Origin of the sequence: Labrys sp. (in: a-proteobacteria) (assembly GCF_047605565.1) — a bacterium.
Classification (GTDB): Bacteria; Pseudomonadota; Alphaproteobacteria; order Rhizobiales; family Labraceae; genus Labrys; species Labrys neptuniae.
Genome location: NZ_JASGFM010000052.1, coordinates 1 through 43,753, shown reverse-complemented (window position 1 = coordinate 43,753; position 43,753 = coordinate 1). Strand labels below are relative to the sequence as shown.

Here is a 43,753-nt window from a genome sequence, read left to right as displayed (position 1 = left end):
CGGGCGGCGGTAACACCGGCGGTGGCAACACGGGCGGCGGTAACACGGGTGGCGGTAACACCGGTGGTGGTAACACCGGCGGCGGCAACACGGGCGGCGGTAACACCGGCGGTGGCAACACGGGCGGCGGTAACACCGGCGGTGGCAACACGGGCGGCGGTAACACGGGTGGCGGCAACACGGGTGGCGGCAACACGGGTGGTGGCAACACCGGCGGCGGCAACACCGGTGGTGGTAGCACGGGTGTTGGCGACATCGGCAACGGTTCCGGTGGCGACATCGCCGACAACAACGCAGCCGGTAATGGAGCTGACTGTGACGCCTCCGCCGACGGTAGCTGCGGCGCCGCCGGATCGGCTGGCGTTCCTGCCAACCCGGCTGGCAATCCTGTCGGCGGTGCTCCCAGCGGATCGGCTGGTAGTGACGGTTCGAACGCCCAGCCTGCCGACGTTGCCGGCAGCCCGGTCGAGGGAGCTCCGAACGGCATCAACGGTAGCGGCAATGCCGGATCGGCTGGCGTTCCTGCCAACCTGGCTGGCAATCCGGTTGGCGATGCTCTCAATGGAGCGGCTGGCAATAACGGCTCTGGCTTGGGCAGCCTGCCCTCGGGCGGGGCTGGTGGTCCAGAGACCGGCAACGGGACTGGCGGCAACACCGGTCTGCCCGGCGAACTTGCTTATCTGGCCGGTAGTCCGGTTGGTGGTGCTCCCAACGGACCGGCTGGCGGCATCGGCTCGAATGGTCAGCCCATCGGCGTGGCGAGCAACCCGGTCGCTGGCGCTCCCGGCAGCAACAACGGTGGCGGTGCCGCGGGCACAGCCGGCGATGGCCTCGGAACGGCTGGCGGTAACGCCGGCCCAGGTGGCCAGCGCGCCGGTGTAGTGGGCAATCCGGCTGGCAGTGCTCCCAACGGAGTGGCTGGTGGTATCGGCTCGAATGGCCAGCCCATCGGCGTAGCCGGCAATCCAATCGGCGGCGCTCCCGGCAGCAACAACGGTGGCGGCGCCGCGGGCACTCCCGGCAATCCAGCCGGCGATGGCCTCGGCGGAACGGCTGGGGGCACCCCCAATGGAGCGGCCGGTGGCACTGGCTCGAATGGCCAGCCCATCGGCGTGGCGACCAACCCGATTGCTGGCGTTCCCGGCAGCAACAACGGTGGGGGGGCCGCGGGCACGGCCGGCAATCCAGCCGGCGATGGCCTCGGCGGAACGGCTGGCGGTAACGCCGGCCCTGGTGGCCAGCGCGCCGGCGTAGTGGGCAATCCGGCTGGCAGTGCTCCCAACGGAGTGGCTGGCGGCATCGGCTCGAATGGTCAGCCCATCGGCGTGGCGAGCAACCCGGTCGCTGGCGCTCCCGGCAGCAACAACGGTGGCGGCGCCGCGGGCACTCCCGGCAATCCAGCTGGCGATGGCCTCAGTGGAACGGCTGGCGGCAACAGCGCCGGCCCAGGGAGCCAGCGCACTGGCGTAGCCGGTAATCCGGTTGCCAGCACTCCCAATGGAGTGGCCGGTGGCGTCGGCTCGAATGGCCAGCCCATCGGCGTGGCGGGCAACCCGGCCGGCGACGCTCTCGGCAATCCGGCCGGCGATGGCCTCAGTGGAACGGCCGGTGGCAACAGTGCCGGCCCAGGGAGCCAGCGTGCGGGCGCAGCGGGCAATCCGGCTGGCGGCACCCCCGATGGAGCGGCCGGAGGTATCGGCTCGAATGGGCGGCCCTCCGGCGTGGCCGGCAACCGGGTCGCCGGCGCTCCCGGCAGTGTCAATGGTAGTGGCCCTGCCGGCACGGCGGGCAGTCCGGTTGGCGATGCTCTCGACGGAGCGGCCGGCAATAATGGTACTGGCTTGGGTAGCCTGCCCTCGGGCGCGGCTGGTAGTCCAAGTGGCGGTGCCGGCAACGGAACCGGCGGCAGCACCGTTTTGCCTGGTGAGCTTGCCTATCTGGCCAACAATCCGATGGACAATGGCCTCGACGGATCGGCTGACGGCATCGGCTCGAATGGGCGGCCCTCCGGCACGGCCGGCAACCCGATCGTCGGCACTCCTGGCGGCAACAACGATAGCGGCATCGCGGGCAATCCCGCCGGTGATGGTCGCGACGGAATGGCTGGCAGCCAGGCTGCCGGCCCAGGTCGCCAGCGTACTGGTGTCGCGGGCAACCCGGTCGGCGGCGCTCCCGGTGGCACCAATGCGAGCGGCCCTGCTGGTACCGCGGGCAATCCGGTCGGCGATGCTCTCAATGGGGCGGCCGGCAACAACGGCACTGGTTTGGGCAGCCTGCCCTCGGGCGGGGCTGGTGGTCCAGAGACCGGCAACGGGACTGGCGGCAACACCGGTCTGAGCAGTGAGCTGGCCTATCTTGCCTATCTGGCCAACAATCCGGTGGACAATGGTCTCGACGGATCGGCTGGTGGCATCGGCCCGAACGGCCAGCCCACCGGCGTGGCCGGCAACCCGGTCGCCGGTGCTCCCGATGGCATCAATGCCAGAGGCACCGCCGGCAATCCAGCCGACGCTGGCCTCAACCGATCGACCGGCGGCAACAGCACCGGTCCGGCTAGCCAGCGCGCTGGTGGAGCGGGGAATCCGGTTGACGGTACTCCCAACGGATCGGCTGGGGGGCTCGGCTCGAATGGCCGGCCCATCGGTGTGACTGGCAACCCGGTCGCCGGTGCTCCCGATGGCGTCAATGCCAGAGGCACCGCCGGCAATCCAGCCGACGCTGGCCTCAACCGATCGACCGGCGGCAACAGCACCGGTCCGGCTAGCCAGCGCGCTGGTGGAGCGGGGAATCCGGTTGACGGTACTCCCAACGGATCGGCTGGGGGGCTCGGCTCGAATGGCCGGCCCATCGGTGTGACTGGCAACCCGGTCGCCGGTGCTCCCGATGGCGTCAATGCCAGAGGCACCGCCGGCACGGCCGGCAATCCAGTTGGCGACGCTCTCAATGGCGCGGCCGACAATAGTGGCGCCGGCTTGGGCAGCCTGTCTTCTGGCGGGGTTGGTGGTCCAGGGGCCGGCAACGGGACCGGCGGCAGCACTGGTTTGCCTGGCGAGCTTGCCTATCTGGCCAACAATCCGGCGGACGATGGTCTCAACGGATCGGCTGGCGGCATCGGCTCGAATGGCCAGCCCAACGGTATCGACGGCAGTGGCAACGCTGGCTCGACCGGTACGCCCCTCGGTGCGGCTGGCAATCCAGCCGGCGCTGGCCTCAACGGCTCGGTTGGCGGCAACCGTGCCGGTTCGAACGGTCAGCCCGCCGCCGTGGCCGGCAATCCGGTCGGCGGCACACCCAACGGCATCGACGGCGGTGGCAACGCTGGCTCGACCGGTACGCCCCTTGGTGCGGCTGGCAGTCCAGCCGGTGTCGGCCTCAACGGCTCGGCTGGCGGCAACCGTGCCGGTTCGAACGGTCAGCCCGCCACCACGGCCGGCAATCCGGTCGGCGGTGCGCCCAACGGCATCGACGGCGGTGGCAACGCTGGCTCGACCGGTACGCCCGTCGGCTCGGCTGGCAATCCAGCCGGTGCTGGCTCAAACGAAGCGATCGGCGGCAACCGTCCGGATGGGCAGCCTGTCACCACGGCAGGCAACGCCGGAACGACCGACGCGCCTGCCGATACGGCTGGCAATCCAGCGGGCGAAACGGCCAACAACACTGGTGGCAGCAGCCGGTTTGGCCGCCTTCTTGCCTACCTGTCCGGCGATCGGGCTGGTGACTCTCCCGACGCAGCCGCTGATGGTAACACGCCGTCGCGTGACCTGCCCACAGACGGCGATCCGGCCGGCAAGACTCCCGTTGGCACAACCGCTGGCAACGGCACCAGTCCGAACGGCCAGCCCGCCGCCGACAAACCGGTCGATGGATCCCCCAGTGGAATCGACAGCGGCAATGCCGGATCGACTGGCGCGCCTAACACGGCCGGCAATCCGGCTGGCAATACGCTCAACGGAACGGCCGGCGGCAACCGCGCCGGTTCGAACGGCCAGCCCACCACCATGGCTGGCAACCCGGCCGACGGGACTCCCGACGGCATCGACGGTAGCGGCAACCCCGGAACGGCTGGCACGCCTGCGGGCGCGGCTGGCAACCAGGCTCGCGAAGCTGCCAACGAGACTGGCGGCAGCAGCCGGTTCAGCCGCCTCCTCGCCTATCTGACGGGTAGCCGGGCTGGTGATTCTGGTGACTCTCCCAGCACGATCGAAAGCGGTAGCGCTGGAACGGCCGGCGCGCCTGCCAACACGGCCGGCAATCCAGGCCGCAAGGCACCCATTGGCCTAACCGCTGGCAATGGTACCGGCTCGAACGGCCAGACCACCGTCATGGCCGGCAATCCGGTCGGCGATGCTCTCAACGGTGTCGACGGTCGCGGCAATGCTGGAACGGCTGGCGTGCCTGCCGACACGGCCGGCAATCCATCCGGCAAGGCACCCATTGGCCTAACCGCTGGCAATGGTACCGGCTCGAACGGCCGGGCCACCATCATGGCCGGCAATCCGGTCGGCGATGCTTTCAACGGCATCGACGGTCGCGGCAATGCCGGAAAGGCTGGTGCGCCTGCCAACGCGATCGGCAATCCAGCCCGCAAGGCACCTTCCGGCGTAACCGCTGACAACGGTACCGGTTCGAACAGCCAGGCCACCATCATGGCCGGCAATCCGGTCGGCGATGCTTTCAACGGCATCGACGGTCGCGGCAATGCCGGAATGACTGGCGCGCCTGCCAATGGGGTCGGCGATCCTGCCAACTATGGCCTCAACGCAACTGGCGCCAGCAATGGCGCCGAGCTTGGCAGCCAGCGCGTTGGTATCGCCGACAATCCGGCCGGCGGCGCTCTCAGCGGAGTGGCCGGCGGCACCGGAACCGGCTTGAACGGCCTGTCCTCCAACACGGTAGGCAATGCAATCGGCCGTGCCTTCAACGGGACCGACGGTAACGCCGGTTCAACCGGCAGGCTTGCCTATCTGACCGGCAGTTCGGTCGGCGTTGCTGCTGGCCAGGCGGCGAGCGGCGATAGCACCGGATCGAACGGTGTGGTTGCAGGCCTGGTCTGCAATGTTGCTAACACCAACAACAAGGATGTCACTGGCATGTTCGCTTCCACAGCCAATACCGCGACGGGCGGTGCCACGAACCGCAGTGCCGGCACCAATGGCGCCAATGTTCGCGGACCGAACGCCGAGGCGGTGCCCGCAATCGAAATCAAGGACCTCGCCAGTATCAAGGTAATACGGCCGGTCTATGATGTCTCGGAGTCCGATGTTGATGAACGGCTCAAGCGGGTCGCCGAAGCGGCGCGCTCCTACAAGCCGAAGAACGGCAAGGCCGCCGAGGGCGATCGCATCACCATTGATTACGCTGGCAATGTCAGCGAGGTCATTCCCAACGACACCGGCACCAACCGTCTACTGGTGCTCGGCGCCAAGAATTCCATCCCGGGCTTCGACGACCAGTTGATTGGTACGAAGGCAGGGGATGAGAAGCAGGTCAATGTGACGTTCCCGAAGAACTACCAGGTCCCGTATCTGGCAGGCAAGCAAGCGACCTTCAACGTCACGGTCAAGGAAGTGGCCAAACCCGGCGAGGCGCTGCTCAATGACGAGACTGCGAAGCGCTTCGGGGTGGATTCACTGGCGCGCTTGCGGACTGTCGTACGTGGCCAGATCGAGAACCAGTTCGGCTCGCTGACGCGACAGAAGGAGAAGCGGCAACTGGTTGAGCAACTCGAGGCTTCCTATCAATTCCAGGTGCCCTCGAAGTTGGTGGAGGCCGAGTTCAACAACAACTGGGCACAGGTCAACCGTAATCTCAAGGCCTCGGGTCGCACCTTCGCCGATTTCGGCCTAACCGAGGACAAAGCGCGTGCCGAATATATGCAACTGGCAGAGCGGCGCACGCGCCTCGGCCTGATCCTCGTCGAGATCGGAAGGAAGGCGAACATCTCCGTTTCGAACGAGGAACTGCAGCGTGGACTGCTCCTGCAGATCGGCCGGTACCCGGCCAATCAGCAACAGCATCTGCTGGCTCTCTATCGCTCCAAGCCACAGGTGTTGAATGCGTTGCGTGCGCAAATGTTCGAGGACAAAGTCGTAGACTATCTGCTCGGCCAGGTTTCTCTCACCGAGAAGAAAGTGAGCAAGAAAGAGCTGATGGCAATCGATGCGACGGCCAACGCCAACGTTGCGCCGAAGCCAGCCACAAAGGCGACCGTGAAAACGAAGGCCAGGTAATGCGGCTGTGCGACTATTGCGAAGGCCGCCCCCGGCGGCCTTCCTTGTCTGCAAGAGTGTGCCGGTCGGGCGTCGAATTCGAACGTCGAAAGGCCCCGTTGTTTGCGTGTCGGCATCGACGCTAGCGTCCATCGTGGTCAATGGCGTGGCGCCGCGCTCCTGGGTGAGATCTTCATTCTGGAATTCGCGGCGTGGCCGGACCGTTACCGAATACGAACTCTGGCCGGGGAAGGCCGCAGCTTGTCCTGCCTTAGGGCTATCGATGGACGGGAACAGGAAGATGTAAATCGACGGCCTCTCGGTCGTCGATAGTTATCCTGAATGATGCGGAGAAGGCGGTCGATCGAGGAGAAATCCAAAAAGGTTCTAAATAGTGTTGCCGAAAATCATTATTATCTTTGAATATGAGCTTTACACTAGCGTGCAATTGCCTGAAAATCTGAGACGGTGCGGCGATAGGGTCCACAATGCTGCGCAAATTAAGAAAAACGTCAATCATTTCGACATCAACACAAAAAGAAAGACTGAACATGCTCGAGGATGACACAAGTTTACTCGACCTGACCGCCGACATCGTCTCCGCTTATGTCGCCAATAACCAGGTCGCCACCGCTTCCCTGGCAGATCTGATCAGTTCGGTGCATGGAAGCCTTACCGGCTTGAACGATCCCAAGCCGGTTGAGGCGGATAAACCACCAACGCCGGCGGTTCCGATCCGGAGATCCGTCACGCCCGATTACGTGATCTGCCTGGAAGATGGCCTCAAATTCAAGTCGCTCACCCGGCATTTGCGAACGGCGTATGATATGACGCCGGACCAATATCGCGAGAAGTGGGGGCTGTCGGCAGATTACCCGATGGTTGCGCCGAACTATTCGGCCCAACGCTCTCGCCTGGCCAGGGAGTTTGGTCTCGGCCAACGGCGCCAGGAGGCAGAGGTCATATCAGTAACCCCTCGCGCTCCGAGCAAGGGCAAAAGGACAAAGGTGTCGTAGGCGAGTATCGCTCGCATTGGGTAAAATAATGCCCATCGAGATCCATAATCAAACAGCTGGAGAAAAGGGTGATTGCCCCAAACCGCACCTTTACTCCAAATTTTTGCTTCGATGCGTCTTTGCAATTCCCGATGATATCGAATCGCAAACGCTTCAGGTGGTCGCCACCAGTCGTGACCACCGCCGCACCAGGTAATTGTGCTCGTCCATCGTGGTGTTCCAGACGGCGATCGAGTTGGCGCGCTGCCGGTAGGATCCGCCATCGCGCACGGATCCGGCCTTGATGGTGATGGTGCCGTCCGGGCCGGGCAGGTCGGCCTGCGTCGGCAGGCCTTCATACCAATAGGACCATTCGTCCGGCGTCAAATGGTCCCGAACCCGGGCGGGGATCGACATGTAATAGCCCTGGCGGGCCATCATTGCGCCCGGCCAGCCCGACAGCCACCAGTTCAGATAGTCATAGGCGATGTCGAGCATGCGTCCCGACAGGTTGCTCGAAAGGCACAGGCCGCCATGCCAGGCTCGATAGCCTTCGCGGGGCACGGCCTCCATCACGGGTACGTTGCAATGGCGCAGGGCGGTGATGCCGGGCGACCACATGCTCTGGATGACGACGCCGCCATTGCGCATCAGGCTGGCCGCCTCCGCCGCGGTCTTCCAGAAGCCGGCGAAAAATCCGCTTCGGCGCCGTTCGATCAGGATGCCCAGCAGGGTGTCGATCTCCTCGGTCGACATGTTGCCGATGTCCTCGAAGCTCATCAATCCCAGCGACTGGGCGGCGAGAGCCGCGTCGAACACCCCGATCGCCGGTTCGTCGACCAGGGCCGCCTTGCCATGCCAATGCTCGTCGAGCAGGGCGCCCCAGGAGACGATCTGCTCGGCATCGCCATTGGCGAGATCGGGCCGGAAAGCGAAGGAATCGAAATTATGCGTGGTCGGCAGCATCGAGAGCCAGCGCGAGGGCGTCGGGCCCAAGGCGCGGTTGGGCTGGACGAAGAGCTTGGTCACGGGCGCATCGCCGAAGCCGATGCGAGCGCCCGGATCGAGTCGCCCCGTCTTGGTCAGGTCGGTGATTTCGTTCCAGAGCCGGATGCGCGTGAGATCGATGGGCTGGATGGCGCGCCAGTACCAGACGATATCGAGGTTGTGGAAACACTGGTCGTAGACGTCATAGCTGCCGGGTTCCGCCGCCGCCTTGTGCTGGGCGGTGATGAAGTCCTGGGTATCGAAGACGACATTGATGCCCAGATCCGCTTCGGCCCTGAGGCGCAGTCCCTCCAGATGCGAAATCTCGGTTCCCAGCACGCGCAGGGTCGGTCGTTCCGCAAGGTGCAAGGCGGGGGTCGAGGGGCGTACTTCCAACGCGTCTCCGGTCATGGAGAGCTCGAACGGCGGTGTGGAGGCAATGACATTCGAAATCGCTTGATCATGATTGCTGCGACACGGGAGCCGCCAATCTGTTGAAGGCTGCCAGGGAGCGTCGGATCAAGCTGGAATCGAGGTCATCCACGATGAAAACGATGCGCGAGCGCCGGTCGCCATCGGGCCAAGCCTGCATGTGCACGGGTGTGTGCACCAGATGCTGCACGCCATGGATTGCTACCGGGGCACTCTCGCCAGCCAGGTTGAGCATGCCCTTCACCCGCAGGATGTGATCGCCATGCCGGTTGAGCAGCATGGTCAGCCAGATGCCGAAGGCCGTCCAGTCGAGCGGTTCGTCGACCGTGACCACGAAGGAACGGATGCGCTCGCCATGGCGCGTGCGATCGCCCGGCCCGTGCTCATGCCCGGGCTGGCCGGCCGTCTGGGGGGCGAGGGGGTCGTCGCTTTGGAAGGTCTGGCGGAACCAGGCGCGGGTCGAGCGCTCCGGCCGGCCGGCGGCAGCCGAACCGTCCTGGCCGAAGAGCGAGGCGGCATCGAAATCGCCATCGGCGGCTCGCAGGATCGGTGCATCCGGATTGAAGCGCGCCAGCCGGTCGAGGAGCCGGGCGACCGTCACCTCGTCGGCGATATCGGTCTTGGTCAGCACGAGCCGATCGGCGATCGCGGTCTGGCGCGTCGACTCGACGTGGTTCTCGAGCTGGAACCGGCCGTTCACCGCATCCACCGTCGCAATCACCGTGCCCGGCCGGAAATGATGCCGCAAAACGGGGTCGGCCTTGATGGTCGAGAGGATCGGGAAAGGGTCGGCCAGGCCGGTGCTCTCGATCACCAGCCGATCGAAGGGCGGAATGTCGCCGCGCTCTCGCCTGGCATGGATGTCGCGGATCGCCTGGGCCAACTCGCCGCGGATCGTGCAGCACAGGCATCCCGAGGGCAGCAGCACCATGGTCTCGTCGATGGCTTCGAGCAGATGGTGGTCGAGCCCGATCTCGCCGAATTCGTTGATCAGCACGGCCGTGCGGGCCATGGCCGGGTCCGACAGCAGCCGCCGGAGCAAGGTCGTCTTGCCCGAACCGAGGAAGCCGGTGAGCAGGTGGACCGGGGTGAAGGCCGGGGTGTCATCGGCCATGGTGCTTCTCCATCGCCTCGATCACCGGCAGGGAGAGCGGATCGCAGGCGCGCCGGGCCAGCCTTTCGGCCGCCGGCCACAGATGGCCGAGATCGTCGATGATCTCGGTCTTGCCGGTCTTGGTCGACAAGAGGAAGGAAGCGCCCTGCCAGTCGGAGAGGGTCATGCCGAAGGGTTCCAGGACCTGGCAGGCGATGCGCACGCGGTTCGCGCGCTCGCGGCGGCGGTCGATCCTGTCGCCATTGCGCGTGAAGACGCCCGGCCGGGCCACCGCATCGGCCCAGTGCTCATTGCCACCCAGAATGCCGCAGAGCGAACACATGCAGATCTTCCCCGTTGCGGCGCCTTTTCCGGCGATGGTGATGGCCGGGCCCAGGATAGGGGGCCCGGCCTCTTCCGTCACTTCTTGCGTGGGAAGCGCTTGGCGAAATCGTCGGCCATTTCGTTCATGGTGACGAACTTCACGCCCGGGTGCTTGGCCATATGCGCATAGAGGCGCTCCAGCATCATCAGGACCTGCGGGCGGCCCGAGACGTCGGGATGGATGGTGATCGGGAAGACGGCATAATCCATCTCGCGATAGACCCAGTCGAACTGGTCGCGCCAGAGCTGCTCGATATCGTGCGGATTGACGAAGCCGTGGCTGTTGGGCGCCTTCTTGATGAACATCATCGGCGGCAGGTCGTCGAGATACCAGGAAGCGGGGATCTCGATGAGGTCGGTCTCATGCCCCCGCTTCAGCGGCACCATCCAGTCCTTCGGCTTGCCGGAATAGTCGATCTTCGTCCAGGAATCGCCGACACGCACGTAATAGGGTGTGAAGTCGTTATGCATCAGCGAATGATCGTATTTGATGCCGCGCTCGAGCAGCAACTCATTGGTGACGTTGGAGAATTCCCACCATGGTGCGACATAGCCGGTGGGGCGCTTGCCCGAGAGCTTGGTGACGAGATCGATGCATTTGTCGAGGATCTCGATCTCCTGCTCGCGCGTCATCGCAATCGGGTTTTCATGGGTATAGCCGTGGATGCCGATCTCGTGGCCGGCGTCGGCGACAGCCTGCATCTGCTCGGGGAAGGTCTCGATCGAATGGCCTGGGATGAACCAGGTCGTCTTGATGCCGAAGCGTTCGAACAGCTTGACCAGACGGGGGGAACCGACCTCGCCGGCGAACAGGCCGCGCGAGATGTCGTCCGGCGAATCCTCGCCGCCATAGGAACCGAGCCAGCCGGCGACCGCATCGACGTCGACGCCGAAGCCGCAGAGTATTTCCTTTGCCATGGGTGAGGTCTCCTCATTTCATGTTGAAATTGATGCTTTTTGAAAGAACGATCTGTCAGGCGGCTGGAATGACCGTGGCCTCGGCGGCATTCCAGGCCAGCACGACCTCACCCCCCGGGGTGAAGAGGCCCGGCGGGTATTTCTCGACATGCGCCTCCAGCGAGACCGCCCGGCCTCCCGGAAGCTCGACGGACAGGTGCGAGATATGCCCGACGACATCGAGGCGCCGGACTGTTGCCGCAACGGCATTGGCCATCTCGGTTGCGCGCCCGTCCGAGGCCGAGCGGACTTCTATGGCTTCGGCCGGGACCACGATCTTGGCGGCACTGCCATTGGCCAGGGTGCCGTTCGCCGTGCCGCGCAGGATGCCGAGCGGGGTATCGACCACCACGCGCCCGTCCTCGACACCGCCGACGGCACCGTCGAGAATGGTGTTGCGGCCGATGAACTGCGCCACGAAAGGCGTGTTCGGCCGGGTGTAGAGCTGGTGCGGCGGGCTAATCTGCTCGACGCGCCCCTGGTTCATCACCACGATACGATCGGACAGGGCGAGGGCCTCGGACTGGGCGTGCGTCACGAACACGAAGGTAACGCCGAGCCTTTTCTGCAGCAGCTTCAATTCGTTCTGGATCGCCTTGCGCAGATTGGCATCGAGCGCCCCCAGCGGTTCGTCCAGCAGGAGGATGTCAGGCTCGACGACGAGGCCGCGCGCCAAGGCGATACGCTGGCGCTGGCCGCCGGAGAGCTTGTCGGGGCGCTTGTCGGCGACATCCTCGAGGCCGAGCGTGGCCAGGATGCGATCGACCTTCGCGTCGCGCTCGGCTTTCGCCAGTCCCTTGACCTCGAGGCCGTAGCCGACATTGCGGCGCACGGTCATATGGGGGAAGAGCGCGTAGTTCTGAAAGATCATCGAGGTCGGGCGCCGTTCGGGCGGCACGTCGTTGATGCGCGTTCCCTTGATCAGCATGTCGCCGGAAGAGATGGATTCGAAGCCGGCGATCATGCGCAGGGTCGTCGTCTTGCCGCAGCCGGAAGGCCCCAGGAAGGCGATGAATTCTCCCTTGGCCACGGCGAGGTCGAAACCGGCAACGGCGGGCGTGCCGTTGTCATAGACCTTGCCGACCTTGATGAGTTCGAGATCATGGACCATCGCGTCAAACTCCGCGGTAGGGGCTAGGGACACGGGCGAAAAGCGGTGCCTTTCGCCCGGATCGTGATCAGGCGTTCAGGAACTCGTCCCATTTCTGAATGAGGTGGTCGTAGGCATCCGGCCACTGGTGCCAATAGGCGACGTTGGCGGCCCGTTCCGCCAGGCTGCCGCCATCGCGCAGGTCGCCTTCCTTGATGCCACGCTCGGCAGCGCCGACCCAGGGCTTGCCCTCGTACCAGAAGGCGTATTTCTCCGGTGCCATCTCGCTTTTGATGTTGGTCGTCGGCGAGTAATAGCCCTGTTCCGAAACGGTGATGCCGGGCTTGCCCGAAAGCCAGTAGTCGGCGTAGGCGGCCACGGCTTCCTTGTTGGCGGAGCCGGCGATGAGCGAGGGGCCGATCGCCCAGGCGCGGTAGCCTTCCTTCGGGCGGGCATATCTGCAGGCCTTGCCCTGGGCCTTGACCGCCATCACGGCCGGCTGCCAGGCGTCGCACACCACCATTTCGCCGGAAGCGAGGAGATTGACGAGCTCGCCGAAATCGCCCCAGAGCGCGCGGAACTGGCCTTCCTTCTTTTTGGAAACCAGGAATTTCGCAGCCTCGTCGATCTCGGCTTCCGAGGGATTGCCGGGGTTCTTGACCGCCGACAGGCCGAGCGAGTTCATGGCCATCACGGCCTGTCCGAAGGCGATCAGCGGATCGGTGTTGAGGCCGGACTTGCCCTTCCATTTGGGATCGAAGATGGCCGCCCAGGTGTTGGCCTCCTCATCCGACAGGACGTCCGGATTGTAGCCGATGGAGTCGTAATTATAGACGGCCGGCACCATCCACAGCTGGCTGTGGGCATCGTCCTGCCAGATCTGGCCGGTGATCTGGGCCTTGGGATCCCATTTGTCGCTCGGCTTGGTGAAGGTATCGCGGATATTGGCCCAATTCTTCAGCGAGGAGGCGGCGATCGGCGCGACATTGTTGGTCATCACCACCGACGGCAGGCGTTCGGCAATAACCTCCCAGCAATCATAGTCCTTCGAGCCCGACAGGATCTTGGTCTGGGCATCGGGGAAGGTTGCCGCCGTGCCCGAGGTCGTGCCGACGCCGGAGGCGGCCTTGAATTCGGCCAGGATGCGTTCCTGCACCGTGACGGACAGGCCGATCGTGCGCAGGCTCTCGCTCGCCAGGCCGGTCCCTTGTGCCCAGGCCGCCCGGGAGGAGAGGAACGGCGTGCCGCCGCCCAGTGCCAGGGCCATCATTCCCGCGGATCGCTTCAGTATAGAGCGGCGCGTCATCTCGCTTCGGTCAGACATCGTTCCTTCTCCGGTTCTGGTTCATTTGCTTTTGTTTCAGTAGCGGCCCACCAGCAGGCCGCCATCGACCACCAGCGTCTGGCCCGTGAGGTAGCGGGCGCTGGAAGAGGCGAGGAAAACGATCACGTCGGCGATCTCTTCGGGTTCGCCGATGCGGCCCATGGGGATGAAGGCGCCGGCTGTCTCGGCCCCTTCCGGGCCGAGGGAATGTTCCTTGGAGAGGAGCTGGGCGGTGCGGATATAGCCCGGAGCCACGCCATTGACCCGGACACCGTCGCGGGCGACTTCGACGGCGAGGCCGCGCACCAGCCCGACGACGCCGGCCTTGGCCGAGGAATAATGCACATGCTCGTCCCAGCCATAGGCCACGCCCATGATCGAGGAGAGCGCGACCACGGCGCCGGATTTGCGGGTGCGCATGCCGGGCAGCGCGGCCCGCACCACGCGGAAGATGCCCTTGAGGTCGATGTCGAAGGTGAGATCCCACTTGTCGTCGTCGAGCCTGGCGAGCGGCACCCGATGGGCGATGCCGGCATTGGCGACGACGACATCGATGCCGCCATGGCGGGCCTCGATATCGGCGACGAGCGCGTCGGCATCGGCGGTGGAGCGAACGTCGAGCGGTGCGAACTCGGCCGAGCCGCCCTCCGCCTTGATCTCGTCGACGACGGCCTTGCCTTCCGTTTCCAGGATGTCCGTGACCACGACGTGGTCGCCGAGCGTGGCGAAGGCCTTGGCGCTGGCGCGGCCGATGCCGATGCCGCCGCCGGTGATCAGGACGATGCGTGCCTTGGTCATGATGCCGTCTTCTCCCTCTGCTCGTTCACAACATCACGTCGCCGGAATTGGGCCCGAGCGTCTGGCCGACGAAGAGGCTGGCGGCCGGGGAGGCGAGGAAGGCGACGGTCGCCGCCACCTCTTCCGGCTCGCCGAAACGGCCGAGCGGCAGTTCCCCGGCCTTGCGCTCTTTCCAGTCGTCCGAAAGCGCCTTCACCAGCGGCGTGTTGATCGGCCCCGGCGCAACGGCATTCACTCGCACGCCGCGGCTCGACACCTCGCGGGCAAGCGATTTGGTCATGCCGATCACGGCGGCCTTGGCGCCGGAATAATGGGCGAGTTCGATCCCGCCGATCTGGCCGAGCTGGGATGCGACATTGACGATGACGCCCGATCCCACCTCCAGCATCGACGGCAGCACGGCCCGTATCATCAGGAAGGTGCCGCGCACATGCACGGCGAACATGCGGTCGAAATCACTGGGTTCGAGATGTTCGAACAGGCATTGATGGACATGGCCGGCATTGTTGACGAGCAGGTCCACCGGCCCGAGCTGCGTCCTGGCCGCGGCGACGATCGCCGCGACGTCCGCTTCGCTGGAGACATCGCCGGCTGCGGCGACCGCCTTGCCGCCCGCCGCCCGGATGGCGTCGGCGATGGCCTGCGCCCGCTCCGGCGCGAGGTCGTTGACGAGCACGCCATAGCCGTCGGCCGCGAGGCGTTCGGCGATGGCTTTGCCGATACCCGAGCCGGCTCCGGTGACGATGGCTGTTTTTAGGCCGGGCATCATGCCTCCTCCTGGATGGCGACGCGCCTGCCGCGACGGACCGACAGCCCCATCAGGATCGCGTAGACGGCGAGCAGGGCGAACGAAAACAAGGTGGTCAGCACGCCGAAGGCGAAGACGTTGGGATGGATCTCGACCGAGAACGTGCCGTAGATCGCCAGCGGCAGGGTGAGGTCGCGCCCCGAGGCGAAGAGCGTGCGCGAGAACTCGTCATAGGAGAGAGTGAAGGCGAACAGCATCGCCGACAGGACGCCCGGAAAGATCAGCGGGAACGTCACCTTGCGGAAGGTGCGGATCGGCGAGACGCCGAGCGACCAGGAAGCCTCCTCGACGCTCTGGTCGAAGCGGTTGAAGATCGCCAGCATGACGAGGAAGGCGAAGGGATAGGTGTAGACGACGTGGAGGACGAAGGCCGTGCCCCACCAGTGGCGGTCGATGCCGAGGACATTGGCCACCAGCGCCATGCCGAGGCCGACCAGCACGCCGGGCACCATCATGCCGAGGACGATCAGGTAGAAGGCGATGCCCGAGCCCCGGAACTTCCTGCGGAAGGCCTGAGCGGAGGTCACGCCCAGGACGGTCGAGACCACCATCGTCATGATGGCGAGGACGATCGAACGTCCCAGGCTCTCCTCGATCGGCAGCGGGGCGATGCGCGAGGGCGGCGTCAGGCCGAAGAGGTGCTGGTACCAGTAGGTCGACCATTCGATGATCGGAAATTGCGGACCGCCCTCCGGCCCGGTCTGGAAGGACAGGATCGCCAGCACGACGAAGGGGCCGTAGAGGAACAGGAGGAACAGGGCCGTATAGACGGCCAGGACCGGTTTGACGCCGCGTGCCTGCATGGCTCAGAGCTCCTTCCTGAGATCGACGACACGCAGCAGGGCAGCGACCACGGCCCCCATGACGATCGTCAGGACGACGCCGACCACGGCGGCGAAGGCCCATTTGAGCGAACCGACCTGGGTGACGATGATGTTGCCGAGGAGATTGACTTTGCGTCCGGACAGGGCTGCGGACGTGGCGAATTCGCCCAGCACCATCACCGAGACGAAGATCGAGCCGACGACCACGCCGGGCATGGACAGCGGCAGGATGATGGTGCGGAAGATGCGCCAGAAGCCGGCGCCGAGATCGCGCGCCGCCTCGATCACGTTCGGGTCGATCCGCCCGAGCATGAAAGCGATGGGGCCGACCATGAAGACGCAGTAGATCTGCGTCATGCCGATCACCACCGACAGGTCGGAGAAGAGCAGCGCCTCGATCGGCTGGGTGATGATGCCGGCCTTGAGCAGGATCAGGTTGATGGCCCCTTCCTTGCCCAGCATCGGCCGCCAGGCGAGGACGCGGATCAGGAAGGACGTCCAGAACGGGATGACGCACAGCACCAGGAGCGTGGTCTGCAGCGCCTTGTTGCGCACGAACAGGCCCACGAACAGGGCCGTGGGGTAACCGATCACCAGGGTGGCGACCAGCACCGTCAGCCAGATGCGGATCGTGGTCCAGAGGGCCTGGAGATAGGTGTCGCTCGTGAAGAAGGCAACCCAACTCTTGGTGGTGAGGATGGGCTCGATCTTGAAGGTGGTCTGCGTCCAGAACGAGACATAGACCATCATCAGGATAGGGACGAGCAGGAAGAGCACCATCCACGCGACGCCCGGGGCCAGCAGCCATAGTGTCTTGTTGCCGGACCTGCGCGGCGATGCAGCCTGCGGCGCCGCCGCTTCGCTGCCGGGAGGCGTCGTCATCCAGTCGATCTCCGTTCCGGGTCGTGGGTCAGCAAGAGCCATGGGCGTCGCTCAGGCAAAGAGGAGCGCGAGGTCGCGCTTCCAGACGAGGCCGTAGCGCTCCTGTGGCGCGTAGTCGGCGGGAGGGCGATGGCTGAGATGGGTCTCCACCTCCACCACCTGGCCGCTGTCGAGGGCAAAGAAGGAGTTCACGGCGGCGCCGCTATATTCGCTGGCGACGAAGGCGGCCTCGACGCCCGCTTCGTCGCTCGCCAGGGCCGACGATGCCGGGCGCACCTGGATGCGGTCATAGCGGACGGCATAGGCGGTTTTTCCGCCGGCAAGGCGCGTGCTGCCCTCGATCGGGAAACTGCCTGCCGGCCCGACGAAGGCCTCGCCCGAGAGTGTTCCCTCGAACAGGTTGTAGCAGTTGAGGAACCGCGCGACGGAAGGGGCGGCGGGGCGGTTATAGATCGTGTCGGCATCCGCCGACTGGGCGATCCGGCCCCGATCGAGCACCAAGACGATATCGCCCATGGCCAGGGCTTCGGATTCGCTGCCGGTAACATGCAGGAAGGTGACGCCGAGACGCTCGCGGATGCTCCGGAGCTCCGCCCGCATGCGGGACCGCAGATTGGCATCGAGGGCACCCAGCGGCTCGTCGAGCAGCACGAGGCGCGGTTCGGTCACCAGCGTTCGCGCCAAGGCCACGCGCTGGCGCTGGCCGCCGGAGATCTGGGCGACACCGCGATCCTCCAGGCCGGCCAGGCCGACCAGCTCGATCATCTCAGCGACCTTGCGGCGAATGGCGGCGCGATCGGTCAGTGTGGCGATCTCCCGGTTTTCAAGGCCGTAGGCGATATTCCCGGCCACGGAGAGATGCGGGAACAGGGCAAAATTCTGGAAGACGAAGCCGATGCCGCGCCGATGTGCCGGGACATTGTCGACCGGGCTGCCGCCGAGGGTGACGCTGCCCTGGTCAGGGCTTTCAAAACCCGCGATCACGCGCAGAAGCGTGGTCTTGCCCGAACCGCTGGGGCCCAGGAGCGACACATAGGCATTGTCGGGGATGGCGAGGTCTATACCATCCAGCGCTTGCAGGTCGCCATAGGACTTCCTGATGCCGGAAAGACGAAGTACATCTGCCAAACGAGCCTCCCAGATCGTATCATGCCACACGGACGCCCTGTTATTCCTAGGAATAACACGATCCATCTTTGCCATGATTTCAGGTGACAAATATCACGCGGGCGCAATACGTTTGCGTCCGATCCAATATTTATCAACTTGCTTAATTCAGTTCGCCTCTGCATTGCTTCTTCGGCAATGAGTGCTTGGATCTTAGTTCAATCGATTTTTGTATGCAACAATCTTTTTTGTGCATCGGCTGCCCAAATTCCGGGCGGGCATCGAATTTGGACTCTCGGTGAAGGATTGGTGGAGTCTGGGCAATTTTTGTTGAGAATTGGCCGTTTAGGCTGCGTTTTCTCGTGTTTGTTACGACATGCGACGTGCTCGTCGGGGTCGTGATGGGCGGTCGGGGGCTGGTGTGGGTGTTGAAGGGGGTGGGTGGTGACGACGAGGTCTATCGAAAATTTTGCCGAAAATCGGTGAAAATGCATTCTCCGCAACCAAAATTGCACTATAGTATGCAAAGATCATTTATCCGAATGTGGGACAGGATGTGTCAAACGCGGTAGACACGGGCAGTTCGAGCGGCGGTCTGCGATGACACCCGCAAGGAGGTCCGTTTACGGCATGCCATCGTCCAAGCCTCGCCAGACCGCCCAGCGGCGCTACGAAATCGTCGAAGATGTCTTGCGCACCAATATTGCCGACGGGCTTCTGCCGAAGGGGCTGGTCCTGCTCGAAGGGCCGATCGCCGAGATCTTCCAGACGTCGCGTGCGCCGGTCCAGAGGGCGCTGCTGCACCTGGAGGCGGAGCAGCTCATCCATCGTTTCGATGGGCGCGGCTATCTCGTCGGGGCGCCGGGACGGCGCATCGCCCCGGTGCGCACCGATATCAAGACCCTGGGTCTGGTGGTGCCCGAAGCCATCGACGAGGCGCTGCAAAGCCGGTCGACCTGGGAACGCATCTATGATTCCATCGAGGCGGATGTCGCGGCCTGTGTCGTGTTCGGGCAATATCGCATCATCGAGATCGAGCTGGCGGATCATTTCCACGTCAGCCGCACCGTGGTGCGCGACGTGCTCGGACGCCTGCAGGAAAGGGGGCTGGTGCATAAGAACCAGAGTTCCCACTGGATCGCCGGCCCGCTCACGGCAAAATCGATCAAGGACCGCTTTGCCCTGCGGCGCATCCTCGAGCCTCCCGCCCTGGTGTCGGCGGCGCCGCGCATCGATCGCTCACGTTTGACCGCCTTGCTCGAAAGCCTGTCCGAGGCCGAAAGGACCGAATCGGATGCCGATCTGGTCGAATGGGAGGATCTGGAGACGAAGCTGGTCGAGACCTGCGTGATGGCCACCCCGAACGAAAGGCTGCGCGACCTGATACGGGACAACCTGTTGCCGGTCGTGGCCTCGGAGCGCCTGCTGCGTCAATTCGGCCTGCCGCGCGATCGTATCGCCATTGCCGAATATCGCCTGATCGTCGAACTGCTGGCGCGCGGGGCCATCGATGCTGCGGCTGCGATGTTCGATGCACATTTGGAAGAGGCGAAGAACCGCAACATCGCCCAGATGAAGATCGTCGCGGTGATCCCAGCCCCGCAATCGATTGCGCCTTATCTGACCAGGATCGCGGAGTAAATGTCTCCTCGGCTGCCCGCTGGCCTTCCCGAGCGCGGATTGCTGGCCTCCACAGCCAAAATTGCCATGGAAAACCGCCCAGTCGAGATCGAACCTGGGCGGTTTTCGTGTCTGGAAACCCGCACCTCATGGGGGTACCGGCTCAGTGCCCAGCCAGGAGCAGAGAGACCCTCGAAAGATCTCCGCCGGGCGGCGGAAGATAAAAGAGGTTTGCCGGGAAGGCTGGTCAGTTTTGTAGATCGGCGGGCACCTTGCCCCCATTCGCTGCCAGTTTTGCAATGACGGCCTTGTGCAGCCAGATATTCATCGCAGCGGAGTCCGACGTATCGCCCGTATAGCCCAACTCTCCGGCCAGCTCCTTGCGAGCTGCAAGGCTGCTGTCGAGCTTCAGGGCTTTGAGGAGGTCTACAATTGAGCGCTTCCAGTCGAGGTTCTGTCCGCTGGCCTTGACCGCTTGATCGAGGACGGCAGCAACGTCGACGGTGCTCGGCGGAGCGGCCGAACCGGATGGTGCAGGAGCCGGACTGGAAGAGGGTGTGGGAGCAGAGGGTGTACCGGCAGGGGCCTGGGGGGCCTCTGCAGCCTTTGCACGACCGAAGATGGCGTTGCTGATTGAATCGAAGATGCCCATGCTTCTATCTCCGTTGAATGAAACTTCGACTGCTGCGCTTGAACTTGACTGATCAATGCTTGGACGCGCCGAAATGTTCCCCTAGGCCACTGTGCGCCGGGTTTTGCCGGGCTGCAACAGTGCGGTCCGATCAGCTCCAGGCATGCAGAGGCGGATTGACGTCATTCAGCGCGTAATTTCCAAGAATGGCATATTTCCAGCGAACGGGATCATGGAGCGTATGCGTACGGGCATTGCGCCAGTGCCGGTCGAGGTTGTGAACGCCCAGCGTCGAGCGTGTGCCGGCCAGTTCGAACAGTTTGTTGGTGGCCTGTAGCGCCGCTTCCGTCGACAGGATCTTGGCTTCGGCAACCGCGATCTGGGCCTTGGCCACACTTTCGGCCGTGGCGTCGGCAACGGCCCTGTCCACGGCAAGGCCCGCTTTCTCGAGAAGCGCCTCGGCGGCATGAAGGCGCAAGGTGAGGTCACCGATCGCCTGGATCGTGTAGGGGTCCTGCCAGGCGTGATCGAGGCCGCTGTCGATCCAGGCCCTGGAGCCGCCCCTGACGAAGGCGATGGTATCCTTGATGGCTGCCTCCGCGATGCCTGTATCGACCGCCGCCTGGATGATCTGGAAAATCGCGCCGTCTGCCGTCGGGCGATCATAGCCCCGATAGCCCGGGACCAGATGGGTCTTCGGTACTTTCACGTGGTCGAGGATCACCGTGCCGCTCAACGTGGTCTTCTGGCCGAAACTCGACCAGTCGTCGATCACCGTGAGGCCGGGGGCGTCGCGCTCGGCAATCGCATACCAGGCCCGGCCTTCGCCATCGAGCGCGACGATCGGCACCAGATGGGCGAGAAGCGCGCCGGAGGAATAGAATTTCTTGCCAGTGACGACGACATGGTCGCCTTCATCCTTGAACGTCGTCTCGAAATCAGCCGCCCGCTTGGAGGAGAATTCGGAGAAGGCGTTGCCGAACCTGGTCCCGCGCAGCACTTGGGCGAACAGCAGCTTCTGCTGGGCCTCGTCGGAGACCGTTCGGATGGCGGCGACGACCCCGATATGGTTCTGCGTGATCTGCCCGATCGAAGGATCCGCCGCCGAAATGATCTGAATCACGCGATCGATGGTGACATAGGAAAGCTCGGGTCCGCCGAAAGCCTTGGGGACATTGAGCGACCACAGGCCGCTCTGGGAATAGGCGTCGAGTTCGGCGACCGGCCAGATGCGTTCGCGGTCGCGCTCCGATGCGCCTTTGGCGAATTGTGCCGCAAGATCTTCGGCAACCGCAATCGCTTCGGCGTCGCTGCGGATGATGTGCGCCGGTTCAGAGGGACGGGGGAGGGCAGATACGCCTTCTGCGACGATGTCCGGAAATGCTTTGGCTTGAGCCGCTGTCGTCATGGGCCGATTCCTAAGATGAGGGTGAAGATCAGGCCGCGGTCGAGACCGCGGATGGGCCGGCGAGGGAAGTCCGCCCGAGATAGATGTCCTTGAGGTCGGTACGGCCCCTCAGTTCGGCAGCCCGTCCTTCCAGGACCGAGCGCCCCGAAGCGAGCAGCACCGCGCGATGGGCATGGCGCAGAGCCACGGCGGTGTTCTGTTCGGCAAGAAGGATGGACAGGCCCTCCGACACATTGAGGGCGGTGAGCCGTTCGAAGATGTCCTGCACCACGAGCGGTGCCAGCCCCATCGAAGGCTCGTCCAGCACCAGCAGGCGTGGCCTCGACATCAGGGCGCGACCGATTGCGGTCATCTGCTGCTCGCCGCCCGAGGTCAGGCCGGCGATCGTCTTTCGCTTCTCGCGCAGGCGCGGGAAGATCGCATAGACGCGCTCCAGGTCACGCGCCAGTTCCGGGCGGCTGGAGCCGCGTGCCAGCCCGCCGGTAACGAGATTGTCCTCCGTGCTCAGCGAGCGAAAGCAGTGCCGGCCCTCGAGCACCTGGACGAGCCCCCGCCGCACCAGGGCGGAGGCGCTGTGCCGGTTCACCTCCGCGTTGTCGAACCGGATCGTCCCGGCGATCAGCCGGCCGCGCTGGGCCTGCAGCAGGTTGGAGACCGCCTTGAGGGTCGTGGATTTGCCGGCCCCGTTGGGGCCGAGCAAGGCGACGATCTCTCCCGCGGCAACTGTCAGGCTCACGCCATTCAGGGCGACGATGGCGCCACCATAGACAGCTTCGATCGCATTGACCGCAAGCAAGGGGACTGGTTCGGACATCGAGGACCTTTCCTGGGGCACGCCGTTGCAGGAGGCCGAGGGGACGCGCCTCAGTTCGAGGCGGCCTTGTCGGCATCCGCCTCGGTTCGAGGCTTGATCTGATGCTCGGCGGCATAGGCCGCGGCGGATTTTTCGATGATCGGCCGCAGCAACGCCCAGTCGGGCGCGATCCAGTCGGATACCACCTTCCACTTGGCACCATCCCATTGCTGGAAGGTGACGAGGCCGTCGCCTTCATGGTTCTTCCAGGTCACGTTGATGGAGTGGAAAAGCCCCTTGGCGCCGAGAGCCTCCACGCGGGCCGGGTCGAGCTTGAGATGTTCCAGCCCCCAGCGGACTTCATCACCGGTGAGGGTGCGATGGCCGAATTTTTCCTGGGCGATGCGAATGGCCTCGACATTCAGGATGCCGTTCACGATGCCCAGATTGTGATAGACGCTGCCGATCCGCTTCTTGTCGTCGAGATTGCCCTTGCCTGCGCCATAGACGGTTTTGACGATTTCCTGGACCACGGGATATTCGGTGCCGGACGCCTGGGTCGTGATCGCGACATATCCCTTGGCGGCGGCACCCGCGGGCAGGACGTCCTCTTCCGAATTGGACCAGACATTGCCGACGATGTGATCGGCAGGAAAACCGACCTTCTGGGCCGTCTTGAGCGCCACGGGGTTCATGACTCCCCAGCCGCGCAGCACCACATAGTCGGGCCGCCAGCGCCGGATGGTCAGCCATTGCGATTGCTGCTCGTTGCCAGGGTGAGGCACCTCGATCTGCTGCAATTCGAAGCCGTATTTCTTGGCCAGCAGCTCATAGATCGGGATCGTCTCCTTGCCATAGGGCGAGCCGTGATAGAGCACGGCGATCTTCTTACCCTTGAGACTGTCAACCCCGCCGAACTTGCCGGCGATGTAGTTCACGATCCCGGAGGTTTCGCTGTAGGGATTGAGCAGCAGGGGAAAGACATATTTGAACACGCTGCCATCGGTCGAATCCGTGCGGCCGTGATTGATCGTCAGCAGGGGAACCTTGTCGTTGGTGATGCGGTCGATCATCGCATAGGCAATGCCGACGGAAAGCGGGTTCCAGGTCGCGATGTCCTTGTGGCTTTTCTGACGTTCGTAGCATTCGACACCCCGTTCGACTTCATACTGGGTCTCGCATTCGTCCCAGGTCAGCTTGACGCCGTTCACGCCGCCGTCGCGAGTGTTGATGAGATTGAGGTAGTCGATGAAGCCGCCGAAGAAGCCCGTGCCGCCGGCTGCATAGGGGCCGACCCGATAGCTTTGCAGCGGGAAATACTGCTCGTCCGCACGAGCCTGCGAATGGGCGAAAGGCAGAGTCGTGAGGGCGAGGGCTGCAGCCATTGTGGTTGCGCGCAGGGCGCCGGCGAGGCGAAATGAAAGGGACGGCATGGTGGCTCCGGGGTTGGCAGGCGAGGATTGGGAGAAATCGCGGTCAGCGGTGCGGGCGGATCTTGTCGAGGGTGCGTCGACACAGCGCCGACAGGCCGTCCGGCTCGGCGATGAGAAAGACGATGATCAGCGCGCCGAGCACGATGCGCTGGCTCATGTCGAGCACGCCTGAATCGAAGGTACTGCCCAGCAAGGCGCTGCCCAGGCGAGACAGGATCAGGGGGAACACCACGATGAAGGCCGCTCCGAGGAATGCCCCGCGGATCGTGGCGAGCCCGCCAATGATGATGATGAACAGGATCTGGAACGAACGATCGAGATCGAAGCCGGCCGGTTCGACGGTCCTCAGATAGGCGAACGCCCACAGCGATCCGGCAATGCCGATGATGAAGGAGGACAGCACGAAGGCGAGCAGCTTGGTGCGCAGCACGGATACGCCGATGACCCGGGCCGCCAGCTCGTTGTCGCGGACAGCGATGAAGTCGCGGCCGGTCTGCGTCTTGACGATCCGGGCGGCAAGGCCGGTGACGACAGCCACGATGGTGAGCGTGAACAGGTAGCGGCCGGCCGGGCCTTCGAGCGAGAAGCCTGCCACGCCGAGGGGCGGGGCGTCGATGACACCGGACGGATTGTCGTTGGAAAACCAGCTGAACTTGGTCAGCGCCCATTGCACGAAGAACTGCGCCGCCAAGGTAGAAACGGCCAGGTAGAAACCACGCAGCCGCAGGCTCGGCAGGCCGAAGACGAGCCCGATCAGCGCCGCAACACCGCTGCCCAGGACGATGCTCGCGACCAGGGGCAGGCCGGGGATCCGAAGGTTGAAATTATAGGCGGCGAAGGCACCCACCGCCATGAACGCAGCGCTGCCCAACGAAAGCTGCCCGGCATAGCCGGTGAGCAGATTCAGCCCCAGGGCAGCCAGCGACAGGGCCAGGAAGGGGGTCAGGATGGCATCGAACACATAGCTGCTGCCGACCAGCGGGATCACGCCATAGGCGAGGATCAGGAGTACCGCGGGAAGGATCCAGGAACGGCTGGGAGCTTCGGCGTTCTCGTGGCTGGAAGCGGTCAAAGCGGTCACGGTTCAGGCCCTTTCCACGAGCTTCTGGCCGAACAGGCCAGCGGGCCGCACCAGCAGAAAGACGAGCGCCGCCACATAGGCGAACCATCCTTCGATGCCGCCGCCGACGAAGGGGCCGAGATAGACTTCCGAGAGCTTCTCGAACGCGCCGATGAGCAGACCGCCGACGATGGCACCCAGGATCGAGTCGAACCCGCCCAGGACCAGGACAGGCAGGGCCTTGAGCACGACGAGCGAAAGGGAAAACTGGACGCCGAGCCTCGAGCCCCAGATCAGGCCTGCAACCAGGGCGACGATACCGGCGGCGGTCCAGACGGCAGCCCAGATCCGCGGCAGCCGCAAGCCGACCGCATAGGCCGCGAACTGGTCGTCGGCAACGGCGCGAAAGCTCAAGCCGATGCGCGTGAAATTGAAGAAGGCCGCCAGGATCGCCACCAGCGTGGCGGCAACCCCCGCCGCGAAAAGGTCGAACTGGGAAATCAGCACGCCGGCCACTTCAAACGGGGTATCGTCGATCCCCAGATCGAGCGCATGGACTTGGGTGCCCCATAGAAGCTGCGCGGCGCCCTCGATGACATAGGACAAGCCCAGCGTTGCCATGAACAGCGTGATCGGCGGCTTGTTGACCAGCGGGCGCAACACGGCCCTCTCGATCGCCAGGCCGAGCGCGGCCATGATGGCGAGTGATATCGCCATCGCCGCGATGAAGGGGACGTCCCGCTCGATCAGGCTGACGAAGGTGAGGGCTGCAAAGAGCAGCATCGCCCCCTGCGCGAAGTTGAGAACGCCCGAGGTCTTGTAGACAAGTACGAACCCGATCGCGACCAGCGAGTACATCACGCCGGAAAGAAGGCCTCCGACCAGCACCTCGACCAGGAAGGCCCAATCAAAATCGGCCATCATGCACCACCCCGGTCGTCGTGCGCCACGCCGAGATAGGCGTCGATCACGGCCTGATCAGCCTGAACCGCCTGCGGGGTGCCATCTGCGATGAGGCGGCCGTGATCGAGCACGACCACCCTGTCGGACAGATCCATGACCATGCCGATGTCGTGCTCGATCATCACGATCGTCAGGTCGAACTGCCTTTGCGCCTTGCGTATGACCTCGGCGATCTCGGTCTTCTCGGCAGCCGTCATGCCTGCCATGGGCTCGTCGAGCAGCAGGATGCGAGGCTCGGCCACCAGGGCCCGGGCCAATTCGACGCGTTTTTGAAGACCATAGGGCAGGGTTGCGACCGGGCGGTTGCGAACCGGCTGCAAGTCCAGGAAGTCGACCATGCGCTCGGCGCGCTCGCGGGCGTCCTTGTCTTCGCGACGTGCCTGTCCCAGACCCAGGATCTGGCCGATGAAACCGGCGTGCCGCAGGGCAGCCCGCCCCATCAGGACATTTCCAAGCACGTCCAGCCCGCTGAACAGAGCCAGGTTCTGGAACGTGCGCGCAACACCGAGCGTTGCGAGTTTGGACGCCGGCACCTGCCGGAAGTCACGGCCGGCGAGGCCGATATGCCCGTGGTCAGGGCGATAGATGCCGCTGATGACGTTGAGAAGCGAACTCTTGCCGGCACCATTCGGTCCGATAATGGCTCGAGTTTCGCCGAGCTCGACCGCAAAGCTGACATCCCCCAGCGCCGCAATGCCTCCGAAGGACAGGCTGATATGTTCGAGCGTCAGCGCAGCCTGTCGCCGAGCCGGTTCGGTCTTTGACGTCGAGGGCGTTTCAACGGCCTCGATCGGTGGCACATCCCGATATGACGGGGCAGGCTGCAGCACTGCGCTGGTTGCCGTGGTCATGAGCGTGTCTCTGCCCGTCATCCCTGCCGATGGCAGGGATGCAGGATGGAACGGTTGCGGGGCGGGAAGGAACGGAGCGCGATCACTCGGCCGCGACAGCCACGGGCTGCGCCGCTTCGAGCTTGCGGACCAGGGGGATGACCTCGCGGCCGAAGAATTCGACCTCCTCCTGGAAATGCAGGAAGCCCAGCAGGATCAGATCGGCGCCCGCCTCCTTCAACGCCAGGATGCGTTCGGCGATCTGTTGCGGCGTGCCGATCAGGTTGGAACGGAAGCCATCATTATACTGCACCAGGTCCTGGAAGGACGATTTGGCCCAGTTGCCTTCGCCCTCCGGAGAGGCCTTCCCGGCATTCTTCACCTCATGGGCAAAGCCGTGGACCGCCTCGGGGATGGCCTTTGCAATGATTTCGTCCAGCACGGCCTTGGCTTCGGCCTCGGTATCGCGGGCGATGGCAAAGGCATTCACGCCGACCTTGACCGAATGCCCGTTCTCGCGCGCCTTGGCCTGGATGTCGTCGACCTGCTTCTTGATTTCCTCGGGGGTGTTGCCATTGGTGAAATACCAGTCCGATACGCGAGAGGCCATGTCCCGCGCTGCGCGCGAGGAGCCGCCCTGGAAGATCTCGGGCTGCGGATCGATGGGCTTGGGCTTCAGGCTGTAGTTGCGGAAACGATAGAAATCGCCATTGAAGGTGAAGCTCTCCTCGGTCCAGATGCCGCGCAGCGAGCGGATGAATTCTTCCGACCGGCGGTAGCGCTCGTCGTGGTCGAGCCAGGGCTCGCCGATCGCGGTGAACTCGCCGCGAAACCAGCCGCTGACGATGTTCACGGCCACCCGGGCGCCGTAGATGTTGTTGATGGTTGCGATCTGCTTGGCGGCGACGGCCGGATGCCAGGGGCCCGGCAGCAGGGCCACGATCAGCTTGAGGCGCTCGGTCGAAGCGAGCAGGGCTTGGCTGAAGGTGAGGGGCTCGTGCTGATTGTCCGCACCATAGCCCGCCGTGAAGCGGATCTGGCTGAGCGCATAGTCGAAGCCGGACCGTTCGGCGATCTGGGCAAGCTTGCGATTATAGTCGATTTCCCAGCTCGTGCGTTGCTCGATCGAGCTGATCACCAGACCACCCGAGACATTGGGCACCCAATAGGCAAACTTGATCGGTTCTCGTTGACGCTCGACTGGCATGGTGGATCCTTGGTTTTATGGCGGGGTCAGGCGGTGGCAGGGAACGGAACGACCGTTCCAGACCCCTGCGGGTGGGAAAGGCGCAGCTGGAGGCGGGCTTCGCTGACGGCGCGATCGATGCGCCCCGAAACTTCGGCACTGGCCAGGGCATGATCGGCAAAATCGCCCTCGAGCGCATAGACGGTGGTCGGGAGCGTGATGGCCTTGAAGAAGGCAAACAGCGGCCGGAACTGATGGTCCATGGCCAGGGCATGCAGCGGGGTTCCGCCGGTTGCCGCCACCAAAACCGGCCTGCCTTCGAGGGCACGATAGTCGACGAGGTCGAACAGGTGCTTCAAGGCACCCGTATAGGAGGCGCGGTAGATGGGGGACGCGACGACCAGCAGATCGGCGCTTTCGACCGCCTCGATGACCTCCCGCGCACGCCCGGTTCGCGGACCCTTTGGATGCGTTGCAAACAGGGCCGCGGCATCGCTCGCCAGTTCCACCAGCTCGACCTGCGCGAAATGTTCGAAGCGGGCGAGGATGGTGCGCACCAGTCCGGTCGTTCGGCTGGGCAGGCTCAAGCTGCCGGATATACCGAGAATTTTCGGACGATGATCGGGCACGGCGCGTTCTCAGATTAAAAAATATTCTATTTATATACTCTATATAATTTATAGACTGTCAAGGGGCAGAGTCCTGGCTGCGAGAGCCGAGTTGCGCCCCTCTCGACCCGGGCCGGGCTGACACTACATCAGTATGTTTCTGCGTGGCTTGATCGCAGCCGGGAGGTCATCGCTGCCAAGGAGAGCAAGCATTTCCCGTTCGATCGTCCGTTTCAAGGCGTCCAGCGGCAATGCGTTCGGTTCCAGGCCGAACGGTTCCTCGAGCTGGTGGCCGAGAGCGTCAAGCCCGAAGAACGTGTAGGCGACGAGCAGAACCGGAAGCAATGCCCACCAATCCAGGGAGCCGGCGAGGGCGAATGGCAGTGTCACGCAAAAGATGAGGGCCGTTCGGTGGAGCAACAAGGAATACGCAAACGGCACAGGCGTGTAGGCGATGCGTTCGCATCCGCCCTGCACCTCGGTCAGGGCGCCGATCTGCTGTTCGATGACTGAATAGTGGATGGGATCTATCCGCCCTCTATGCATCAGCGTCAGGCAATATTTGCCAATCTGTTCAAGGACGGCATTTGTGAGATTGGGATTGTTCGATGCGGTGCCGAGATCGAACCAAGGCGTGATGGCCTTCAATTCGTCCTGGCCCCGCAGATGGGCCGCCAGCCCCGCGGAGAAAGCGCATAATCCCTGGAGGAGGAAGCGCCGGTCATCGGTTTCCAGGGTGGAGGTTTGGCGCGCGAGCGATCGACAGGCGATGATCAATTCGCCCCAGAGCCTGCGTCCCTCCCACCAGCGGGCGTAGCAGGCATTGTTGCGAAAGCTCATGAACACCGACAAGGCGATGCCGATCAAGGTGAAGGGAATGGCACTGATCCGCGCGAAGATGCCTGGATGTTCCTGTGCCGCATAAATCGCCAGCACGCTGATAAATGCGATTGCGAGGAGACGGGGCGCTATGCGTGGCAAGATGGAGCCGTTGACGGCGAATAGGATGTCCCTGAAGCTGGGCTTTGAGCGCAGGATCATGCAGCCGTCCCTGTCATCGCGATCTCCTCTTTGTGCGGGCGCCTGCCTGCGGGACTGGATGCCGTCGATCGTCGAGAAACTCGGTGCCGTCCAGACAATGGCCATGGTCGAGGGGGCTATGGCAGCGAGCGAGGGTGGGGACTCTCCGATCTTGGGCGGTTGTTCTGAAGGCATCATTCGTGCCACCTCCGGGCCGGACGAAACGTCAATGACTTGGTACCGGAAATCCACGATTTCTTGGACATTTTGTCCATGCAAAATGGACAAAATGTCTATAGATTTCAAATAGATAGAGTGTTTTACTATGTGCTCGACAGTTTCCGCGGAGCGGTTTCGAGCATGGCCGACAACAAGCCTGAATATAAGACGTACCATCATCCGGCAGGGGGCTGGGGCGCTGCTGCAGCGACTGCCAAGGTGCTGTTGGAGCAGAGCGTCGTCACCAAGGGGTCGCGCGCGCTGCTCGCCATGAACCAGCCCGGCGGCTTCAAATGCCCGAGCTGCGCCTTTCCCGATCCCGACCACAAGAAGACCCTCGAATTCTGCGAGAACGGCGCCAAGGCGCTGGCCTTCGAGGCGACCAAGAGAAGGATCACCCGGGAGTTCTTCGAAAAGCACACCGTCTCGGAACTCATGGAGCAGTCGGACTACTGGCTCGAAATGCAGGGCCGGCTGACCGAACCCATGCGTTACGATGCGGCGTCCGACCGCTATGTCCCCTGTGATTGGGAGGCCGCCTTTGCGCTGATCGGCGATCACCTCAAGGCGCTCGAAAGCCCCCATCAGGCGGAGTTCTACACCTCGGGGCGCACGCCCAACGAGGCTGCCTTCCTGTATTCCATCTTTGTCCGGGAATTCGGGACCAACAATTTTCCCGACTGTTCGAACATGTGCCACGAGCCGACGAGCCGCGGCCTGCCTGCTTCCATCGGGGTCGGCAAGGGCACGGTTGTGATGGAGGACTTCGAGCACGCAGAGGCCATCTTCGTCATCGGCCAGAACACCGGCACCAACTCGCCGCGGATGATGACCAATCTGGTCGAGGCGCGAAAACGCGGCGTGCCGATCGTGGCCGTCAACCCGATGCCGGAAAGGGCGCTGATACGCTTCACCGAGCCGCAGGATGTCGTGCAGATGGCGACCTTCGGCTCGACGGCGATCGCGAGCGAATTCGTCCATATCCGCATCGGGGGGGACCTCGCCCTGTTCAAGGGCATGATGAAGGTGATCTTCGAGCGCGAGGTGCAAGGCGAGAAGATCATCGATGCGGATTTCGTCAGCCGGCATACCGTCGGCCTGGAGGCGATCCGCGCCGATGTCATGGCGCAGGAGTGGGCGGATATCGTGGCGATCTCCGGACTGGCGGAAGACCAGATACGCCGCTGCGCCGAGATCTACATCCGTTCGCGCGCAACCATGATCTGCTACGGCATGGGCCTCACCCAGCACCAGGAAGGCTCGCGCCTGCTCCAGCAGGTCGTCAACCTGCTCCTCCTCCGGGGCAATTTCGGCAAGCCGGGTGCGGGCATCTCACCCATTCGCGGCCATTCGAACGTGCAGGGGGATCGCACCGTCGGCATCGATGAAAAACCCTCCCAGGACTATCTGGACCGCGTGCGCGACGTGTTCGGCTTCGAGCCGCCCCGCCATCACGGCCATCACACCGTCGAATCCGTGGAAGCAATGGAAAAGGGCACGGCCAAGGTCTTCATCGGCATGGGCGGCAATTTCGTTCGCGCCATTCCCGACACCGACAGATCCTATGCGGCGATGCGCAAGCTGGCCCTGACGGTCGGCATCGCCACCAAGCTCAATCGCGGCCATCTCGTTCACGGACGCGATGCGCTGATCTTGCCCGTCATTTCCCGGTCGGAGGTGATCCATACGGCAGCCGGCGAACAATTCGTGACGATCGAGGACTCCATGTCGAACGTCACCGCCTCGCGCGGCGTGCTGACGCCTGCCAGCGCCCATCTGCTGCCGGAAGTGGAAATCGTCTGCCGCATGGCCCTGGCAAGCCTGCCCAACAGCAAGGTCGCCTGGGCGAGCTACATCCACGACTACAATCTCATCCGTGACAAGATCGCCGAGGTCTATCCGGACATCTATGCCGGCTTTGCGGAAAAGGTGAAGGATCCCAAGGGCTTTCATCTCGATGTGCCACCACGGCGGCGGGTCTGGCCGACGCCGAACGGCAAGGCGAATTTCCTGCTTCTGCCCGGTCTCGACGTGAATGTCCCGGTCGCCGACCCGTCGATGCTGCGGCTGGCCACGGTCCGTTCGCATGACCAGTTCAACACCACCATCTACAGCAACAATGATCGCTATCGCGGCGTCTACAACGACCGCATGATCCTGTTCATGAATGCCGAGGATCGCGCGGCGCGAGGTCTGGACGCAGGCTCACGCATCGCGCTGGAGACCATCAGCGACGACGGGGTCATGCGTCGCGTCGAGGGCCTGACGGTGCTGGATTATCCGATGCCCCGCGGAGCCGTGGCGGGATATTACCCCGAGCTCAATCCGCTGCTGCCTCTCGAATATTACGACAAGATCAGCGGGACTCCGGCCGCCAAATCGATACCGGTACGCGTCGTCGGGGCGTAGGGCGAAGTGCGGTCTCCCGGAGCCGCGGCCTGTCTCCGGCTCTTTGTTGCGACGCGTCTTTGCGATCCTTGGTGATTCAACCAAATCGCAAAACGCTTTGGCAAAAGGGTCCCCGGCGCCAGCCAATCCCGGGGACGGTATCTTTCGGCTTCTTTGAGGGGAGGGGGCGTTGCTTGGGCAACTGGATGCGGTGATCTTGGCGCGTGCGCAGTTCGCCTTCACGGTGTCGTTCCACTTCATCTTTCCGGCGTTTTCCATCGGGCTTGCAAGCTATCTGATGGTGCTGGAAGGGCTGTGGCTCAAGACGGGCAAGGGCGTCTATGCCAATCTCTATCGCTACTGGCTGAAGATCTTCGCCGTCGTGTTCGGCATGGGCGTCGTGTCAGGCCTGGTGATGTCCTACCAGTTCGGTACGAACTGGTCGGTCTTCTCGACCAAGGCGGGCCCGATCATCGGCCCGCTGATGGCCTATGAGGTGCTGACCGCCTTCTTCCTGGAAGCCGGCTTCCTCGGCGTGATGCTGTTCGGCATGAGCAAGGTCGGCCGGGGCCTGCACTTCTTCGCCACCTGCATGGTTGCTCTCGGCACACTGATCTCGGCGACGTGGATCATTGCCGTCAACAGCTGGATGCAGACGCCGGCGGGGTTTGCCGTCAATGCCAGCGGGCAGTTCGTACCGGCGGGGTCCTGGCTGCCGATCATCTTCACGGCCAGCTTTCCCTTCCGCCTGGTCCATACCGTGATCGCCGCCTATCTCACCACCGCCTTCGTGGTGGGAGGCGTCGGCGCCTGGCACCTGCTCAAGGACCGCGGCAATGCCGGTGCGCGCAAGATGTTTTCGATGGCGATGTGGATGGCGGCGATCGTGGCGCCTATCCAGATCCTGGCGGGCGATGCCCATGGCCTGAACACGCTGGAGCATCAACCTGCCAAGGTGCTGGCCATGGAGGGCGACTACCAGCCCAGCCCCAATGGCGCGCTCCTCGTGCTGTTCGGCCTGCCGGACAACGAAGAAGGGCGCGTGCGCTACGAAGTGTCGATACCGCATATCGGCTCGCTGATCCTCAGGCACGATCCCTATGCACCGCTTCCGGGCCTGACCGATTTTCCACGGGACCAATGGCCTCCCACCCCCATCATCTTCTGGTCGTTCCGGATCATGGTGGCGCTCGGCTTCGCCATGCTCGGCATCGGCCTGTGGAGCCTGCTCGCACGCTTGCGGGGCAGGCTCTATGACTGGCACTGGCTGCATCGCGGCGCCGTGGCCATGGGACCGGCAGGCTTCGTCGCGGTGATTGCCGGCTGGGTGACGACGGAAGTCGGGCGGCAACCCTTCACGGTCTATGGCTTGCTGCGAACGGCCGAATCCCATTCGCCGCTCGCTGCGCCGGCCGTTGCCGCCTCGCTCATTGCCTTCGTGCTGGTCTATTTCAGCGCTTTCGGGGCCGGCACCTATTATCTGTTGCGCCTGATGGCGAAGGCGCCTGGACGTGGCGAGAGCGAGCCACCGAACCTGCCGCAACGCGCGGCCGGTATCACGCCCGCAGCAAGCGTCGGCGTTCCCATGGCGGCGAAGGATTGATCGGGATGGGCAGCATCGATCTCACCATCTTCTGGGCGGCGGTCATCGGCTTTGCGGTGATGGCCTATGTCGTCATGGACGGCTTCGACCTCGGTATCGGCATCCTGTTCCCCACCTTCGCCGTGGGCGAGGAGCGCGACCAGGCGATGAACTCGATCGCACCGGTGTGGGACGGCAACGAGACCTGGCTGGTGATGGGCGGTGGCGGCCTGCTTGCTGCCTTCCCGCTGGCCTATGCCATCATCCTTCCGGCCACCTATCCGCTGATCATCGCCATGCTGCTCGGGCTCGTCTTTCGTGGCGTCGCCTTCGAGTTTCGCTGGCGCGATCCGCGCCACCGTCCATTCTGGGACACGGCTTTCTGTCTTGGGTCGGTCGTCGCGGCGTCGGCACAAGGCGTGACGCTCGGTGCGATCCTGCAAGGCGTCCATGTCGAGAACGGGGCCTATGCCGGCGGCTGGCTCGATTGGCTGAGCCCCTTCAGTGTGTTGACGGGGCTGGCCGTGGTGACCGGCTATGCCTTGCTGGGGGCGAGCTGGCTGATCTGGAAGACGGAAGGGACGAGCCAGCGCCATGCCCGCCACCTGGCGTTCTGGCTGGGCGTCGCCACGCTCCTAGCGCTCGGCGCCGTCAGCGCGGCCACGCCATTCCTGCATTATGATTATTGGCGACGCTGGTTCGCCATGCCCGGCGTGCTGCTTACGGCCCAGGTGCCGCTGCTCGTGGCGATCTGTACGGCGACCTTCTTCTGGAGCCTGCGGCGAGAGCGGGAGCGGCTGCCCTTCCTGATGGCCCTGGCGCTGTTCCTGCTCGGCTTCATCGGGCTGGGGATCAGCATCTATCCCTATGTGGTGCCGCGCGCCGTGACGATCTGGCAGGCGGCGGCGCCGCCGGAAAGCCAGGCCTTCATGCTTGTCGGGGCCCTTGTCATCATCCCGCTCATCCTCGTCTATACCGGCTGGGCCTATTGGGTATTTCGCGGCAAGGCCGGCGTCCATGGTTATCACTGATGGCTCCGCAGGCGCCCTTCTGGAAACGGTTCGCCTGGATGGTTGCGATCTGGGCCGCCAGCATCGCCACGCTTGGGACGGTGGCGGCGGTGATCCGGCTATGCCTTCTGCGCTAAACCTGAATGGATCTTCTTGAGCCGGATCGGCGTTGGACAGTCGGGAACAGGGCTCATGCTTCGGGGAATACAGCATAGCGGCATTCATATGGAAGCATCCGACAGGGAGGCGAAATGACCAGAAGAGCCAAACCCGAGAACGACATTCATGGGTCACCGGAGCCGGCAAACGCCTCTGAGCCAACAGCGAAGGCGACGGACCGGGGCGATCCATCCGTGGCCGGACCGGCTGAGGATGCCGCAGCGGTCATCGCCAGGCTCGAGGCTGACAATGCCGCGCTGAAGGATCGATTGCTGCGGGCCCTCGCTGAAACCGAGAATGTCCGCCGCCGGGCCGAGCGTGACCTGAACGATGCACGCCAATATGCCATCGCGAAATTTGCCGGCGACATGCTGGCGGTGGCCGACAATATCGAGCGCGCGATCGCCAATGTGCCGGCGCAAGCCCGCGAAGGCGACGAGGCGGTCAGGACGCTGATCGAAGGGGTGGAGCTCACGGAAAAAGAGCTGCTGCGTGCCCTGGAAAGACATGGTGTCAGGAAGCTCGATCCCCTGGGAGAGCGCTTCGATCCCAATTTCCACGAAGCCATGTTCGAGGTGCCCGATCCCTCGGTGCCGAGCGGCACCGTCAGCAAGGTCGTCGACGCCGGGTATTCGATCGGAGCGCGCTCCTTGCGCCCGGCCAGGGTCGGCGTTTCCAGCGGCGGGCCGAGGCAGCCGGCGGAACCCGGAGCCGGAAGGCAGCCCTGACGGCCTGGCCGGCTCTGCCTGAGGACAGTTTGTCCGGCGTCGAACGGACAGGTTGTCCCAATGGGCTGAAACCTTTCCGATAAGTCTTTGATATTGCTGCGTATCCAGTCTGGCACGTCTGTTGCTGTCGCATCAGGACCAGCGTCTGCGAAGGGCGCCCACTGACGGGACATCATGGCATCGCATTCGACGATATCCGGCCGTTCGCCACCAGGCGGCCAATCCGCTGCCTGAGACGCCCAGGCAGCGTCAACGACGAGAAACGCAGAACACACAGTCCAAAATTCAATAACAGGGAGCACCTTCATGGCAACGATCATCGGAATCGACCTGGGAACGACCAATTCATGCGTTGCAGTCATGGATGGCAAGAACACGCGTATCATCGAGAATGCCGAGGGCGCGAGGACCACGCCGTCGATCGTCGCATTTACCGGCGATGGCGAGCGTCTCGTCGGGCAGCCGGCTAGGCGGCAGGCGGTGACCAACCCGACCAACACGATCTTTGCGGTCAAGCGCCTGATCGGCCGACGCTATGACGATCCGACCGTGGAGAAGGACAAGGCGCTGGTCCCCTACAAGATCGTCAAGGCGGCCAATGGCGATGCCTGGGTGGAGGCCCAGGGCAAGGCCTATTCGCCCTCGCAGATCTCGGCCTTCATCCTGCAGAAGATGAAGGAGACCGCCGAGGCCAATCTCGGCGAGAAAGTCACGCAGGCCGTCATCACGGTTCCCGCCTATTTCAACGATGCGCAGCGGCAGGCAACCAAGGATGCCGGTAAGATTGCGGGGCTCGAGGTGCTGCGCATCATCAACGAGCCGACGGCCGCGGCGCTTGCCTATGGGCTCGACAAGAAGAAGCAGGCCAAGATTGCCGTCTACGATCTGGGTGGCGGCACGTTCGACATCTCCATCCTCGACATCGGCGACGGGGTCTTCGAGGTGAAGTCGACCAATGGCGACACCTTCCTCGGCGGCGAGGACTTCGACATGCGCCTGGTGAACTACCTGGCCGATGAGTTCCAGCGCGAGCAGGGCATCGACCTGAGAAAGGACAAGCTGGCCCTGCAGCGGTTGAAGGAGGCGGCGGAGAAGGCCAAGATCGAGCTCTCCACCATCACCCAGACGGAAATCAACCTGCCCTACATCACGGCCGATGCCAGCGGCCCCAAGCATTTCCAGATCAAGCTGACGCGGGCGAAATTCGAGTCCCTGGTCGAGGACCTGGTGCAGCGAACCATCGAGCCGTGCCTCAATGCGCTGAAGGATGCGGGGCTGGCGGCCAAGGACATCGACGAGGTCGTGCTGGTCGGCGGCATGACCCGGATGCCGAAGATCCAGGAGATCGTGCGCAAGATCTTCGACAAGGAGCCGCATAAGGGCGTCAATCCCGACGAGGTCGTCGCGGTCGGCGCCGCAATCCAGGCCGGCGTGCTGCAGGGTGACGTCAAGGATGTCCTGCTTCTCGACGTCACGCCCCTCTCGCTCGGGCTGGAAACGCTGGGCGGCGTCTTTACGCGCCTCATCGAACGCAACACCACCGTTCCGGCCAAGAAGAGCCAGGTGTTCTCGACCGCAGAGGACAATCAGAACGCCGTCACCATCCGTGTCTTCCAGGGCGAACGCGAGATGGCGGCCGACAACAAATTGCTTGGCCAGTTCGACCTGATGGGCATCGCGCCGGCTCCGCGCGGCGTGCCCCAGATCGACGTGACCTTCGATATCGACGCCAACGGCATCGTCAATGTTTCCGCCAAGGACAAGGGGACCGGCAAGGAGCAGCGCATCCAGATCCAGGCGTCCGGCGGCCTCTCCGAAGCCGACATCGAGCGGATGGTCAAGGATGCCGAAGCCCATGCCGCCGAGGACAAGAAGCGCAGGGAGACCGTGGAAGCGAGGAATAGCGCGGAGGCCCTTCTGCATGCGACCGAGAAGGCGGTTGCCGAGCATGGCGGCAAGGTGGCCGAGGCGGATCGCCGGGCGATCGAGAATGCCATGGCCGATCTGCGCGAGGCGGCGAAAGGCGAGGATGCAGCCGCGATCACCGCCAAGGCGGCCGCCTTGCAGCAACTCTCGCAGAAACTGGCGGAGGCGGCCTATGCGCAGCCGCAGCCGGGCGCATCGCCCGATACGACTTCTCATGCCGGCGGAGACGATGTGGTCGATGCCGAATTCAGCGAAGTCGACGACAGTGATGCAAAGAAATCGGGTTGATCCTACGGCAGGTATGCAGGCCGATCCTGCCGTGAAAGGCATTTTGTTCGCGAGGCGAAGCCTGCCTGACTGGCCGCTGAAAATGCTCTAGCATCGAGGGCCTGCGCCGGGCCGAGTCCCGGCGTTTCCAGCATCGAACGGAGGCGCGATGGGGCGCCTCCTGAAACCCGTGAGCCGTCAAACCGCAAAACGCCGTGGACATGCTATCGGAGTAAGTTGTGAGAAATCCTTACGAGGTTCTGGGTGTTGCCCCAACGGCATCGTCGGCCGAAATCCAGAGCGCCTATCGCAAGCTTGCGAAGAAACTGCATCCGGATCTCAATCCCGGCGACAAGAGCGCCGAGGAGAAGTTCAAGGAAGTCGCGGGCGCCTACGACCTGCTCAGCGACGCCGACAAGCGCAAGCGCTTCGACAATGGCGAGATCGACGCGAGCGGTGCGGAACGCCCGCCCCAGCATTTCTACCGCGAATATGCGGGCGCCGATCACGACCATCCCTATGCCGATGCCTCCGGTTTTGCCGACTTCATGGACGGGGAGGACGCGTTTGCCGAGCTGCTGAGGCGCGGCCAGCGGGCGCGTGCCAACCGGCGCGGCCAGGATCTGCACTATCGGCTGCCGATCGAGTTCGTCGAGTCGGTCATGGGAGCGAACAAGCGCCTGACCCTGCCGGATGGCGGCACGCTCGATGTGAAGATTCCGCCCGGCCTGGTCGATGGACAGACCCTGCGCCTGAAGGGCAAGGGCGCGCCGGGCGCCGGTACGGGCGGTCCCGGCGATGCCTTGATCGAGGTGGAAGTCCTGCCGGATAGGCGCTTCACGCGCGAGGGCGACGACATCACGCTGGAATTGCCGATTTCGCTGTCGGAGGCCGTGCTCGGGGGGCGGGTGCGTGTTCCCACCCCGAGCGGCGATGTAACGATGTCCGTGCCGAAAGGGGCGAACACCGGCACGACCCTGCGTCTCAAGGGCAAGGGGGCGCCGCGTCGGGGGGGAGGACAGGGCGACCAGTTCGTCAGGCTCAAGATCGTCCTTCCCAAAGGGCCCGATCCGGAACTCGAAGCCTTTGTTTCGAACTGGAAGGGCAAGGACTTCAATCCCCGCGAGGATAGAGCATCATGAGCATGAACAAGCAGCAATTTCTGGCGAGTTCCGGCATCCAGGTGCAGACGCTCGAACTCTGGCTCGAGCAGCGCTGGCTCATTCCCCGGCAGACGCAGGCGGGGGTGCAATTCACCGAGATCGACATTGCACGCGCGCGCCTGATCCAGGATTTGAAGAACGATATCGGGGCCAATGACGAGGGTATCGACGTTATCCTGCATCTGATGGATCAGCTCCATGGGCTGCGCCAGGCCCTGGCGCAGCTGCGTGGAGATCTGCAGGAGCGTTCCTAGCTAGAGGCAGGGGGAGAGTGGCATGAACGAAAGCCCAATGGCGTCCGAACCGGGGATCGATGTCCTCATCCTGCAGGCCCTGGTGCGCAAGCTCCTGGCCAAGGGCCTTCTTTCCGCCGACGATGTACGCGCCTTGCTGTTCGAGGCAGCGACCCGCCTCGACATTGACGGCAGCCAGCAGACGCCCCAGGCCGCCCGGGAGATGGTGGAAGAGAGTTTGGCGCCCGCATTTCTGGGGGGCTGACGGTTCCTCATGTCTGGCCAGGGTGCGGTTGGGAAGGAGTATTGATGTCCGAGGATCCCGCTCACGATACTGCCGGCCCTGCCGCGGATCCACAATTCGGGCCGTGGCTGGCCCAGGCTTCGATCCTGGTCGTCGACGACGAACCGGGCATGCGCAATTTCCTGGTCAAGATCCTGGGGCCGCGCTGCAGGCTGATCGCCGAAGCCGCGGACACCAAACAGGCGTCCCAGAAACTCGACCAGCAGCATTTCGACGTGGTCATTCTCGACAATATCATGCCGGGACAGAACGGCCTGGATTGGCTTGCCGAACAGCGAGCCGTCGGCTTCTTTGCCGATGTCATCCTGATGACGGCCTATGCCGATCTGGACACCGCGATCGGTGCCTTGCGGGCCGGCGCCGTCGATTTCGTGCTCAAGCCATTCCGCTCCAACCAGCTTCTCAACGCGGTTGCTCGCTGCCTCGACCGGATCAGGTTGCAGCGCGAGAACGACGTCCTGCACCACGAGCTGAAATCGCCAGGCCATCAGATCTTCCTGCGCAACAAGCTGCTCGGTGACTCCAGGGCGATCCAGAATGTGCGTCAGACCATCGCACGCGTTGCGCCCTTGCCGACATCGGTCCTGTTGACCGGCAAGTCGGGAACCGGAAAGGAAGTCGCGGCGCGCTCGCTTCACTCGCTTTCCGGTCGTTCAGACAAGCTTTTCGTGCCCATCAATTGCGGTGCCATCCCGGCGGACATGATCGAAAGCGAATTGTTCGGCCATCTGAAAGGGGCCTTCACCGGTGCGGGCAGGGCGCGGGAGGGGCTTTTCATGCATGCCCAGGGCGGCACGGTGTTCCTCGATGAAATTGGCGACCTGCCCTTTTCGCTGCAGACCAAGCTGCTGCGCGTCCTGGAAGATCGACGTGTCAGGCCGGTCGGTTCGGAACGCGAGGTTCCCTTCGACGCCCGCTTCATCTTTGCCACCAATGCCGATCTTCCCAAGCGCGTCGAGGCCGGCAGTTTTCGCGCCGATCTCTTCTTCCGTATCAATGTCGTGCAGATCCATCTGCCGCCGCTGAAGGATCGCGGCGATGACGTACAGGAACTCGCGGCCTTGTTCATGCGCGAATTCGCCCAGCAGCTCGGCATGCCTCCCGTCGCCATCGACGACAGGGTACGCGCTGCGCTGGCACGCTATGACTGGCCGGGAAACATCCGGGAACTTCGCAACCTGATCGAACGAACGGTGATCCTCGGCGGTTTTCCTGAGGATATCGAACGCATTGCCAGTGACGGCGATGACGACAGGGGCGGCCAGAGCCTGGCCGAGGTGGAACGGCGCCACATCCTGTCGGTTCTGCGTGAAGTCAAGGGCGATCGCGAGGAGGCTGCCCGCCGCCTCGGCATTTCGCGCAAGACCATCGATCGCAAATGCGTCAGCTGGAATGTCTAGGGACCAAGCCCCGAGAGCCCGAAAAAGAAGATCGGTACGCTATCGCCTGCTTGCGATCGCGCTCGTGCCCATGCTCGTGATCCTGCCATTGCTGCTGGGCATCAGCCTCTATCGCTGGAATGCCCGGTTCGATGCCATGGCAATCTCCAAGGTCAATGACGACTTGACGATTGCCCATCAGTATATGGCCCGTATTCTCGAAAATACGGATTCACGGCTGGCGTCGGTGAGTGAATCGGCGCGTTTCCAGAACCTGCTTCAGCAAAACGGTTATCCGAACGCGGCGTTTACTTCGCTTCTCAAGGAGATCGCACAGGCGCGCCAGTTTGATTTCCTCTATATCGTCGACGACAATGGCCGGATACTCGCGAGCGCTTATGCCACGGCATCGTCCTCCGTGCGTTCGAGCTGGCCGATCATCCGTTCGGCCCTCGAAGGGCACTCGAAGACGGCCGTCGATGTTTTCGAAGCCGAAGAGCTTGGTGCCTTCTCCCCCGATCTCGCCGCACGAGCGCGTATCGAGATCGTGCCCACCCTCGGCAGTACCGCCGTCACGCCCTCCCAGGAAAGCCGCGGCCTGGTGCTCCACTCGGCCACGGCCTTGACATTGCCGGATGGTCGGCGGGCAGCCCTGGTCGGCGGCACGCTGCTCAACCAGAATCTTGCCTTCGTCGATACGATCAACGACCTGATCTACCATGAGGCCGGCCTGCCCGAGGGGAGCCAGGGCACGGCCACGCTGTTCCTGGGAGATATTCGCATCAGCACCAATGTGCGTTTGTTCGAAGGACAGCGTGCAATCGGAACCCGTGTTTCGGAAGTCGTGCGCAATGCCGTGCTCGACCAGGGGCGGACATGGCGCGACAGCGCCTTCGTCGTCAGCGACTGGTTCATCTCTGCCTATGAGCCCATCATCGACAGCTATGGCCGGCGGGTCGGCATGCTCTATGTGGGTTTTCTGCAAAAACCGTTCACACAGGCCAAATATGAGACCTTGCTGACGCTTGCCGGGGCGTTCCTGCTGGCGGTGGCGGCAACGGTTCCCCTGTTCCTGATCTGGGCAACCAATATTTTCAGGCCTTTGGAGCGGATGACGGGCGCGATCTCGCGTGTTGAAGCCGGCGACCTGTCCGCGCGAACCGGTCATGTGAAGACGAAGGACGAGATCGGCGAGGTGGCTTTTCACCTCGATCATCTCCTCGATTTGCTCCAGCAACGCGATGCACGGCTGCGTCACTGGAACGACGAGCTCAATCGCCGTGTCGAGGAACGTGCCCACCAACTGCACCAGGCCACCATGCAGCTGGAAAACACCACCAAGCAGCTCGTGATGTCGGAGAAGCTTGCGGCGATCGGGGAGATCAGCGCGGGCATTGCCCATGAAATCAACAATCCGATCGCCGTGATGCAGGGCAATCTCGAGGTGATCCGCGAGCTGATGGGCGCCGAAGCTGAAAAGGCCAAGGTGGAGTTCCGCCTCATCGACCAGCAGATGGCGCGCATCAGCGAAATCATCACCAAGCTGCTGCAATTTGCCAAGCCCCAGGAATATGCCGGCTATACCGAGCATTATGCCGTCGCCGCCATCGTTTCCGACACACTGCCGCTCGTTCAGCATCTCATCAGGAAGACGACGATCACCCTGGAGCGGGAGGATCGCGCGTCCCGCCTGATCGCGATGAACCGCACCGAATTGCAGCAGGTCCTGGTCAACCTGCTCGTGAACGCTATTCATGCCATGCCGCATGGCGGGCGCCTTCTCCTACGCAACCATGACAGCGACATGGATGGCTGGGCGGGGGTGGCCATCGAGGTTGCGGACACCGGCGCCGGTATTTCGGCGGAGGTGATCGAAAGGGTGTTCGACCCGTTCTTTACCACCAAGACGCGCGAGGGCACCGGACTTGGCCTCTCGATCAGCCAGATGCTGGTGACGCGGCAGGGTGGTAGGATTTCCGTATCGAGCGAGCCGGGCAGGGGCACGACATTCCTCGTCTGGCTGCCGGAAGCCGGTTGATGCCGCCTCGATGATGCGGACATTTTGTCCGTGGCCTCTTCGACATAGTGTCCGTCGCCGGTGGACGCGAAGTTCTATCTGATTGATTTCGCTTTCTTTTCAAATTGGCACGCCTGTTGCTCCTATGGCTGGGCAGCCGTGCCGGCGCGCCGAGGGGCATGCGAACGGATCGTGGAGGATCGAGGTCATGGGGAGGACGCCGCGCTACGATATCGGGGGGCCTGCGGCCTTCATGCTCGCGCCCCGTCGAACAACAGGTGTGTCGGTTTCCACCGCTCTCGTTTCGACCAGTTGTCTCTGCCTTGAAGGATGGCTCGATGAACGTTGATAAATATACTGATCGCGCCAGTGGCTTCATCCAGTCGGCGCAATTCCTCGCTTCGCGTGAGGGCAATCCGCAACTGACCCCTCTTCACGTGCTGAAAGTCCTGCTTGACGACAAGGAAGGCCTCGTTTCGGGACTGATCGACCGAGCTGGCGGCAATTCGCGCGCGATCCTGCAGGCGACCGAAGACGCTCTGGCAAAATTGCCGAAGGTCTCCGGTACGGGGTCCGGGCAGGTCCATCTGGCCCCTGAGACGGCGCGCCTCCTTGCTGCCGCGCAGAGCACGGCGGAAAAGGCCGGCGACAGTTTCGTGACGGTTGAACGCTTGTTGCAGGCGCTTGTCGCGGACAAGAGCGGCGAGGCGGGCAAACTGCTCGTCGAGGGCGGTGTGGACCCCCGCAACCTCAGCGCGGCCGTGGACGCACTGCGCAAGGGCCGTACCGCCGACAGCGCGTCGGCCGAGAATGCCTATGACGCCCTGAAGAAATATGCCCGCGACCTGACCAGGGCAGCACGGGACGGCAAGCTCGACCCTGTGATCGGCCGCGACGAGGAAATCCGCCGCACCATCCAGGTGCTGTCGCGGCGCA

Annotated in this window: 36 protein-coding genes; 15 read left to right on the top strand and 21 right to left on the bottom strand. The window is 63.7% G+C overall.

The genetic code is table 11. From position 1 onward, the window contains the following. A partial coding sequence (gene tig, locus QM672_RS29415; RefSeq protein ID WP_415086860.1) for a trigger factor occupies positions 1-6,230 on the top strand: 6,230 nt, incomplete at its 5' end. A gap of 467 nt (positions 6,231-6,697) precedes the next feature. Next, a complete protein-coding gene (locus QM672_RS29410; RefSeq protein ID WP_376717780.1) occupies positions 6,698-7,225 on the top strand; it encodes a MucR family transcriptional regulator in 528 nt (175 codons plus the stop codon). Positions 7,226-7,378: 153 nt separating this feature from the next. Here the strand turns inward: QM672_RS29410 and QM672_RS29405 are convergent, their stop codons facing one another. The 11 genes from QM672_RS29405 to QM672_RS29355 all read right to left on the bottom strand — a co-directional run bounded on the left by QM672_RS29405 (position 7,379) and on the right by QM672_RS29355 (position 17,911). Then, positions 7,379-8,602: an ABC transporter substrate-binding protein gene (locus QM672_RS29405; RefSeq protein WP_311944298.1), complete on the bottom strand. Its 1,224-nt coding sequence runs from the start codon at positions 8,600-8,602 to the stop codon at positions 7,379-7,381. A gap of 49 nt (positions 8,603-8,651) precedes the next feature. After that, positions 8,652-9,737 (bottom strand): CobW family GTP-binding protein, encoded by a 1,086-nt coding sequence (locus tag QM672_RS29400; protein ID WP_415086852.1) that lies wholly within the window; start codon positions 9,735-9,737, stop codon positions 8,652-8,654. Then, positions 9,727-10,059: a hypothetical protein gene (locus QM672_RS29395; RefSeq protein ID WP_415086850.1), complete on the bottom strand. Its 333-nt coding sequence runs from the start codon at positions 10,057-10,059 to the stop codon at positions 9,727-9,729. The genes QM672_RS29400 and QM672_RS29395 overlap by 11 nt, the downstream gene beginning before the upstream one ends. 77 nt (positions 10,060-10,136) lie before the next feature. Next, a complete protein-coding gene (locus QM672_RS29390) occupies positions 10,137-11,018 on the bottom strand; it encodes a polysaccharide deacetylase family protein (RefSeq protein WP_311944303.1) in 882 nt (293 codons plus the stop codon). Between the two features lie 55 nt (positions 11,019-11,073). Further along, positions 11,074-12,168, bottom strand: a complete 1,095-nt coding sequence (locus QM672_RS29385; protein ID WP_415086848.1) for an ABC transporter ATP-binding protein — start codon at positions 12,166-12,168, stop codon at positions 11,074-11,076. A 67-nt stretch (positions 12,169-12,235) separates the two neighbouring features. Continuing rightward, positions 12,236-13,471, bottom strand: a complete 1,236-nt coding sequence (locus tag QM672_RS29380) for an ABC transporter substrate-binding protein (RefSeq protein WP_311944306.1) — start codon at positions 13,469-13,471, stop codon at positions 12,236-12,238. A gap of 36 nt (positions 13,472-13,507) precedes the next feature. Beyond that, on the bottom strand, positions 13,508-14,269 hold the full coding sequence (locus tag QM672_RS29375; RefSeq protein ID WP_415086846.1) for an SDR family NAD(P)-dependent oxidoreductase: 762 nt from the start codon (positions 14,267-14,269) through the stop codon (positions 13,508-13,510). A 25-nt stretch (positions 14,270-14,294) separates the two neighbouring features. After that, complete coding sequence (locus QM672_RS29370) at positions 14,295-15,038, bottom strand: SDR family NAD(P)-dependent oxidoreductase (protein ID WP_415086845.1); 744 nt, start codon at positions 15,036-15,038, stop codon at positions 14,295-14,297. Beyond that, entirely contained in the window at positions 15,035-15,880 is an 846-nt protein-coding gene (locus tag QM672_RS29365) for an ABC transporter permease (protein WP_415086844.1), read from the bottom strand. The genes QM672_RS29370 and QM672_RS29365 overlap by 4 nt, the downstream gene beginning before the upstream one ends. Before the next feature lie 3 nt (positions 15,881-15,883). Next, a complete protein-coding gene (locus QM672_RS29360) occupies positions 15,884-16,783 on the bottom strand; it encodes an ABC transporter permease (protein WP_367624512.1) in 900 nt (299 codons plus the stop codon). A gap of 51 nt (positions 16,784-16,834) precedes the next feature. Continuing rightward, complete coding sequence (locus tag QM672_RS29355) at positions 16,835-17,911, bottom strand: ABC transporter ATP-binding protein (protein ID WP_415086842.1); 1,077 nt, start codon at positions 17,909-17,911, stop codon at positions 16,835-16,837. Positions 17,912-18,520: 609 nt separating this feature from the next. Here QM672_RS29355 and QM672_RS29350 point away from each other — a divergent pair. Beyond that, a complete protein-coding gene (locus QM672_RS29350; protein WP_311944311.1) occupies positions 18,521-19,531 on the top strand; it encodes a GntR family transcriptional regulator in 1,011 nt (336 codons plus the stop codon). Between the two features lie 226 nt (positions 19,532-19,757). Here QM672_RS29350 and QM672_RS29345 read toward each other — a convergent pair whose 3' ends face one another. The 10 genes from QM672_RS29345 to QM672_RS29300 form a co-directional block, all read right to left on the bottom strand. Beyond that, entirely contained in the window at positions 19,758-20,162 is a 405-nt protein-coding gene (locus QM672_RS29345; RefSeq protein ID WP_415086841.1) for a DUF3597 domain-containing protein, read from the bottom strand. Between the two features lie 130 nt (positions 20,163-20,292). Next, positions 20,293-21,549, bottom strand: a complete 1,257-nt coding sequence (locus tag QM672_RS29340; protein WP_415086840.1) for an SfnB family sulfur acquisition oxidoreductase — start codon at positions 21,547-21,549, stop codon at positions 20,293-20,295. Between the two features lie 28 nt (positions 21,550-21,577). Beyond that, positions 21,578-22,363 carry an ABC transporter ATP-binding protein gene (locus QM672_RS29335; RefSeq protein WP_415086839.1) on the bottom strand — a complete coding sequence of 262 codons (786 nt, stop codon included), beginning with the start codon at positions 22,361-22,363 and terminating at the stop codon, positions 21,578-21,580. Between the two features lie 50 nt (positions 22,364-22,413). Then, positions 22,414-23,727, bottom strand: a complete 1,314-nt coding sequence (locus QM672_RS29330) for an ABC transporter substrate-binding protein (RefSeq protein WP_415086858.1) — start codon at positions 23,725-23,727, stop codon at positions 22,414-22,416. 91 nt (positions 23,728-23,818) lie between these two features. Continuing rightward, positions 23,819-24,847, bottom strand: a complete 1,029-nt coding sequence (locus QM672_RS29325; protein WP_415086856.1) for a branched-chain amino acid ABC transporter permease — start codon at positions 24,845-24,847, stop codon at positions 23,819-23,821. 12 nt (positions 24,848-24,859) lie between these two features. Continuing rightward, on the bottom strand, positions 24,860-25,756 hold the full coding sequence (locus QM672_RS29320) for a branched-chain amino acid ABC transporter permease (protein ID WP_311944318.1): 897 nt from the start codon (positions 25,754-25,756) through the stop codon (positions 24,860-24,862). After that, positions 25,756-26,649, bottom strand: a complete 894-nt coding sequence (locus tag QM672_RS29315; RefSeq protein WP_415086838.1) for an ABC transporter ATP-binding protein — start codon at positions 26,647-26,649, stop codon at positions 25,756-25,758. Before QM672_RS29315 ends, QM672_RS29320 begins: the two co-directional genes overlap by 1 nt. Positions 26,650-26,731: 82 nt before the next feature. Next, positions 26,732-27,835, bottom strand: coding sequence for a dimethylsulfone monooxygenase SfnG (sfnG, locus tag QM672_RS29310; RefSeq protein ID WP_311944320.1), 1,104 nt, complete (start codon positions 27,833-27,835; stop codon positions 26,732-26,734). Positions 27,836-27,861: 26 nt separating this feature from the next. Further along, complete coding sequence (locus QM672_RS29305) at positions 27,862-28,443, bottom strand: NAD(P)H-dependent oxidoreductase (RefSeq protein ID WP_415086837.1); 582 nt, start codon at positions 28,441-28,443, stop codon at positions 27,862-27,864. A gap of 123 nt (positions 28,444-28,566) precedes the next feature. After that, positions 28,567-29,568, bottom strand: a complete 1,002-nt coding sequence (locus tag QM672_RS29300; RefSeq protein WP_311944322.1) for a bestrophin family protein — start codon at positions 29,566-29,568, stop codon at positions 28,567-28,569. 234 nt (positions 29,569-29,802) lie between these two features. Between QM672_RS29300 and QM672_RS29295 the strand changes: the two genes are divergently transcribed. From QM672_RS29295 to QM672_RS29240, 12 genes are all read left to right on the top strand, one after another. Then, complete coding sequence (locus tag QM672_RS29295; protein WP_415086836.1) at positions 29,803-32,070, top strand: FdhF/YdeP family oxidoreductase; 2,268 nt, start codon at positions 29,803-29,805, stop codon at positions 32,068-32,070. 169 nt (positions 32,071-32,239) lie between these two features. Then, positions 32,240-33,652: a cytochrome ubiquinol oxidase subunit I gene (locus tag QM672_RS29290; RefSeq protein ID WP_415086834.1), complete on the top strand. Its 1,413-nt coding sequence runs from the start codon at positions 32,240-32,242 to the stop codon at positions 33,650-33,652. A gap of 5 nt (positions 33,653-33,657) precedes the next feature. Further along, positions 33,658-34,662 carry a cytochrome d ubiquinol oxidase subunit II gene (gene cydB, locus QM672_RS29285; protein ID WP_367624502.1) on the top strand — a complete coding sequence of 335 codons (1,005 nt, stop codon included), beginning with the start codon at positions 33,658-33,660 and terminating at the stop codon, positions 34,660-34,662. Beyond that, positions 34,662-34,778 (top strand): DUF2474 domain-containing protein, encoded by a 117-nt coding sequence (locus QM672_RS29280; RefSeq protein ID WP_311944326.1) that lies wholly within the window; start codon positions 34,662-34,664, stop codon positions 34,776-34,778. The genes cydB and QM672_RS29280 overlap by 1 nt, the downstream gene beginning before the upstream one ends. A gap of 114 nt (positions 34,779-34,892) precedes the next feature. Then, a complete protein-coding gene (grpE, locus tag QM672_RS29275) occupies positions 34,893-35,528 on the top strand; it encodes a nucleotide exchange factor GrpE (protein ID WP_415086830.1) in 636 nt (211 codons plus the stop codon). Between the two features lie 306 nt (positions 35,529-35,834). Continuing rightward, positions 35,835-37,742 carry a molecular chaperone DnaK gene (dnaK, locus tag QM672_RS29270; protein ID WP_311944328.1) on the top strand — a complete coding sequence of 636 codons (1,908 nt, stop codon included), beginning with the start codon at positions 35,835-35,837 and terminating at the stop codon, positions 37,740-37,742. A gap of 218 nt (positions 37,743-37,960) precedes the next feature. After that, complete coding sequence (locus QM672_RS29265; protein ID WP_394315158.1) at positions 37,961-38,863, top strand: DnaJ C-terminal domain-containing protein; 903 nt, start codon at positions 37,961-37,963, stop codon at positions 38,861-38,863. 2 nt (positions 38,864-38,865) lie between these two features. Next, positions 38,866-39,138: a chaperone modulator CbpM gene (locus QM672_RS29260; protein WP_376717785.1), complete on the top strand. Its 273-nt coding sequence runs from the start codon at positions 38,866-38,868 to the stop codon at positions 39,136-39,138. A 22-nt stretch (positions 39,139-39,160) separates the two neighbouring features. Further along, positions 39,161-39,382: a hypothetical protein gene (locus tag QM672_RS29255; RefSeq protein WP_311944331.1), complete on the top strand. Its 222-nt coding sequence runs from the start codon at positions 39,161-39,163 to the stop codon at positions 39,380-39,382. Between the two features lie 44 nt (positions 39,383-39,426). Continuing rightward, complete coding sequence (locus QM672_RS29250; protein ID WP_367624498.1) at positions 39,427-40,821, top strand: sigma-54-dependent transcriptional regulator; 1,395 nt, start codon at positions 39,427-39,429, stop codon at positions 40,819-40,821. Next, positions 40,814-42,838 carry a cache domain-containing protein gene (locus QM672_RS29245; protein ID WP_415086827.1) on the top strand — a complete coding sequence of 675 codons (2,025 nt, stop codon included), beginning with the start codon at positions 40,814-40,816 and terminating at the stop codon, positions 42,836-42,838. Before QM672_RS29250 ends, QM672_RS29245 begins: the two co-directional genes overlap by 8 nt. 317 nt (positions 42,839-43,155) lie before the next feature. Continuing rightward, the coding region (locus QM672_RS29240; RefSeq protein WP_415086825.1) for a Clp protease N-terminal domain-containing protein at positions 43,156-43,753 on the top strand (598 nt) is incomplete at its 3' end.

Coding starts and splice junctions, on each gene's coding strand:
- QM672_RS29340 (WP_415086840.1), bottom strand. CDS start 21,549: ATGACGACAGCGGCTCAAGCCAAAGCATTTCCGGACATCGTCGCAGAA.
- sfnG (WP_311944320.1), bottom strand. CDS start 27,835: ATGCCAGTCGAGCGTCAACGAGAACCGATCAAGTTTGCCTATTGGGTG.
- QM672_RS29390 (WP_311944303.1), bottom strand. CDS start 11,018: ATGGCAAAGGAAATACTCTGCGGCTTCGGCGTCGACGTCGATGCGGTC.
- QM672_RS29300 (WP_311944322.1), bottom strand. CDS start 29,568: ATGGCCATTGTCTGGACGGCACCGAGTTTCTCGACGATCGACGGCATC.
- QM672_RS29280 (WP_311944326.1), top strand. CDS start 34,662: ATGGCTCCGCAGGCGCCCTTCTGGAAACGGTTCGCCTGGATGGTTGCG.
- QM672_RS29315 (WP_415086838.1), bottom strand. CDS start 26,649: ATGACCACGGCAACCAGCGCAGTGCTGCAGCCTGCCCCGTCATATCGG.
- QM672_RS29405 (WP_311944298.1), bottom strand. CDS start 8,602: ATGACCGGAGACGCGTTGGAAGTACGCCCCTCGACCCCCGCCTTGCAC.
- QM672_RS29370 (WP_415086845.1), bottom strand. CDS start 15,038: ATGATGCCCGGCCTAAAAACAGCCATCGTCACCGGAGCCGGCTCGGGT.
- QM672_RS29250 (WP_367624498.1), top strand. CDS start 39,427: ATGTCCGAGGATCCCGCTCACGATACTGCCGGCCCTGCCGCGGATCCA.
- QM672_RS29345 (WP_415086841.1), bottom strand. CDS start 20,162: ATGGGCATCTTCGATTCAATCAGCAACGCCATCTTCGGTCGTGCAAAG.
- QM672_RS29255 (WP_311944331.1), top strand. CDS start 39,161: ATGAACGAAAGCCCAATGGCGTCCGAACCGGGGATCGATGTCCTCATC.
- cydB (WP_367624502.1), top strand. CDS start 33,658: ATGGGCAGCATCGATCTCACCATCTTCTGGGCGGCGGTCATCGGCTTT.
- dnaK (WP_311944328.1), top strand. CDS start 35,835: ATGGCAACGATCATCGGAATCGACCTGGGAACGACCAATTCATGCGTT.
- grpE (WP_415086830.1), top strand. CDS start 34,893: ATGACCAGAAGAGCCAAACCCGAGAACGACATTCATGGGTCACCGGAG.
- QM672_RS29295 (WP_415086836.1), top strand. CDS start 29,803: ATGGCCGACAACAAGCCTGAATATAAGACGTACCATCATCCGGCAGGG.
- QM672_RS29385 (WP_415086848.1), bottom strand. CDS start 12,168: ATGGTCCATGATCTCGAACTCATCAAGGTCGGCAAGGTCTATGACAAC.
- QM672_RS29245 (WP_415086827.1), top strand. CDS start 40,814: ATGTCTAGGGACCAAGCCCCGAGAGCCCGAAAAAGAAGATCGGTACGC.
- QM672_RS29380 (WP_311944306.1), bottom strand. CDS start 13,471: ATGTCTGACCGAAGCGAGATGACGCGCCGCTCTATACTGAAGCGATCC.
- QM672_RS29360 (WP_367624512.1), bottom strand. CDS start 16,783: ATGACGACGCCTCCCGGCAGCGAAGCGGCGGCGCCGCAGGCTGCATCG.
- QM672_RS29400 (WP_415086852.1), bottom strand. CDS start 9,737: ATGGCCGATGACACCCCGGCCTTCACCCCGGTCCACCTGCTCACCGGC.
- QM672_RS29395 (WP_415086850.1), bottom strand. CDS start 10,059: ATGTGTTCGCTCTGCGGCATTCTGGGTGGCAATGAGCACTGGGCCGAT.
- QM672_RS29260 (WP_376717785.1), top strand. CDS start 38,866: ATGAACAAGCAGCAATTTCTGGCGAGTTCCGGCATCCAGGTGCAGACG.
- QM672_RS29335 (WP_415086839.1), bottom strand. CDS start 22,363: ATGTCCGAACCAGTCCCCTTGCTTGCGGTCAATGCGATCGAAGCTGTC.
- QM672_RS29365 (WP_415086844.1), bottom strand. CDS start 15,880: ATGCAGGCACGCGGCGTCAAACCGGTCCTGGCCGTCTATACGGCCCTG.
- QM672_RS29330 (WP_415086858.1), bottom strand. CDS start 23,727: ATGGCTGCAGCCCTCGCCCTCACGACTCTGCCTTTCGCCCATTCGCAG.
- QM672_RS29350 (WP_311944311.1), top strand. CDS start 18,521: ATGCCATCGTCCAAGCCTCGCCAGACCGCCCAGCGGCGCTACGAAATC.
- QM672_RS29320 (WP_311944318.1), bottom strand. CDS start 25,756: ATGGCCGATTTTGATTGGGCCTTCCTGGTCGAGGTGCTGGTCGGAGGC.
- QM672_RS29410 (WP_376717780.1), top strand. CDS start 6,698: ATGCTGCGCAAATTAAGAAAAACGTCAATCATTTCGACATCAACACAA.
- QM672_RS29375 (WP_415086846.1), bottom strand. CDS start 14,269: ATGACCAAGGCACGCATCGTCCTGATCACCGGCGGCGGCATCGGCATC.